Origin of the sequence: Pseudarthrobacter sp. BRE9 (assembly GCF_031844305.1) — a bacterium.
Taxonomy (GTDB): domain Bacteria; phylum Actinomycetota; class Actinomycetes; order Actinomycetales; family Micrococcaceae; genus Arthrobacter.
The window spans coordinates 1-55,316 of sequence record NZ_JAUZUY010000012.1; the positions used below are offsets into that span (position 1 = coordinate 1).

At 65.0% G+C, this 55,316-nt stretch carries 51 protein-coding genes, 2 tRNA genes, 2 pseudogenes and 1 riboswitch (1 of these 56 running past the window's edge); of the genes and pseudogenes, 18 read left to right on the top strand and 37 right to left on the bottom strand.

Annotated elements, in window-relative coordinates; translation table 11 throughout:
• The first annotated feature begins 36 nt into the window (after positions 1-36).
• Entirely contained in the window at positions 37-2,337 is a 2,301-nt protein-coding gene (locus Q9R31_RS18160; RefSeq protein WP_311264111.1) for a gluconokinase, GntK/IdnK-type, read from the top strand.
• Positions 2,338-2,456: 119 nt separating this feature from the next.
• On the opposite strand, the gene Q9R31_RS18165 is transcribed toward Q9R31_RS18160, so the two are convergent.
• The gene (locus tag Q9R31_RS18165; RefSeq protein ID WP_311264112.1) at positions 2,457-3,077 is read right to left on the bottom strand and encodes a Rho termination factor N-terminal domain-containing protein; all 621 of its coding nucleotides are present in this window, start codon (positions 3,075-3,077) and stop codon (positions 2,457-2,459) included.
• Positions 3,078-3,283: 206 nt separating this feature from the next.
• Here Q9R31_RS18165 and Q9R31_RS18170 point away from each other — a divergent pair, with 206 nt between their 5' ends.
• A complete protein-coding gene (locus Q9R31_RS18170) occupies positions 3,284-3,820 on the top strand; it encodes a GNAT family protein (RefSeq protein ID WP_311264113.1) in 537 nt (178 codons plus the stop codon).
• 88 nt (positions 3,821-3,908) lie between these two features.
• Here the strand turns inward: Q9R31_RS18170 and Q9R31_RS18175 are convergent, their stop codons facing one another.
• Positions 3,909-4,118 (bottom strand): hypothetical protein, encoded by a 210-nt coding sequence (locus Q9R31_RS18175; RefSeq protein ID WP_311264114.1) that lies wholly within the window; start codon positions 4,116-4,118, stop codon positions 3,909-3,911.
• 258 nt (positions 4,119-4,376) lie between these two features.
• Between Q9R31_RS18175 and Q9R31_RS18180 the strand changes: the two genes are divergently transcribed.
• On the top strand, positions 4,377-4,877 hold the full coding sequence (locus Q9R31_RS18180) for a hypothetical protein (RefSeq protein WP_311264115.1): 501 nt from the start codon (positions 4,377-4,379) through the stop codon (positions 4,875-4,877).
• Positions 4,878-4,933: 56 nt separating this feature from the next.
• On the opposite strand, the gene Q9R31_RS18185 is transcribed toward Q9R31_RS18180, so the two are convergent.
• Positions 4,934-5,023: transfer RNA gene (locus tag Q9R31_RS18185), tRNA-Ser, on the bottom strand.
• A gap of 167 nt (positions 5,024-5,190) precedes the next feature.
• On the opposite strand from Q9R31_RS18185, the gene Q9R31_RS18190 reads away from it, so the two are divergent.
• The 4 genes from Q9R31_RS18190 (at position 5,191) to Q9R31_RS18205 (ending at position 9,350) form a co-directional block, all read left to right on the top strand.
• Positions 5,191-6,630: a DUF222 domain-containing protein gene (locus tag Q9R31_RS18190; RefSeq protein ID WP_311264116.1), complete on the top strand. Its 1,440-nt coding sequence runs from the start codon at positions 5,191-5,193 to the stop codon at positions 6,628-6,630.
• A 171-nt stretch (positions 6,631-6,801) separates the two neighbouring features.
• A complete protein-coding gene (locus tag Q9R31_RS18195) occupies positions 6,802-7,842 on the top strand; it encodes a zinc-binding alcohol dehydrogenase (RefSeq protein ID WP_311264117.1) in 1,041 nt (346 codons plus the stop codon).
• Positions 7,843-7,845: 3 nt separating this feature from the next.
• The gene (locus tag Q9R31_RS18200) at positions 7,846-8,241 is read left to right on the top strand and encodes a 6-carboxytetrahydropterin synthase (RefSeq protein WP_311264118.1); all 396 of its coding nucleotides are present in this window, start codon (positions 7,846-7,848) and stop codon (positions 8,239-8,241) included.
• A 2-nt stretch (positions 8,242-8,243) separates the two neighbouring features.
• Positions 8,244-9,350 (top strand): glycosyltransferase family 4 protein, encoded by a 1,107-nt coding sequence (locus tag Q9R31_RS18205; RefSeq protein ID WP_311264119.1) that lies wholly within the window; start codon positions 8,244-8,246, stop codon positions 9,348-9,350.
• Here Q9R31_RS18205 and tadA read toward each other — a convergent pair.
• On the bottom strand, positions 9,347-9,853 hold the full coding sequence (gene tadA / locus Q9R31_RS18210) for a tRNA adenosine(34) deaminase TadA (RefSeq protein WP_311264120.1): 507 nt from the start codon (positions 9,851-9,853) through the stop codon (positions 9,347-9,349). The genes Q9R31_RS18205 and tadA overlap by 4 nt on opposite strands.
• 51 nt (positions 9,854-9,904) lie before the next feature.
• Between tadA and Q9R31_RS18215 the strand changes: the two genes are divergently transcribed.
• The 3 genes and pseudogenes from Q9R31_RS18215 to Q9R31_RS18225 form a co-directional block, all read left to right on the top strand.
• The gene (locus Q9R31_RS18215; RefSeq protein ID WP_311264121.1) at positions 9,905-10,708 is read left to right on the top strand and encodes a phosphatase PAP2 family protein; all 804 of its coding nucleotides are present in this window, start codon (positions 9,905-9,907) and stop codon (positions 10,706-10,708) included.
• A gap of 12 nt (positions 10,709-10,720) precedes the next feature.
• On the top strand, positions 10,721-11,356 hold the full coding sequence (gene upp / locus Q9R31_RS18220) for a uracil phosphoribosyltransferase (RefSeq protein ID WP_142030188.1): 636 nt from the start codon (positions 10,721-10,723) through the stop codon (positions 11,354-11,356).
• 45 nt (positions 11,357-11,401) lie between these two features.
• Positions 11,402-11,776: pseudogene (locus tag Q9R31_RS18225) on the top strand (glyoxalase superfamily protein); the annotation flags it as partial.
• A gap of 138 nt (positions 11,777-11,914) precedes the next feature.
• Here Q9R31_RS18225 and Q9R31_RS18230 read toward each other — a convergent pair.
• Both Q9R31_RS18230 and Q9R31_RS18235 read right to left on the bottom strand, forming a co-directional pair.
• Positions 11,915-12,640, bottom strand: coding sequence for a hypothetical protein (locus Q9R31_RS18230; protein WP_311264123.1), 726 nt, complete (start codon positions 12,638-12,640; stop codon positions 11,915-11,917).
• 5 nt (positions 12,641-12,645) lie between these two features.
• Positions 12,646-12,807: riboswitch (cyclic di-AMP (ydaO/yuaA leader) on the bottom strand.
• A gap of 182 nt (positions 12,808-12,989) precedes the next feature.
• On the bottom strand, positions 12,990-13,448 hold the full coding sequence (locus Q9R31_RS18235) for a MarR family transcriptional regulator (RefSeq protein WP_311264124.1): 459 nt from the start codon (positions 13,446-13,448) through the stop codon (positions 12,990-12,992).
• Positions 13,449-13,509: 61 nt separating this feature from the next.
• Here Q9R31_RS18235 and Q9R31_RS18240 point away from each other — a divergent pair, with 61 nt between their 5' ends.
• Positions 13,510-13,878 carry a VOC family protein gene (locus Q9R31_RS18240; protein ID WP_311264125.1) on the top strand — a complete coding sequence of 123 codons (369 nt, stop codon included), beginning with the start codon at positions 13,510-13,512 and terminating at the stop codon, positions 13,876-13,878.
• A gap of 129 nt (positions 13,879-14,007) precedes the next feature.
• On the opposite strand, the pseudogene Q9R31_RS20195 reads toward Q9R31_RS18240, so the two are convergent.
• The 4 genes and pseudogenes from Q9R31_RS20195 to Q9R31_RS18260 all read right to left on the bottom strand — a co-directional run.
• A pseudogene (locus Q9R31_RS20195) lies at positions 14,008-16,137 on the bottom strand (ArnT family glycosyltransferase); the annotation flags it as partial.
• Positions 16,134-17,477 (bottom strand): bifunctional glycosyltransferase family 2/GtrA family protein, encoded by a 1,344-nt coding sequence (locus tag Q9R31_RS18250; protein ID WP_311264126.1) that lies wholly within the window; start codon positions 17,475-17,477, stop codon positions 16,134-16,136. The pseudogene Q9R31_RS20195 and the gene Q9R31_RS18250, both read right to left, overlap by 4 nt.
• Positions 17,478-17,565: 88 nt before the next feature.
• The gene (locus tag Q9R31_RS18255; RefSeq protein WP_311264127.1) at positions 17,566-19,041 is read right to left on the bottom strand and encodes a HAMP domain-containing sensor histidine kinase; all 1,476 of its coding nucleotides are present in this window, start codon (positions 19,039-19,041) and stop codon (positions 17,566-17,568) included.
• Between the two features lie 13 nt (positions 19,042-19,054).
• Positions 19,055-19,795: a response regulator transcription factor gene (locus Q9R31_RS18260; RefSeq protein ID WP_311264128.1), complete on the bottom strand. Its 741-nt coding sequence runs from the start codon at positions 19,793-19,795 to the stop codon at positions 19,055-19,057.
• An 816-nt stretch (positions 19,796-20,611) separates the two neighbouring features.
• On the opposite strand from Q9R31_RS18260, the gene Q9R31_RS18265 reads away from it, so the two are divergent.
• A complete protein-coding gene (locus Q9R31_RS18265; protein WP_311264129.1) occupies positions 20,612-21,478 on the top strand; it encodes a winged helix-turn-helix domain-containing protein in 867 nt (288 codons plus the stop codon).
• A 178-nt stretch (positions 21,479-21,656) separates the two neighbouring features.
• Positions 21,657-22,184 carry a histidine phosphatase family protein gene (locus Q9R31_RS18270; RefSeq protein ID WP_311264130.1) on the top strand — a complete coding sequence of 176 codons (528 nt, stop codon included), beginning with the start codon at positions 21,657-21,659 and terminating at the stop codon, positions 22,182-22,184.
• On the opposite strand, the gene Q9R31_RS18275 is transcribed toward Q9R31_RS18270, so the two are convergent.
• On the bottom strand, positions 22,153-23,076 hold the full coding sequence (locus Q9R31_RS18275; RefSeq protein WP_311264131.1) for a LysR family transcriptional regulator: 924 nt from the start codon (positions 23,074-23,076) through the stop codon (positions 22,153-22,155). The genes Q9R31_RS18270 and Q9R31_RS18275 overlap by 32 nt on opposite strands.
• A 72-nt stretch (positions 23,077-23,148) precedes the next feature.
• Between Q9R31_RS18275 and Q9R31_RS18280 the strand changes: the two genes are divergently transcribed.
• The gene (locus tag Q9R31_RS18280; RefSeq protein WP_311264132.1) at positions 23,149-24,153 is read left to right on the top strand and encodes an EamA family transporter; all 1,005 of its coding nucleotides are present in this window, start codon (positions 23,149-23,151) and stop codon (positions 24,151-24,153) included.
• Between the two features lie 496 nt (positions 24,154-24,649).
• Here the strand turns inward: Q9R31_RS18280 and Q9R31_RS18285 are convergent, their stop codons facing one another.
• The 5 genes from Q9R31_RS18285 to Q9R31_RS18305 all read right to left on the bottom strand — a co-directional run bounded on the left by Q9R31_RS18285 (position 24,650) and on the right by Q9R31_RS18305 (position 29,746).
• Entirely contained in the window at positions 24,650-25,297 is a 648-nt protein-coding gene (locus tag Q9R31_RS18285) for a TetR/AcrR family transcriptional regulator (RefSeq protein WP_311264133.1), read from the bottom strand.
• Positions 25,294-27,330 (bottom strand): YhgE/Pip domain-containing protein, encoded by a 2,037-nt coding sequence (locus tag Q9R31_RS18290; protein WP_311264134.1) that lies wholly within the window; start codon positions 27,328-27,330, stop codon positions 25,294-25,296. Before Q9R31_RS18290 ends, Q9R31_RS18285 begins: the two co-directional genes overlap by 4 nt.
• Positions 27,327-28,073, bottom strand: coding sequence for an ABC transporter ATP-binding protein (locus Q9R31_RS18295; RefSeq protein WP_311264135.1), 747 nt, complete (start codon positions 28,071-28,073; stop codon positions 27,327-27,329). The genes Q9R31_RS18290 and Q9R31_RS18295 overlap by 4 nt, the downstream gene beginning before the upstream one ends.
• Positions 28,074-28,129: 56 nt before the next feature.
• A complete protein-coding gene (locus tag Q9R31_RS18300; protein WP_311264136.1) occupies positions 28,130-29,593 on the bottom strand; it encodes an NAD(P)/FAD-dependent oxidoreductase in 1,464 nt (487 codons plus the stop codon).
• A gap of 76 nt (positions 29,594-29,669) precedes the next feature.
• Positions 29,670-29,746 (bottom strand) — tRNA-Arg (locus tag Q9R31_RS18305).
• A gap of 277 nt (positions 29,747-30,023) precedes the next feature.
• On the opposite strand from Q9R31_RS18305, the gene Q9R31_RS18310 reads away from it, so the two are divergent.
• A complete protein-coding gene (locus Q9R31_RS18310; RefSeq protein ID WP_311264137.1) occupies positions 30,024-31,859 on the top strand; it encodes a phosphoenolpyruvate carboxykinase (GTP) in 1,836 nt (611 codons plus the stop codon).
• 193 nt (positions 31,860-32,052) lie between these two features.
• On the opposite strand, the gene Q9R31_RS18315 is transcribed toward Q9R31_RS18310, so the two are convergent.
• From Q9R31_RS18315 to Q9R31_RS18330, 4 genes are all read right to left on the bottom strand, one after another.
• On the bottom strand, positions 32,053-33,213 hold the full coding sequence (locus tag Q9R31_RS18315; RefSeq protein WP_311264138.1) for a globin domain-containing protein: 1,161 nt from the start codon (positions 33,211-33,213) through the stop codon (positions 32,053-32,055).
• A 136-nt stretch (positions 33,214-33,349) separates the two neighbouring features.
• Positions 33,350-33,799: an Rrf2 family transcriptional regulator gene (locus Q9R31_RS18320; RefSeq protein WP_311264139.1), complete on the bottom strand. Its 450-nt coding sequence runs from the start codon at positions 33,797-33,799 to the stop codon at positions 33,350-33,352.
• 15 nt (positions 33,800-33,814) lie between these two features.
• Positions 33,815-34,312 (bottom strand): hypothetical protein, encoded by a 498-nt coding sequence (locus Q9R31_RS18325; RefSeq protein ID WP_311264140.1) that lies wholly within the window; start codon positions 34,310-34,312, stop codon positions 33,815-33,817.
• Positions 34,313-34,318: 6 nt separating this feature from the next.
• Positions 34,319-35,737: a phosphomannomutase/phosphoglucomutase gene (locus Q9R31_RS18330; protein WP_311264141.1), complete on the bottom strand. Its 1,419-nt coding sequence runs from the start codon at positions 35,735-35,737 to the stop codon at positions 34,319-34,321.
• A gap of 140 nt (positions 35,738-35,877) precedes the next feature.
• Between Q9R31_RS18330 and Q9R31_RS18335 the strand changes: the two genes are divergently transcribed.
• Entirely contained in the window at positions 35,878-38,082 is a 2,205-nt protein-coding gene (locus tag Q9R31_RS18335) for a RecQ family ATP-dependent DNA helicase (protein ID WP_311264142.1), read from the top strand.
• Here the strand turns inward: Q9R31_RS18335 and Q9R31_RS18340 are convergent.
• The 5 genes from Q9R31_RS18340 to Q9R31_RS18360 form a co-directional block, all read right to left on the bottom strand.
• Positions 38,006-39,487, bottom strand: a complete 1,482-nt coding sequence (locus Q9R31_RS18340) for an MFS transporter (RefSeq protein WP_311264143.1) — start codon at positions 39,485-39,487, stop codon at positions 38,006-38,008. The genes Q9R31_RS18335 and Q9R31_RS18340 overlap by 77 nt on opposite strands.
• A gap of 368 nt (positions 39,488-39,855) precedes the next feature.
• A complete protein-coding gene (locus Q9R31_RS18345; protein ID WP_311264144.1) occupies positions 39,856-41,544 on the bottom strand; it encodes a hypothetical protein in 1,689 nt (562 codons plus the stop codon).
• Between the two features lie 10 nt (positions 41,545-41,554).
• Positions 41,555-42,151 carry a hypothetical protein gene (locus tag Q9R31_RS18350; RefSeq protein ID WP_311264145.1) on the bottom strand — a complete coding sequence of 199 codons (597 nt, stop codon included), beginning with the start codon at positions 42,149-42,151 and terminating at the stop codon, positions 41,555-41,557.
• Positions 42,152-42,316: 165 nt separating this feature from the next.
• The gene (locus Q9R31_RS18355) at positions 42,317-43,987 is read right to left on the bottom strand and encodes a LamG-like jellyroll fold domain-containing protein (RefSeq protein WP_311264238.1); all 1,671 of its coding nucleotides are present in this window, start codon (positions 43,985-43,987) and stop codon (positions 42,317-42,319) included.
• A gap of 8 nt (positions 43,988-43,995) precedes the next feature.
• A complete protein-coding gene (locus tag Q9R31_RS18360; protein WP_311264146.1) occupies positions 43,996-44,412 on the bottom strand; it encodes a hypothetical protein in 417 nt (138 codons plus the stop codon).
• 228 nt (positions 44,413-44,640) lie between these two features.
• Here Q9R31_RS18360 and Q9R31_RS18365 point away from each other — a divergent pair, with 228 nt between their 5' ends.
• The gene (locus tag Q9R31_RS18365; protein ID WP_311264147.1) at positions 44,641-45,111 is read left to right on the top strand and encodes a hypothetical protein; all 471 of its coding nucleotides are present in this window, start codon (positions 44,641-44,643) and stop codon (positions 45,109-45,111) included.
• Here Q9R31_RS18365 and Q9R31_RS18370 read toward each other — a convergent pair.
• The 9 genes from Q9R31_RS18370 to Q9R31_RS18410 form a co-directional block, all read right to left on the bottom strand.
• Complete coding sequence (locus Q9R31_RS18370; RefSeq protein ID WP_311264148.1) at positions 45,108-45,806, bottom strand: hypothetical protein; 699 nt, start codon at positions 45,804-45,806, stop codon at positions 45,108-45,110. The genes Q9R31_RS18365 and Q9R31_RS18370 overlap by 4 nt on opposite strands.
• Positions 45,806-46,930: a hypothetical protein gene (locus Q9R31_RS18375; RefSeq protein ID WP_311264149.1), complete on the bottom strand. Its 1,125-nt coding sequence runs from the start codon at positions 46,928-46,930 to the stop codon at positions 45,806-45,808. The genes Q9R31_RS18370 and Q9R31_RS18375 overlap by 1 nt, the downstream gene beginning before the upstream one ends.
• An 89-nt stretch (positions 46,931-47,019) precedes the next feature.
• The gene (locus Q9R31_RS18380; RefSeq protein ID WP_311264150.1) at positions 47,020-47,292 is read right to left on the bottom strand and encodes a hypothetical protein; all 273 of its coding nucleotides are present in this window, start codon (positions 47,290-47,292) and stop codon (positions 47,020-47,022) included.
• Positions 47,289-48,215 (bottom strand): N-acetylmuramoyl-L-alanine amidase, encoded by a 927-nt coding sequence (locus Q9R31_RS18385; RefSeq protein ID WP_311264151.1) that lies wholly within the window; start codon positions 48,213-48,215, stop codon positions 47,289-47,291. The genes Q9R31_RS18380 and Q9R31_RS18385 overlap by 4 nt, the downstream gene beginning before the upstream one ends.
• A complete protein-coding gene (locus tag Q9R31_RS18390) occupies positions 48,212-48,523 on the bottom strand; it encodes a hypothetical protein (RefSeq protein WP_311264152.1) in 312 nt (103 codons plus the stop codon). The genes Q9R31_RS18385 and Q9R31_RS18390 overlap by 4 nt, the downstream gene beginning before the upstream one ends.
• Positions 48,510-49,001, bottom strand: a complete 492-nt coding sequence (locus Q9R31_RS18395) for a hypothetical protein (RefSeq protein WP_311264153.1) — start codon at positions 48,999-49,001, stop codon at positions 48,510-48,512. Before Q9R31_RS18395 ends, Q9R31_RS18390 begins: the two co-directional genes overlap by 14 nt.
• A gap of 81 nt (positions 49,002-49,082) precedes the next feature.
• Positions 49,083-50,087 carry a hypothetical protein gene (locus Q9R31_RS18400; RefSeq protein WP_311264154.1) on the bottom strand — a complete coding sequence of 335 codons (1,005 nt, stop codon included), beginning with the start codon at positions 50,085-50,087 and terminating at the stop codon, positions 49,083-49,085.
• Between the two features lie 9 nt (positions 50,088-50,096).
• Positions 50,097-50,759, bottom strand: a complete 663-nt coding sequence (locus tag Q9R31_RS18405) for a phage distal tail protein (RefSeq protein ID WP_311264155.1) — start codon at positions 50,757-50,759, stop codon at positions 50,097-50,099.
• 261 nt (positions 50,760-51,020) lie between these two features.
• Positions 51,021-53,948, bottom strand: coding sequence for a phage tail tape measure protein (locus tag Q9R31_RS18410; protein ID WP_311264156.1), 2,928 nt, complete (start codon positions 53,946-53,948; stop codon positions 51,021-51,023).
• A 49-nt stretch (positions 53,949-53,997) separates the two neighbouring features.
• Here Q9R31_RS18410 and Q9R31_RS18415 point away from each other — a divergent pair, with 49 nt between their 5' ends.
• Positions 53,998-54,198, top strand: coding sequence for a hypothetical protein (locus Q9R31_RS18415; RefSeq protein ID WP_311264157.1), 201 nt, complete (start codon positions 53,998-54,000; stop codon positions 54,196-54,198).
• Here Q9R31_RS18415 and Q9R31_RS18420 read toward each other — a convergent pair.
• The 3 genes from Q9R31_RS18420 to Q9R31_RS18430 form a co-directional block, all read right to left on the bottom strand.
• Positions 54,195-54,404 (bottom strand): hypothetical protein, encoded by a 210-nt coding sequence (locus Q9R31_RS18420; RefSeq protein ID WP_311264158.1) that lies wholly within the window; start codon positions 54,402-54,404, stop codon positions 54,195-54,197. The two genes, Q9R31_RS18415 and Q9R31_RS18420, sit on opposite strands and share 4 nt — an antisense overlap.
• A gap of 137 nt (positions 54,405-54,541) precedes the next feature.
• The gene (locus Q9R31_RS18425; protein WP_311264159.1) at positions 54,542-55,078 is read right to left on the bottom strand and encodes a hypothetical protein; all 537 of its coding nucleotides are present in this window, start codon (positions 55,076-55,078) and stop codon (positions 54,542-54,544) included.
• Positions 55,079-55,172: 94 nt separating this feature from the next.
• Positions 55,173-55,316 carry the 3' end of a hypothetical protein gene (locus Q9R31_RS18430; protein WP_311264160.1) on the bottom strand. 369 nt of this gene lie beyond the right edge of the window, so the window shows 144 of its 513 coding nt (coding positions 370-513); its start codon lies beyond the right edge, outside the window; the stop codon is at positions 55,173-55,175.

A 55,316-nucleotide genomic window follows, 5' to 3' on the forward strand; every position in this document is an offset into this window, starting at 1 on the left:
CTACGACAGGCACGACTGGTAAGAAGGAAAACCTCGATGAGCAACAACAAACCCGCCACTGCCAAACCCCGCGTGGTGGTCATGGGCGTCTCCGGCTGCGGCAAAACAACCATCGGCGACCTCGTGGCCCGCGAACTGCATGTCCCGTTCGTTGACGGCGATTCGCTCCACCCGGTGGAAAACGTGGCAAAGATGGCAGCCGGGACACCGCTGACGGACCAGGACCGCTGGCCCTGGCTGGCAACGGTGGGCCGGAAACTGGCCGCGGCGGACGACGGCGGACTGGTCCTGGCCTGCTCGGCCCTCCGCCGCAGCTACCGCGACGCCATCCGCGAGCAGGCACCGGACACCATCTTCCTGCACCTCAACGGCAGCCAGGAGGTCCTCAGTCAGCGGGTCGAAGGCAGGTCCGGGCACTTCATGCCGCCCGCACTGCTCACCTCCCAGCTCGCCACCCTCGAACCGCTCCAGGATGACGAACGCGGAGTAGTGGTGGACATCGCCGCGCCCGTCCCGGACGTGGTCGCCGAGGCACTCAAGGGGATTGCCGCCGTCGTACCTCCCGCGAAGGTGACTCCTGGCACCCGGCCACGGCAGTTCGACGTCGACCTTGCAGCACCGCCGTTCACGCTCGACGCCGAGGCGATCGCCTGGGTGGAGGGCACCATTGGTGCCATGACGCTCGAGGAAAAGATCGGGCAACTGTTCATCAACCACAACAACGACTACTCTCCCGGATACCTCGACGGGGTGCTGGAGAAATACCACGTGGGCGGCATGCGGTACCGGCCCGGCCCGTCCGCCGCTGTCCAGGAACACATCCGGTACGCGCAGTCCAAGTCCCGGATTCCGCTGCTGATCGCCTCCAACCCCGAGATGGGTGGTGCCGGCAGCTGCGACGACGGGACGTTCGTCTCCACGCATCTGCAGGCAGGTTCGCACCCGGACAAGAACATTGCCCGGCAGATGGGGCAGGTGGCAGGGGTGGAGACGGTGGCCCTGGGCTGCAACTGGGCTTTCGCGCCGATCGTGGATATCCACTACAACTGGCGGAACACGGTTATTTCCACGCGGTCCTTCGGCAACACGCCGGAGATCGTGGTGGAGCGGGCCAAGGAGTACTTCGACGGCATCAGTGAATCGCCCACGGCCTGCGCCATGAAGCACTTCCCCGGCGACGGCGTCGATGAGCGGGACCAGCACGTCGTGACGTCCTACAACACCCTTGGCTACGAGGAATGGAACCAGACCTACGGGCACGTGTACCGGGAGATGATTGCCCACGGCGTGCAGTCCATCATGGTGGGCCATATCGGGGCGCCGGAAGTGTCCCGGCATTTCCGGCCAGGCCTTGCCGATGCTGACATTTTGCCTGCCACTCTGTCCCCGGAACTGCTGCAGGACCTGCTGCGCGGCGAACTTGGCTTCAACGGCCTGGTCCTCACCGACGCCTCGCAGATGGTGGGCCTGACGCAGGCAATGAAGCGGAAGGACCTCGTGCCGGCCACCATCGCGGCCGGCTGCGACATGTTCCTGTTCTTCCGGAACCCGGCCGAGGACTTCGCGTACATGCTGGACGGGTACAAATCCGGGGTCATCACCGAGCAGAGGCTGCACGATGCGCTGCGGCGGATCCTTGGGCTGAAAGCGTCGTTGGGACTGCACCTGAAAACTGCGGACCAGCTGGTGCCGCCTGCCGGGGCGCTTGCCGCCATCGGGTCCGGCGGGCACCGGGCCATCGCCGCGGAGATCGCGGACAAGACCGTGACCTTGGTCAAGGACACAGCCGGAAACCTCCCCATTACCCCGGCGACGCATCCCCGGATCCGGTTGTACGGGATATCTGGCGGGGCCGACTTCACGCGGGCCGACCCCCTGGCCTACCTGGACGTGGTGAAGGAGGAACTGGAGGCGGCCGGCTTCGAGGTGTTTTTGTTCCGGACTGCAGCACAACGTGAGGCGGCGGGGGAGGCCGGGGTGAACTTCATGTCCGTCATCTCCGAGGAAGCCACAGGGAACTACGCGGAGAAGTACGACGCCGCGTTTGTCTTTGCCAATGTCAAAGGCTTCGCGCAGGAGGCGGCCATCCGGATCAAGTGGTCCTCGCCGATGGCCGCAGAGATACCCTGGTATGTCACGGAGGTGCCCACCGTGTTCGTCTCCCTGAACCAGCCCAACCACCTGATCGACGTGCCCATGGTCAAGACGGCAATCCATGCCCACGCGGGGACGAGGGAAGCCATCCGGGCCGCGGTGGAGAAGATCCAGGGCAAGTCCGAATTCCAGGGCACGTTCAACGAGAACGTGTTTTGCGGTTCCTTCGACACCCGGTTGTAACCCTTATCAACGCGTTGGACGTTAAACTCCTTGGCCGGGCGACAGAAGACTTCAGCTTTCTGCTGCGCCCGGCCAGGGCCTTACGCTATGCACCCGGAACCTTGGTTCCGGGTGCCCCCTTAGGCGTCCTCGCGGTCCGGGTTCTCCAACCGGAAGAAGTTTGACTGGGTTCCGTCGGTCCGTTGTTCCTGATAAATGAAATTAAGGCGACGTTCGTCGAAGGTCTTGAACCATTCTTCCCAGCTGACCTCGCGCAGATTGGCGTCCTTATCCCGGAAGTCGATGCGCAGGACGCCAAGGTGGTCGCCATGTTCGGTGCCGTCCACGGTTGCCGGCACGCCGCCGCGTTCTTCGGCCCACTGCCTGATGACTTCATGGTGCGTGGTTGCCAGGCTGCGGCCCTCGCGTTCGGGTTCCTCATCCGTGGAGGTAATTTCCTGGGAATACTTCAACGACTTGGACGAGTCGTCGCCGTAGCGGACCTTGCCGCCGTCGGGGCCCGCGCCCAGGTCTTGTGCGTCTTCCGCTTCGGCACCGGTATCTTTACCCTGGTTGTGGTCCGCGCCCTCCTGCCGGGCCTTGGCGACTTCCTTCACCAGCTCTTCCTTGCGCATGCCGGACGTGCCAGGGATGTTTTCTTCCTTGGCCTCGTTGCGGAGTTCATCCACCTTCATGTTGCGCAGTTCGGTTTCACTGACATCGGGGGTGTTCGGGGTCTGATTACCCGGCTTCTCACTCATGGCATGTCCTCCTTGTGCTGAACGTCTCGGCAGAATCGACAAATAATAAGGCTGCTTACTTTTCTAGCCGCTGCCGGATGCGGCGTCAAGCGCACTGGCCGGGTGGCGTGGTGTTCCGGGTCCACCGGCTTCCTGCATTCCTCGGTGCCGCCGTTGCCCTGCTGGCGTGACTCCATGCGATGCTGGGGGCCGACTAGTGTGAAGCAGTGGACTTCTCCTGCGAAATATCTGAGGATGTTGTGCTCCGTGCTGTCCGGGAGTTGGATGCAGAGGCGCTGGCAGCGGCGTTTCAGGCGAACCGGTCACATCTCGCCCCCTGGGAGCCGGTCCGGCCTGAGAAGTTTTACACCGTCGCGGGCCAGCAGGAAGTGGTTGAGCGAAGGCGGGCTGAGCTTTACGCGGGTACGGCACTTCCCATGGTGCTGGCACGAAATGACACTATCGTCGGGCTGCTGACCCTGAGCTCAATCGTGCGCGGCGCGTTCCAGAATGCACACGTGGGCTACTGGATCTCCCATGCATTCCAAGGTGCAGGGCTTATGACGGCGGCTTTAGGTGCGGCCGTGACCATTGCGAAGGCTGACCTTGGCCTCCACCGGCTCGAGGCTGCAACCCTGGTCCACAACACAGCGTCGCAGCGAGTGCTGGAGAAGAACGGGTTTGAGGCTTACGGCACGGCCCGCGCCTACCTCGACATCGCTGGCCAATGGCAGGACCACCGGATGTACCAGCGGATTATTTAGGGCAGGTGGAAACGCGGCGCCGTAATCGGGTGTGCAAAAGAACGCCGCGACTCCGGCCGACGACCCGAAGGGTTCCGGGACGCGACCGCTACCCGTCGCCCCGGGACCACGTATAGGGGTTGGGCTCATGTCCGCCGCGCCGGCCCTGCTCAAACCCCTGCTGCCACGCCTGACCGACAGCTGAAACCAGCTCAACCAGCAAGGGGTAGTAGGGATGGTCTGGACCGATGTAGATCATTTCGTCGGTGGCTCGGTCTACTGCGGCGCGGACCTGGTTCTCTGCAGCAGGACCTGCCATGGTTCCGCCCTTCTTTCCTCGAACTCCTGTGTCCGCCTCGAAGGTAACCCCGGCCCGCCGGAAGTGTCTACGGGTGCCAGCCATCGACCAAGTCCAGCCCGATTGGACCGGGATTACATGTTTCAACAGGCCAGCCGCAAATGGCTTTAGCCGAAACCGGTTGCAGACGCTCCTGACTGTGTCCCGGTTCCAAAGACCCTGTTTCCGCGCTGCCGCCGGGCCTAGGCTGTCGTCATCCACCACGTCAAGGAGGCATCCATGCGCACAGCAGAACCAATGACTGAGACCGAGCGGATCCATCGTCTCTCCGAAAACCTCATGAGCCAGCTGTCCAGGGGCAGGGAATGGGCCACGCCCGGGGTACAGGCTGCGCTCCAGAGAGCGGTGGCCGGGCTGGATACCGGCATCGAGACCGCCTCCCCGCGCCTCCAGGCACTGTTGCGCCGTCTGGCCGACGAGCTTGCCGGCGGGGTGGAGACATTGACCCCACGGGTCCATGAGCAGCTGAAGCGTGTCGGGCCGAAACCACCTGCCCGAGGTACGAAACGCGTCCCGGTCCGCTCCCAGCGGCCCGCCTTCAGGATGGGGTGGTGGATCGCTGGTCTCGTGGCGCTCGCCGCCGGGGCAGCAGCGTGGCGGTCCATGCAAGCGTCCAAAGAAGAGCCATCGCCTGCGGCCAGTCCGCAGGAGACCAGCGGCACGTATCCGAATGTCGACGCAGACCTTGCCTCCGGCCGGCCACCGCGACATCAAGGATGAGGAGAAGCAAAAGGCCCTGCTTCCCTTGTCTACAAAGGAAGCAGGGCCTCGCTACGTGGCGGTGACGGTGGGATTTGAACCCACGTTGGCTTTTACACCAAACAACATTTCGAGTGTTGCACCTTCGGCCGCTCGGACACGTCACCAACCTCAATAGGGTACCGGAGCATGCCCTGCATCCCCAAAACGGGCGCATGCCGACGCCGTTTGCTGAAGGGTCTCAACCCAGCGATGCTCCGGAGGTAGACGCTCCCCGGAGATAGAAGGATGGCGGCAGATCTTAATTGTCGGACCCTCCCTCCATGATGGGCTTATGGGGATAGCGGCGGTGGCGAAGGCGTTCGGGGATATCCGTGCTGCCCTTGCTGTGCTTGATGCGGAGGTGGATGGGGCGGGTTTGGAGCCGTTCTCTGAGGGTGATCCGTTGGCGGGCTTGGTCGATGGGTGCCTGGACGTTCTGGCTGGTGCCCGCGAGGTGGAGGCTGGCCTCGCGGGGTTGAAAGCGAAGGCCGCGGTGAAGTATTCGGACACTGCCTGGGCTGTTGCGGGGCCGGATGCGCCGGTGGTGGCTCAGGAGATGGCGGTCGCGGCGGAGATCGGGTGCGTGCTGGCTCTGGGGCCGCGGGCAGCGTCGTCGTTCCTGGCCACCTCCCATGCCCTGACGACGAGTTTGCCGCGGACCTTGGCAGCCCTGCGGGCCGGAACGATCTCCTGGCAGCACGCGGTGGTGATGGCCGACGAATCGGCCAGTCTTGATCCTGCGGGGGCGGCGGCGTTGGAGGCGCATTTCCTGGACCCTGACGTGTTAGACCCGGCCAGGGGGTGCCCGGTGGGGGAGATGCCTGCCCACCGGTTCAGGGTCAAGGCCCGCAGGTGGCGGGAACGCCATCATGCCGAGTCGATCGAGAAGCGTCATGCCAGGTCTGTGGCGGACCGGCGGGTGGAGTTCCGGCCGGACCAGGACGGGATGGCCTGGCTCAGCGCGTGTCTGCCGGCGGATCAGGCGTTGGCCGGGTGGAACCGGCTCACCGCTGCGGCCCGCGGCTTGCAGGGCCCGGATGAACCGCGGAGCATGGCCCAGCTCCGCGTGGACATCTTTGCCGACGCGGTTCTTGGCAGCGGAACTCCCACCAGCATGGACGCCCGCGGGACCGCCGCCGGGACCGGTGAAGGAGCCGATGTCCCGTCCTGGCCGATCAGGGCGCAGGTGCTGGTCACCGTTCCCGTGTTCTCGTTGATGGGCCGGACCGATGAGCCGGCGGTCCTGGACGGGTACGGGCCGATCCCGGCGTCCATGGCACGGCGGCTCGTCGCGGACGGGGCGGATTCCTTCCACCGGGTCCTGGTGGACCCGCGGGACGGGGCGCCGTTGGAGATCGGACGGACCAGCTACCGGCTCACGAAAGCGATGCGGGCGTGGTTGCGGATGCGGGACGGCAAATGCCCGTTCCCCGGCTGCAGCAACAACTCCCTGGACAATGAAGCGGACCACATCCTCGCCTGGGCCAACGGCGGGACAACGGGAATCTCGAACCTGGGACAGCCCTGCCCGAAACATCACAGGCTCCGGCACACCACGGGCTGGAAACCCACCCCGGCCACCAAAAATGAACCGCCAGGCTGGATCTCACCCACCGGCAGGCACTACACAAGCGAACACCAGGACTGGGAACCACCACACTGGCCTCCCGGGTTCCTGCCCGGCCAACGAAGCCTTCTCGAAGAAGCACTCGTTCAATACCTTGCCTCATGAGCCGAAGCTGTTGGAATGCGGAGTGCTAATCCGCGGCGTGGCTCTTTGACGCCCGCCGCCTGCCTGGCGGGCCACGGTGGCTGCACGGGTGTCAAGCCCAGGCTGCAAAACCCCGCCATCCGCCGTCGGACTTTCCCCGTCCCTGCGCGTCCGGTTAGATTCATCAGCAAGATGATAAATTCACAGACTCCGATCCACGCGACCGCATACTGGACCACCGCCAAGGAACACGGCGAGCTCAGGGCCGAAGACGTGCCCGCGCCGGGGCCCGGCGAAGCGCTGGTGCGCGCCATGTACTCCGGCATCAGCAAGGGCACCGAAATGGTGGTCCATGCGGGAGCGGTGCCGCCGCGCGTCGCCGAAGAGATGCGGGCCCCACACCAGGAAGGGCATTTCCCCGGGCCGGTGAAGTTCGGTTACCTCTCCGTGGGAGTCGTGGAGGAGGGACCCGAGGAATGGAAGGGCCAGCGCGTCTTCTGCCTCAACCCGCACCAGGATCTTTACGTGGTCCCGGTGACCTCCCTGACGAGGATTCCCGACGACGTTCCATCCCGGCGCGCGGTCCTCACCGGCACGGTGGAAACGGCTGTCAACGCCCTCTGGGAAGCCGGGCCGCGGCTGGGCGACCGGATTGCCGTCGTCGGCGCCGGCCTGGTGGGCGGCATGGTGGCAACCCTGCTGCGCACCTTCCCGTTGGAGCGCCTGCAGCTGGTCGACCTCGACCCGGGCAGGAAGCAGCTCGCAGACACCCTGGGTGTGGACTTCGCGCACCCGGATGACGCCCTGGCGGACTGCGACATCGTGTTCCACTGCTCGGCATCGCAGGAAGGCCTGGAGCGCAGCCTCCAGCTCGCCGGCGATGAAGGCGAGGTCATCGAAATGTCCTGGTACGCCAACCGGGAGGTCACTGTCCCGCTGGGGGAGGACTTCCACGCCAGGCGGCTGTCCATCAGGGCGAGCCAGGTAGGCATGGTGGCACGCGCCAGACGCCATCGCCGCACCAATGCCGACCGCCTGGACCTCGCCGTATCACTGCTCAAGGACCCCGTCTTCGATGCGTTCCTGACCGGCTCGTCCCGGTTCGAGGATTTGCCGCACGTCGTCCAGAGCCTGGCGGACGGCAGCCTGGAAGCCCTGTGCCACGTCGTCGAGTACCCGGCCAGCAGTCCCGAGCCCAGCCCAGCCGTCCACAACCCGGAAAACTTGAGGTAACCCATGTTCAGCCTGACCATCCGCCGCCACTTCATGATTGCCCACAGCCTTCCCCGTGAGGCCTTCGGTCCCGCCCAGGGCCTTCACGGCGCGACCTTCGTCGCCGAGGTCTCTTTCCGCCGTCGCGCCCTGAACGAAGACGCCATCGTCCTGGACATCGGAGCCGCCGGAACCATCATCGAGGAAGTGCTCGCCGGCCTGAACTACCGCAACCTGGACGAGCACCCTGACTTCCAGGGCAAGCTCAGCACCACGGAAGCCCTCGCCGAGTACATCGCCCAAAAGGTGGACGCACAGATCAAGGACAGCGAGGACGGCCGCGAACTCGCCGGAATCGACGTCACCCTGCGCGAGAACCCGGATGCCTGGGCCACGTACTCCCTGGATCTCACCGCCTAGCCATGCGCACCATCCGGCTGCTCGTTCCCGGCAATATCCGCCACAGCTCAGGCGGCAACGTCTACAACGCGCGACTGGTCGCCGGGCTGGAGGCGCTCGGGGCCCACGTGGAAGTCATTGGCGTGGAGGGCAGCTGGCCGGAGGCCGGCGCCGAAGACCGACGCCGGCTGGGCTCCCTCCTCCAAGCAGGGGAACCTGGGACAGGTCCCGAGGAGACAGTGAGCATTGTGGATGGGCTGGTTGCGGTGGGTGCCCCGGATGAACTGGAATTCGCGGCAGAGGCAGGGCGGGAAGCGTGGGTCCTGGTGCATATGCCCGTTGAGGAAAGTTCCGGCGCTGAAGCCCTGGAACGCGAGGGCAGGGCTATGCGGGCGGCAACGGGCCTGATCTGCACCAGCACCTCGTCGGCATCGCTCCTCCAGGAGAGGGGACTTCCTCGGTCCAAGGTTGTCCTTCCCGGCGTCAATCCCGCACCCCCGGCACAGGGATCCACGCCCCCGCATATGGCGGTGGTCGCCGCACTGCTGCCCAACAAGGACCAGCTGCTGACAGTGGAGGCACTGGCCCGAATCCAGGACCTTGAGTGGACGGCGTCGCTGGTGGGCTCCGGCCAGGCCGACCCGGACTACGCACGGGAGGTCCGTGCTGCCATAACTGCCCACGGGCTCCAGGATCGGGTCCAGCTCACGGGCGAGCTCACCGGCGAAGCACTGGAGTCCGAATGGGCGCGGACGGACCTGACCTTGCTGGTATCACGGGTGGAGGCCTTCGGGATGGCTGTCACCGAGTCGCTGGCCCACGGCATTCCGGTCCTGGTCCGTGCGGGGACAGGAGCAGTGGAGGCGTTGGGTATGGCCGGCCTGGTAACGGTCGACGGCGAACCCCGCCTCCCGGGGGCAGTGCTTTCCCTTCCAGCGGGGGGACAGGAGAGTCCCGGGCGGCTGGCCGATGCCCTCCGGCAGTGGTTGGCGGACGGAAAGATCCGCGAAAGCTGGCGGACAGCAGCCCTGGAGGTGCGGACCAGGCTGCCGGGGTGGGACAAAGCAGCGCAGGATGTGCTTGCCCTCCTCCAGGGACGCGACGAACAAGGGGCGCGGCAGCAGGGCTAGGGGACGCTACGATGGGCGGCGAAAAACCCGCGCAGCAACAGTCCGCATTCTTCCTCGCGGACCCCGGCATAGACCTCAACCCAGTGGTTGAGCCGGCGCTCCCGGAGGATGTCGAATACCGATCCCGCGGCGCCGGCCTTCTCGTCCCAGGCCCCAAAGACAACCCGGGGGATCCGGGCCAGGACAATAGCACCCGCACACATGGCGCAGGGCTCAAGGGTGACCACCAGGGTGCAGTCGGACAACCGCCAGCCGTCACTCCGGCCGCCGTCGAGCAGGGCCCGCTCCTGCAGTCGCGCTGCCGCCTCCCTGATGGCCACCACCTCGGCGTGGGCCGTGGGGTCGCCCAGCTCCTCCCGCTGGTTCCGTCCGGAACCCAGCACTTCGCCGTCGGGCCCTATGACCACGGCGCCGATGGGCACATCCTCCGTGGCGAGCGCACGGCGGGCCTCCGTGAGGGCAAGGGCCATCCAGGCGTCGTGTTTCTTTTCGGGCAACTGCATGGCTCAATGATAGTTTCGGGGTTACTCAGGTTACCGATGCCGGGAGGCACCATGGAGACTCTTCGGGACCGCTTAGGAACTTGGTTCAAACCGTACGCGGCGCTGGTCCTCACCATTCTGGTGGGCGGCGTGGTCATCGTGTCCCTGGCACTGCTGGGATCTGAGGTCTACGACGACGTTGTGGACTCCGCCGGGTTGGCCAACCTGGACAAGCCTGCCTTGGCATTGGCTGAGACCCTTCGCAGTCCCGTGCTCGATGCGTTCGTCACCGGGTTCACCAATATCGGCGGCGGCATCGGTATGCCCATCCTTGCGAGCATCCTCACAGCATGGCTGACCTTCCTTGGCAGGAACTGGCGGCCCCTGGTCCTGATCGGCGGCGCAGCGGCAGCATCCGTCACGGCCACCACGTATGGCAAGAAGCTGGTGGGCCGCACCCGCCCGGACCACGCGGACGCTGTTCCCCCTTACGAGGATTCACCATCCTTCCCCAGCGGGCACACCCTGAACACCACCGTTGTGATCAGCCTGGTGATCTACCTGATCTGCTTGCAGTTCCATACGATGCGCGTCCGGGTCACAGCCATCACCGCCGGCACAATCTTCATCATTGCCATGGGCCTGAGCAGGGTCTTTTTGGGCCACCACTGGCTCACCGACGTCATGGCAGGCTGGGTCCTGGGACTGGTCTGGGTGGCCATCGTTATCCTGGCCCACCGGCTGTTCCACCTGGTCCGCAGGCGCGAGCACGCCGGTGCAGCGCCGTCGTTCGACCATCCGATAGTCCGTGACGTGGTCGCCGAGGAACTGCACGACGGCGGACCCTCCGGACGTGGGAAGGACAGCGCCGGGTGATAGTTTTGGGGGATGCGCACTCTCGTTGTTGACCACCCCCTGGTCGCCCACAAGCTCACCGTCCTGCGGGACAAGAACACGCCGTCGCCGGTTTTCCGCCAGCTGACGGAAGAGCTGGTGACCCTGCTGGCCTACGAAGCCACGCGGGAGGTCCGCACCGAGCCCGTCACCATACAGACGCCCGTCAGTACCACCATCGGCACGGCGTTTACCAAGCCCACCCCGCTGGTGGTCCCGATCCTTCGTGCGGGACTGGGCATGCTGGAGGGTATGACCAAGCTTGTCCCCACCGCGGAGGTTGGCTTCCTGGGCATGGCCCGGGACGAGGAGACGCTGGACATCATCACGTACGCCGAGCGCCTTCCGGAGGACCTTACGGGGCGCCAGGTTTTCGTCCTGGACCCCATGCTGGCCACAGGCGGAACCCTGCGCGAAGCCATCAAGTTCCTGTTCAAGCGCGGCGCCTCCGATGTCACCTGTATCTGCCTGCTGGCCGCGCCCGAGGGCCTGGCCCGGCTCGAGGAGGAACTGTCCGGGGCCAATGTGCACATCGTCCTGGCCTCCATCGACGAGAAGCTCAACGAGAAGTCCTACATTGTTCCCGGCCTGGGCGACGCGGGCGACCGCCTTTACGGCATCGCCGGGTAACTTCCACCCCTTTTTCAAAAGCGTTCCCGGCGCTAGCCTGTGCGGATGGACTGGAAACTCGAGCTTGTCTTTCTCCCCGTGTCCGACGTTGACCGCGCCAAGGACTTCTACGTCAACAAAGTGGGCTTTAACGCAGACTTCGACGAACGGCCGTCGGACTCCATCCGCTTTGTGCAGCTGACGCCGCCGGGTTCGGCCTGCTCCATCTGCATTGGCGAAGGACTCACAGACGCCCCTCCCGGCACAGGCTCCAACCTGCAGCTGGTAGTCAACGACATCAACGCAGCGCATGACCAGCTGAAAAACAACGGCGTGGATGTCAGCGATGTGGACGTGCAGGACTGGGGCCACTTCGTCTACTTCGCCGATCCGGACGGAAACAAGTGGGCTGTCCAGTACATTCCGTGGCGGAACGCCGGGCAGGACGCGGGGAAAGAGGCCGGCCAGGGCACTGTTCAGGACACCGGGCAAAACGCCGGTTAACCCAAACCGCGGGCCGCATCATGGTGATGCGGCCCGCGGAGGGCGCTGGGAACAGGGTCCAGGGAGTGTTGTTGCCTAGTACCAGTTGTGTGCCAGGTGGAAGTTCAGGGCACCGCATGGCGACTGGTAGCTCTTCTTGATGTAGTCCAGGCCCCAGTTGATCTGGGTGCGGTAGTTGGTCAGGTAGTCCGCGCCGGCGCTGGCCATCTTTTCAGCAGGCAGGGACTGGACGATGCCGTACGCCCCGCTGCTGGCGTTGGTGGCCGTGGTGGTCCAGTCAGATTCCTTGGTCCATAGCGTCTGCAGGCACTGCATCTGGTCCGGTCCCCAGCCAAAGGCCCCCAGTTGGCTGGCCGCGTAGGCCTGGGCGCCGGCGGGATCGTTGACGGCGACAGCGGCTGCCGGAGCGGGCTCTGGAGCCGGGGCCGGTGCTGGTTTTGGAGCCGGGGCGGGCGCTTCGGGCGCGGGGGCTGCCGGTGCCGCGGCAGGTGCCGCCGCGGGGGCTGGTTCCGCTGCCTGGGGTGCCACGCTGATGGCAGCGGGAGCCGGGCTCGCTGCCGGGTTGGAACGGATTTCGCTCTTCTCGATGCTCATTTGAGCATCGGACGCTGCGGTGGACGCGGTGGATGACACCGGAGTCATGCTGCTTGCCTGTCCTGCCGCGCCTACCCCCACCAGCACCGCGCACGATGCTGCAAGGACGCCGACGCGTTGGCCCAAGGTGGTCTTCTTGGCCTGCTGCTTGGCCCGGTGTTTAGCCTTGGCCTGCAGCAGGCGTGCTTCTGCCGTGTTTTTGGACATGATTGATCGCCTCTCACACCTGCGGAGTTAGCTGTCGGGTTCGGATGAGGGCATCCGGCCACACGGAAAAGATCACGTACTGGCTTAACCCCAAGGGCGTTCAGTGCCCGGGACGGTGGGTCCCCCGCCTCTGCCGTAGCTCAATCGGAATCCGGGGAAGCGGCAGAGCTTGGCGTCAACCCGGGATATGCAGCCCGAACGGGGACTGCACCCAATCGACGGTACAGGAAGAACAAGTGAAAGTCACATTTAGGTAACGGAAGTCACGATATCAGCGCGTCGGATTGCGCTCCCGTGACCGAATAGTGGCCGGTGGAGGACCGTCTTTAGGGGCAGCCGGGCGGCCACCTTACCGCTGCGATCCACCCTCATCGTTGCGCAGGGAGTGGATCATGCTGCGCAGGATTTTATACGCGCCGGACCGTTCCTCCTGCGACATGCCGCCCAGCATTCTGACCTCGACGGATCGGACCGCAACGGTCGCCTCCTCGAGGCTCTGTCGACCGCGTGGCGTGAGCTGCGTGGGAAGAACTTTCCCAACGCGGGCCTCTGCCGGCCGGGTCACGTATCCGTCCCGTTCCAGGCCTTGCAGCAGCACGTTCATCGTCTGCCGTGTCACGAAGGCTCCCCGCGCGAGTTCAGAATTGGACAGGCCCGGGCGCTGTGCGAGCAATTCGAGGCAGGAGTAGTGCGTAACGGTCATGCCGAGTGGGCGGAGTACCGCCTCCATGGCAGCGCGGAGGGCGCTCGATGCCTCTTTCAGCAAGTAGCCCAATGAGGTTTCGAGGTCGACGCCTTCTTGACTCATGTCAGTATTCTGACATACGTTGGCGATGTCAGAAAACTGACACTACCGAAAGAAGCATCCCATGCCCGTGACAGGCCCTGACTTCATCTCACTCCAAGCTCGCGATCTCGACGCGTCGCAGGCGTTCTATGAGCACTACCTTGGCCTCGTCCGCTCACCAGCGGGCCCGCCTCACGCCGTCGTCTTCGAGACGACCCCGATCGCGTTCGCACTTCGAGACATCGTTCCCGGCACCGATCTCGCGTCCGTTGCCCAGCCCGGCATGGGGGCGGCGATCTGGCTCCACGCCACCGACGTCCAAGCCATCCACGACGCTCTCGTTGCCGACGGCTACCCGATCGTCTCGGCACTGATAAATGGCCCATTCGGTCGCACCTTCACCTTCGCAGACCCCGACGGCTATCACGTCACCCTCCACGACCGGACTTAAAGCGCCGAACGTCACCGTCCTGCTGGGCCCGCCAACGGGAGGTGGCCGCGCTTTGGTACTCCAAGCGCCCGTAAACCGAAGCTGATGGAGCGCGAACCGGCGTGGGTAGTGGCTGGCCCTGGAGTCGTACTTGGTCAGTTGGTACACCGTGGAGTTGCCCACGGTCCGGGCCTGGAAATTGGACTGGACCCAGGCAGCCACCTCGGAGTTTCCGCCGCGGCCGCCCGTGCCGCCTCCGCCCATGCCGCTGCCTGCAATGAAGTAGCCGATCTGGCCCTTGGCCACCATGTCCTGGAACTGGGCGAGGGTGGGATACGGGTCGCCGCCGTTCCAGCCGCCGAGGGCGATGACGTTCGTGTTCGTGGCGAGTTCCAGGTTCGCTGCCTGGCTGGCGCCGGAGACAATCGCCGACCACTTTGTGGTGGTGGCCTTCAACAGTGCCGTGACTGCCGAATCTGCGGTTCCTTCGCCGGGTCCAGCGGATCCACTGGCACCGCCCCCGCCGTCGGCAGCGCCGGGGCCCGGTGCGCCGTCGAGGCCGTTGGAAGGATCAGGCCCGCCGGTGCCAGTGGTGGCGTCCGCGGCGGCATCCCTGCCGTCCGCCCGGGTTCCGCCGAACCCGGCGGGCCGACTACCGGGGCCCGCAGACGAACCCGCGGGCCCCGACGTCGGAATGGAACCGGAGTGCGCCGAGGCAGCGGTGGCCAGGGTCCACGCCGCTGTCCCAAGTCCTCCGGCCAGGAGGGACACGACGACGACGGCGGCCGCGCCGGCCCTACGGAACCGGCCGGAGGTGCCAAGCGCGTCGAGGCGGAGGAGGATTCCGGCGGCCGCGAGGACACCAAGGGCGATGATGGCCACCCGAAGCCAGGGGAGCCACGATGCGTCGCGGCCGAGGAGGACTGCGGACCAGATGGAAGTGCCCAGGATCGCCGCGGCCAGGACTATCCGGGCCGGCCAGTAGGCGCGGCTGCGCCACAGCTCCACGGAGCCGGTGCCCACCAGTGCTGCGATCGCCGGCGCCAATGCCACGGAGTAGTAGGGGTGGACGATGCCGCTCATGAAGCTGAAAACACCTGCAGTAACCAGGAGCCAGCCACCCCACAGGATCAGTGCCGCACGGCTCAAGGAGGTCCGGACTTCCCTCCGGGTGAACCACAGGCCTGCCAGCAGCAGGACCAGGGCGGCAGGCAGCAGCCAGGACACCTCTCCGCCAAAGCCCGTGCCGAACATCCGCAACAGGCCTGCCGCGCCCCCAAATCCGGCATTGCCGCCGCCGAAGCCGCCGCTGAAGCCACCTCCGGGTCCGCCGGCAGCACCTCCGGCTCCGATGCCGGGCATGCCCTCCCCGGAACCGGTGATGCGGGCCAGTCCGTTGTAGCCGAAGGTCAGTTCCAGGAAGCTGTTGGTGCTGGACCCGGCCATGTACGGACGCCCCGAGGCCGGTGTCAGCTGGAAAAGGGCGATGTAGCTGCCCGCAACCACGATGATTCCGCCCAGCGCGCCAAGCAGGTGCGCCAGGCGGCGTGCTATCGAGGTGGGTGCGGCCCACAGGTAGGCGAGTCCCAGCGCGGGAACGATCAGGAAGCCCTGGAGCATCTTGGTGAGGAACGCCAGGCCAATCACGCCGCCGGCAGCAACGAGCCACTTCCAGCCCGCCCGCTCGATGGCACGGGTGGTGAAGTAGGCGGCGAGCACCAGGCACAGGGTGAGCATGGCATCCGGGTTGTTGAACTTGAACATGAGCGCAGCCACCGGCGTCAGGGCCAGGGCGCCGCCGGCCAGCAGGCCTGCAGCCGGTCCGGAGACGCGTTTGACGGCCAGGTAGAGGAAGCCGACGGCGGCCACACCCATGAGTGCCTGCGGTACCAGCATGCTCAGTGGCGAGAATCCGAAGACGCGCCCTGCAAGGGCCGGGATCCAGAGTGCTGCCGGCGGCTTGTCGACTGTGATGGCGTTGCCGGCGTCGAGTGAGCCGAAGAGGAACGCGGTCCAGTCCTTGGTGCCGGCCTGGATGGCTGCGGCATAGAACGAGTTTCCGTAACCGGTTGCTGCCAGGTTCCACAGATAGAGGATCGCGGTGGCCACCAGGAGCCCTGCGGCGGAAGGCCGCACCCAGCGTGGCTGGCAGCCGAAGGCGCAGCGGGTCCACCGGGATGCGGCCCCAGCCGCACCGGCGGAGGATACGGCGTAGCTGGATGGCGAGGGCTCGCGACCGACGGGTGAGCCGGGGTCCGTCGGGGAAATCGTGGAGGTCATGATGCTGCCGTTTCTGTCGAAGTGGTGTCTTTCGTGGGCCTGTTGCTGTCGTTCCCGCGGAACACCCACAGCCGGAACAGCAGGAACCGGACCGTCGTGGCCGCCAGGTTCGCCGCCACGACGGTGAGGACTTCCACCCACCGGTCCGGCGTCGTCGTGCGGTGTACCAGGGCGAGTGCCCCTGACGTGAGCAGCAGGCCGATGCCGAACACGATCAGCCCCTCGAAGTGATGCCGGACGGGGTTGCCGCCCTGGATGCCAAACGTGAAGCGCCGGTTGGCGCCGGTGTTGGCCACGGCGGTGACCAGCAGCGCCAGGAAGTTGGCCAACTGGGGATCCATGAAACCCCGGCAGAACACGAAGATCAGCAGGTAGGCCAGGGTTGAGGCGGCACCGATTGCGGCAAACCGGACCAGCTGGCCGAAGAGGCTGCTGCCGCGGGTCTGCTCATCGGCCCGGGACGACGCCGGGACCGGACCCCGTGCCAGGGCCGCACGCAGCTCCGGCACCGGGATGCGGCCGTAGACCAGGTCGCGGGTGAGCCGGGCCATTCCCCGCATGTCGGCCAGCGCCGTGCGCACCACATCCACACTGGAATCCGGATCATCGATCCAATCGACGGGCACCTCGTGGACGCGCAGCCCGCAGCGTTCGGCGAGGACCAAGAGCTCTGTGTCGAAGAACCAGGAATTGTCCACGGTGTGGGGCAGGATCTGCCGGGCGACGTCGGCGCGGATGGCTTTGAATCCGCACTGGGCGTCACTGAACCGCACGCCCATGAAGGAGTGCAGCATCAGGTTGTAGCTGCGCGAGATGAACTCCCGTTTTGGCCCGCGGACGACGCGGGAGTTGCGGGTGAGCCGGGTGCCGATGGCCAGGTCCGAATGCCCGGAAATCAGCGGCGCCAGCAGTGGCGGCAGGGCTGCGAGGTCGGTGGAAAGGTCCACGTCCATGTAGGCCAGCACCGGCGACGGGGAAGCCAGCCACACTTTACGAAGCGCGTTCCCGCGGCCTTTTTCGTCAAGGTGGACCACGAGGAGCTCGGGAAACTCACGGGCCAGCCGCTCAGCGATCTTCAGGGTTCCGTCCGTGCTGGCGTTGTCCGCCACGGTGATCCGGAAGCTGTGCGGAAAGGTTTCCAGCAGGTGCGCGTGCAGTCGGCGGAGGCATTCCTCAAGGTCACGTTCCTCGTTGAAAACGGGAATGGTGACATCGAGGAGGGGAACCGTGGTGCGGGTGTCCACGGGTGCGCGCCGTACGGCATGTGCCCGGGACGAAAGGCCCGGCGGCGCCACCGCGGCGTCCTGCAGGGTTCCTGAAGTGGAGTCGGTGAGCGTCATGCATCCAGATTCGCGCCGCCGGTTTTGAAGGCTTTAGGCGCAACCTGTGACGTGCCTGTGTAACTGTTGGTGTGCGGGTTGTCCTGTGTCAGGGGGTGGCGGGGCCGGCAGCGGGAAGGCGCACAGCGAACTCGGTCCTGCCCGGCCGGGACACCAGTTCCACCGTGCCGCCGTGCGCCATGGCGATCGACTCGACGATGGAAAGGCCCAGGCCCGATGAGCCCTCAGGGCCGGAGCGGGCGGCGTCGGCCCGGGTGAAGCGCGAAAAGATGCTGCCCTGGAATTCGGCGGGGATGCCGGGCCCGTCATCGGTAACCGTGACCACCACGCTTCCGTCTGCCGACCGCATCAAACCGGTGGTGACGGTGGTGCCGGCCGGTGTGTGCTTCCGGGCGTTGGAGAGCAGGTTGGCCAGCACCTGGTGCAGCTGGGTGGTGTCCCCGCGCACCGTGACCGGTTCGTCGGGCAGCTGCAGCTGCCAGGTGTGGTCCGGTGCCATGACCTTTTCGTCGCTGACCGTTTCGATCACCAGCTGGGTAAGGTCCACATCGGTAGTTTCGGTTGCCTTGCCCTCGTCCAGCCGGGCCAGCAGCAGCAGGTCCTCCACCAGCGCGGTCATGCGCTCCGACTGGCTTTGCACCCGCCCCAGCGACTTCCGGCCGTCCTCAGTTAGCGTTTCCGTCATGCGCATCAGCTCGGTGTACCCGCGGATGGCGGTCAGCGGCGTCCGGAGCTCGTGGGAGGCGTCGGCAACAAACTGGCGCACCTTCATCTCGCTGCGCTGCCGGGCTTCCAGGGCGCTGGAGACGTTGTCCAGCATCAAATTGAGCGCGTGGCCCACGCTCCCCACTTCGGTATTGGGATGGGCTGCCGACGGCGGCACGCGGACGGCGAGCGCCACCTCGCCGGCATCGAGGGGCAGCTTGGAGACCCTGGTGGCGACGTCGGACAGCTGTTCCAGGGGACGCATGGTCCGGCGGATTAAGGCGGTGCCGGCCAGCCCAATCAGGACCAGGCCGCCCAGGGAGACCAGCACCATGGTGAGCACAAGGGAGCCTTCGGTGGCTTTCTTGGTGGCCAGCGGGAGGCCGGTAATCACCACGTCGCCGTATGGCGTCCCGGTGGCCATCAGCCGGTAGTCGCCGTTGGACAGCTCTCGGTCCACCGGCACGCCGTTGTGGGGCAGCGCCTGCAGGGTGGCGATGTCACGGGAGGTAAGCGCGGTGCGGGTGGCGTCGGAGGACAGGAAGCCGGCAGCGCTGCTGACCTGGCCGTTGATCACGCGTGCGTTGAGTGTTCCCACGCTTTGGCCGCGCGCGTCCAGGGGGTCAGGCCGCCCGGAAGGATTGCCTTCCGGTGGCCGGCCGCGGGAAGCCTGCATCAACTGGCTGTCCAGCTGGTTGGTGAGCACCACATCCATGGAGGCGTAACTGACCACTCCGATCGCACCGGAGATGGCCACCAGCAGGGCCATGGACAGCAGGATCAGGCGGGTGCGGAGGTGCCAGGTGGAGGGGTTGAACCAGGACCGGCCGGTGGGCCGGGGGACACCGGAAAGAGACACGCGTTTCCTTTGGCTAGTCTGCAGGCTTGATGACGTAGCCTGCTCCGCGCACGGTGTGGATCATTGGCGGATGGTTGGCTTCGATCTTCTTTCGCAGGTAGGAAATGTACAGTTCCACGATGTTTGCCTGGCCGCCGAAGTCGTAATCCCACACGTGGTCCAGGATCTGGGCCTTGCTGACCACGCGCTTGGGGTTTTCCATCAGGTAGCGGAGGAGCTCGAACTGGGTTGCCGTCAGCTGGATCCCGTCCCCGGCACGGGTGACTTCGCGGGTGTCCACATTGAGTACCAGGTCGCCCACCACCAGTTCGGCGGTATCCATGGCGGCAACCCCGGAACGCTGCACCAGGCGGTGCAGGCGCAGCAGGACTTCCTCCATGCTGAAGGGCTTGGTCACATAGTCGTCCCCGCCGGCGGCCAGCCCCACGATGCGGTCCTGGACGTCGTCCTTCGCAGTCAGGAAGAGCGCAGGCACCTCCGGCGCAAAGGCGCGGATCCTGCCAAGCAGCTCGACGCCGTCGAACCCCGGCAGCATGACGTCCAGCACCAGGACATCCGGATGGAAGTCTTTGGCCAGCTTGACGGCAGTGGGTCCGTCCGCTGCCACGGCCGCCGACCAGCCCGCCATGCGCAGGCCCATGCTCATGAGTTCGGACAGGCTCGGCTCGTCATCCACCACCAGGGCACGGATCGGGGAACCGTCCGGGTGGGTGAGCTGGGGAAGGTTGTTGGTCATGGAGTGCGGGGATGCCATGGGACAACCCTCCGATCTGTCGGTGTGGCGATGCTTTGCCATTGCTGTGCTCCAGCTGTGAGGTTCAGCCTAGCCACCTGGACCTGGGGTAATTGCTGGCCCGCAAAGCATCACGGCAGAGCCTGTTCGGACACCAGCATCACTACCATGCTGGCCAGGCGGGCAGGGTGACTGAGGTCTCTGCAACCTCCCTGATCGTCAAAAGCGATGGCACCGCGACCGCCCCGGGCGCCGGCACCGGCACCAACTGACGCACCCAAACGAACGCTGCGCACCCGTCCGGTCCGGGCAGTGCACGCCGGCGGGGTAAAAAAACGGCAGGAGAGGGGACACCGGTTGGACAGGGAAGCTCCTTGCCCGGCCGATTCTATGTCAAACGGTTGAATTTCCGTGAGATTCGGTCAAAGGGGATTTAGTCAAAGATTCTTTCGACAGAGGCGCGATGTGAGGCCTTCGACCGGATAAGCGGCAGGAAAATTTCCCTCTTCCGAAATAGTGATGTACGGCACAATTCCACGTTTTGTCTCACGATGCGGACAGTTCGGTCCATTGTTACTTGCAAGTTGGCATTGTTACGCTGCACACTTCCAATGTGAACAAGAACTCAACAGCACCTGCAGCCGCAGAATATTGGCCCAGCACATCCGCTGCTGCCGACATGCGCTGTTGTCGAATGCACGCCTGACCTTCCCACCCACCGAAGTTCTTAGGCATTCGCCCCCCAGCCCAGCGTCGGGCGCCCCTCCCTGGTCCGCGTGACGGGGAAGCCAGCATTCGAGCCGCGAAGACGGCCATTTCACATTGAGGTAACCAAACATGTCAGTTGCATCCGGATACGTCCACATCTCAGTCCGTAACGCCGCGAAGGCAGGACAGCCCTCCGGCCTTCGTCCCGGTTTCGGTCCGCGCCCGTCGCTCGCTCCCTCCGCGTCCGGAAGCAGCTTTCCCGGCCAAGGTTTCGCCCCGCAGGGATACAACCCCACCTCTTACGGCCAGCTCCGCGCCGTGCACCCCGCAGAGTCCGCACCCGTTACTGCCCCTACCCCGGTAGTGGCCGGCCCAAACCCGGTACGCCCGGTAGCCAACGAAAACGTCGCCCGTGGATTCGTCCTCTACATGGGCATTGACGAGGAGACCGCTGCAGCAGCCGGAACCTCCATCGCCAAGCTCGCGCAGGAAATCCGCGCTTACGCCCAGTCGCTGGTCTCCGGTGCCGAAAGCTACGCCGCCGTGGCAGTAGCCCCCGCCGGCACGCCCGGTTCCGCGCTCGACGTCGTCCGTTCCACCTTCGGCGACCCCACGGTCAACTCCCGCCAGCGCGCCGAAACCCCGCGCCCTGCCCAGCCGCAGGAACCGCGCCCCTCCGGCGTGCTTATCGACCTCGCCCGCCGCGAAGTCCACCTCGACGGCGAATCCCTGAACCTCACCTTCAAGGAGTTTGAGCTCCTCAACTACCTCGTCGAAAACGGAACCCGCACCGTGGGCCGCGACGAGCTCCTCGAAGGACTGTGGCGCAACGCCGAAGAAGTGCCCAACGAGCGCACCATCGACGTCCACATCCGCCGCCTCCGCTCCAAGCTGGGCCGGCTCGCCAACACCGTCCGCACCGTCCGCGGCCAGGGCTACCGGTTCTACGAGCACCCGGAAGTTGTCGTCTGGGCCGCTCCTGAGTACTCGATCTAGCTCCTCTCTAACCTCCGCTCGATAGGCGGCACATCCCTCGGCGCCTGCGCTCGTTCCTCACGCAACAACGGCGCTGTCGGGACATGCCGCCTTTCGGCGTTTGTGCAGCCTCTCCGCGCACTGTGCCTCCGCGGCCGCGGGGCGCTGCCTGTGCTTTTGCTCGGGCTAGGCTTGGGCCATGAGTTCGCACCACGTTCGACGCCTTGTGATCATGCGCCACGCCAAGGCTGACTGGCCCGGCGGCGTGGCCGACCACGAGCGGCCGCTCGAAGAACGCGGACACCGGGAGGCGCCGCTGGCCGGGCGCTGGCTGCTCAAGCACAACATCGTCCCGGACTTCATCCTGTGCTCCAGCGCCCTGCGCACCCGGCAGACCTGCACGTGGGTCTGTTCCGAGCTCGGAGACAAGGCACCCACGCCCAAGCTCGAAGACGGCCTGTACGCAGCCTCGGCCCTCCGGATGCTCATCGTTGTCAACCACGTCCCGGACACCGTCACCACGCTCATGCTGATCGCTCACCTGCCCGGCGTGCAGGACCTGGCCATGCACCTTGCCTCACGCGATTCCGACCACGACGCCTACATGGATGCCGCCACCCGCTTTCCCACGAACGCGCTCACCGTCCTGGAGACGGAGAAGCCGTGGGCGGAACTCGACGGTCAGGATGCGCGGATCACGCGGTTTGCGGTGCCCCGGTCGCACTAGCTGCGATCTCGCGCAGCAGCCCCGCGACGTGCCTGATGCCCGGGCTGGCGGTCATGGTCCTGCGATGCACGAGCCCCACCTGCCGCACCTGGACCGGGTTGACCACCGGTATGGCGGCGACGTCCGCAGGCAGCCCCGGCCGGCCCAGGCGGGGTACCAGCGCAACTGCCACTCCCTGCTCCACGAAAGCGATGTGCGTCGCAAAATCGGGATCGTAAACCCTGATATCCGGGACCCGCCCCAGGTCGGCGAAGATCCGCAGGAGGGCTTCATTGCAGATCGCTCCGGCCGGCGTGCTGATCCAGCGCTCGTCGACAAGCTGTGCGGGCGTAACCTCCGTCCGCTGTGCGAGGGGATGCCCGCGGTGGACCAGGACGTCGGCCACGTCCTCGCACAGCCACTCCAGCGTGAGGTGCTCCGGGATTACCAGTGGCACCGAATTCCAGTTGTGCACTAGGCCCAGGTCGGCTTCGCCGTTGGCCACACGCGCCACGGCCTCGCGCGGGTCCTCTGCCAGGACGGAAATATCGAGCGATGCTTCCGACTGCTCAATACGGGCCAGCATCGGGCCCACCAGTCCCCGGCAGGCCGTAGAAAAGGAAACTACGCGAAGACTCCCGCTGGGCTTGGCCGGATCTGCCAGCAGCGTGGACTCCAGCTCCTCCAGCTCGGCCAGGATGCGCCGGCCATAGGCCGCCAGGGCCAGTCCGCGCTCGGTAAGCAGGACCCCGCGGCCGCGGCGTTCCAGGACGGCGAATCCGCCCTCCTTTTCCAACTTCTTCACCTGTTGGGACACCGCTGAGGGGCTGAATCCCATGGCTTCCGCGGCGGCAACCACCGTGCCGTGCTGCTCGATAGCGGCCAGCGCTCGCAAGGACCCAATGTCGATCATGAAGCAAACGTACATGATGAAATACCGAATCACGCGCTGGTGCTTCACTAAGACCTCTGCCAGAGTAGGAGCGTGACCCTCCGCGATTCCCTCCTTGCCGTTCTCGTAGCCCTGCTGTGGGGCCTGAACTTCGTGGCCATCGACATCGGACTCCACGCGGGCGGCCAAGACTTTCCGCCGCTGTTGTTCGTTGCCCTGCGTTTCGTCCTGGTGGTTGTCCCCTGGATCTTCTTTGTCAGGAAGCCCGACGTGAGCTGGAAAGCCATCATCGGAGTCGGTCTCTTCATGAGCGCAGGCCAGTTCGGCCTGCTCTACCTGGCCATGGCGCTCGGCATGCCGGCGGGTCTTGCGTCGCTGGTCCTGCAGGCGCAGGTGCTGCTGACTGTCCTGCTTGCCGCCGGGTTCCTGGGCGAGCGGCCCAGCATGCGCCAGCTGGCGGGTGTTGGGCTGGGCGTCGCAGGCCTCGCCCTCGTGGCCGTGGGACGAAGTGCGGTGGCGCCGCTCCTGCCGCTGGTCATCGTCCTGGCGGCGGCACTGTCCTGGGCGGCCGGAAACGTCATCGCCAGGAAGGCCAAGGCTGCCTCGGGCCTGGGGCTGGTGGTCTGGTCCGGTGCCGTGGTGCCGCTCCCGCTCGGAGCGTTGTCGGTGGTGGTCGACGGGCCGGGCGCGGTGTGGACTTCCCTGTCGAATATTCAGGCGCCAACCATGCTCAGCGCCCTGTACACCGCTGTTTTCGCCTCACTGGTGGGCTACGGAATCTGGAACCGGCTCCTGGCCAGCCACCCGTCGTCGGCCGTTGTTCCGTTCACCTTGCTGGTCCCGGTGGTGGGCATGAGCGCTGCGTGGCTGGTCCTCGCGGAGGTCCCGTCGCCAACAGAGCTGGCCGGTGGCGTGCTCCTCCTGGGCGGCGTGGCGACGGCGGTGCTCACCGGAGCAGGCAGGCGGCGTCAGCGGCGGGAGGCGGAGCCACTGCCGGGCCTGGGTGCAGGCCTGGCCGGGGATGGAGCGGACGACGACGGGCGCTTGGCTCGTGCCGAAGAGCCCCCGGGCGCGGTCCGGGTGACGGAGGTCCGCTGAGAGGCGGAGGCCTGGCTGCCGGCGCGCGGGCCGGCGGGACGCGCTGCCGGAGGACTCCCGCGCCGTGCGGGGGAGGGCCTGCGGGCCGCCGCGGTCCGTGCCCGTGCCGGCCACAGGGCACCCAGGAAGAGGATGCCGAAGGTACCCGCAAGCGCGCAGGCGGCACCCAGGAAATAGTTGTCCGGGTCGTCGGTGGGAAGCGGGGTGCCCAGGAAGGAGGACTGGCCGTCGAACGCCAGCTCCCAGGTGCTGAGGAATGCCAGGGAAAAGCCGAGGGCGAGGGCGGTCGCGGCGCCCGCCGCCAGCAGGGCAAAGCGCCGCCGCCGGACCAGGATCTCGGCCAGCGCGGCGAGGTAGGCCAGCCCCAGGACGCCCAGGAACGCCATGAACACCGGCTCGGCCAGCGTCATGGCAGTGAGCACCAGCAGCCCGGCAGCGATGATGCCGCAGATGACCGCGAGCTTTCCGCTCTTCCCCGTATGGCGCATGTGCTCCATCATCCCCAAGGAGTGGACTCCTTCAGGACGTAGCCGCGCATGATGGCCATGATTGCCGCAACACTTTGGTCACGGGTGCGCTCGGGGTTGTAGGTCTGCCGGTCCAGGCCCACCACGAAGCAGGCACCGAAGATGGCGGTTTCCAGGCTCCCCCTGGACACTGAAACGTCCACGGGGTAGGCCTTGGCCACCCGTTCCACGGCCTGCCCGATCACTTCCAGGAGCTCGCCGCGCAGCACCGAGAAGGTGCCCTGCCACTCGCTGGGAATCCGCCAGTTCTCGCTGACCCACAGGCGGGCGAAGGAAGGGTACTCGGCCATGAAGTCCATGGCCTGGCCGATCATCGCTTCCATGGCCAGCAAGGGATCCCGGTGAGTGCCTTCGCTGCCGGCAGCCTCGAGCAGCTGCGCCTTGAGGATGTCCACGCCGTGCCGGAGCAGCTGCGCGATCAGCTCGGATTTGCTGCCGAAGTTGTAGTACACGGTGCCCTTGGAGACCCCGGCGGCTGCAGCGATTTCATCCACCGTGACGCTTGCCGCGCCGCGCTCGCCGATCAGCTCCATGGAGGCATCGAACAGTTTCTGGCGGGTGGCGTTGGTGCGGGCGGGCCGGAGCCCTTTGGCCGCGGCCGTGGGTTCGGTGCTCATACTGCGATCTCCGGCTTCAGTGTTTTAAGCGTCCAGTATTTGTTCTTGCGCACCGCGAGGGTGGACATGGCCGCCCCCAGCAGGGTGTAGCCCAGCAGGCCCACCAGGGTGGGGGCAATCATGGACTGGTCGCCGCCGTAGATCAGGTGCCGCATTCCGGTCACCACGTACCCCATGGGCAGGACCTGGTGCACCACGTGCAGCGGCTGCGGGGTGGTCTGCCACGGGAACGTGCCGCCGGATGACACCAGCTGCAGGACCAGCAGGATGAGCACCACCAGTTTGCCCGGTGATCCCAGCAGGGCCACCACGCCCTGGATGAGCGCGCTGAAAGCCATGGCGGCGGCCAGCATGAACAGCCACATCAGCACCGGGTGCGCCGGATTCAGTCCCAGCGCCACGTCCACCACCAGGGTCAGCAGCGACGCCTGCACCACGGAGACCAGCAGGAAGGGAAGCCAGCCGCCCAGGGCGATCTTCCATGACGGTGCGTTGGAGGCCAGTGCCCGTTGCGTGATGGGCCGCATGGCCTGGACCAGCATGAAGATCCCGATCCACAGGGCGAGCGTAAGGAAGAACGGGGCGAGCCCGGCGCCGTAGGATCCGGCCTTGGCCTGCGATACGTTGCTGACCGCCACCGGATCGGCCATGACCTGGGACAGGTTGCTCTTCTGGGCATCGTCCGGGTTGGGGACCTGGCCGGCGCCGTTCCCGATCCCGTCGGCGAGCGTGCGGGAGCCTGAGGCAGCCTGGCCCGCGCCGTCGGCCACCTGGGCCGCTCCGGCATCCACCTTGTGTGCGCCGTCCGCAAGGCCGGCGGAGCCGTCGACGGCGGACTGCTCACCGGCTGCCAGCGCGGCGGCGCCCGTGTGCAGCTGGTCAGCCCCTGCCGAGGCCTGCGCGATGGCGTCCTTGAGGGCGGGCATCCCCGCTGACAGCTGGGCGGCGCCAACGCTGACCGCTTCCGAGCCGCTGGCCAGCTGCTGCACCTGGGTGGCGTCCGTCTGGATCTTGCTCTTTGCCGCGGCCACGGGACTGGATGCGGCGGCCGCGTCGAAATCGGCCAGGACCTTGTCCGCCTGCTCCTGCGTCAGGACGCCCGAGGCAACAAGCCTGCTGTTGGACTCCACCACCCGGGAGCGGAGCCCCTGGTCCGCTGCCTCCAGCTGCGCCGCCACGTCCTGGACCTTGGCGTTCAGCTGGGCGTTCCCGGCAGCCACCTGGGCGGCGCCGGACGCGAGCGTCTGCGTATCCGTAGGCAGGGTGGCCGTCTTGTCCTTGAGGACTGACAGGCCGGTGCTGAGCTGCCCCGCGCCGTCGGTCAGCTGGTTGGCGCCGTCGCGCAGCTTCAGCTGGCCGGCGTACAACTGGTCCGCTCCGCTGCTCAGGGCCGAGGTCCCCTCGTGGAGGGTGACCGTTCCGTCCCTGAGGGTGGCCACGCCGTCGGCCAGCTGGGAGGCTCCGTCCGCGGCCTGGACCATTTTGGCGTGGATGGTGCCGAAACCGGTGAGCAGCTGGTTGGCGGTTTCCTCACCCACCTCCTTGGCGACGGTGGAGTGCACGGCAGTCGTCAGCTTGTCCACGATGGTGCTCAGGAGGTAGTTGTTGGCATCGTTCGTGGTCACGTTCAACATGGCCTGGCTGGCGGAATCGAAGCTGCCGGGCGAGACCAGGTTGGCTGAGAAGTCCTTGGGAATCTTCAGTGCGAAGGCATACTGCCCGCTGCTCACTCCTGCGTCAGCTTCCGTGGAGCTGACCACCGGAACCCAGTGGAATACATTGCCTTCCACCAGGCTTTCCGCCACCTTCGTCCCCGCCTCCAGCCGCGTGCCGTCGGCCGTGGTTGCGCCGGTATCCTCGACCACCAGGGCGGCGTCCAGATTGTTGAGGTGACCGTACGGATCCCAGTTCGCGTAGAGGTACACCGCGCCGTAGAGCAGCGGAACCATGGTCAGCGCCAGGATGGTCAGCTTGGGCAGCAGCCCGCCGGTCATGCGCTTGAGTTCGGAGCGGGCCAGCCGCAGGACAGTCACTTGGCGACCTCGGTTTCGAGTGGGGTTTCCTGGTTTTCGGGGTTTTCGGGGTTTTCGGGGTTTTCCGCATCATCCGGGTCCGGCCCGGCTTCCGCCGGGTCGGGGGCGGGCATGGCTGCAGGTGCCGCGTTGCCGATCGCGGCAACCGGCCCGTCCCACGAGCCGGGGACGGCGCTGACTGCCGCCACGACGGCGAGTGGGCGCCCGGCGTCGTACGCCAACTCCTGCAGGCGCGGCAGCCAGGTGAGCATATCTGCGCTGTGGCGGTCCGGAGAATCCACCACCAGCAGGTCCGTGCGGGGATTGGCCAGGGCCAGCGCCGTCAGCAGTTCGAGCCGCCGCCGTGGTTCCAGCTGCTCGGTCCAGAGACCTTCGATGTCCTCGAAACGGTTGACCTTGAGCCATGGGCCGCTGAGCAGCGCCCCCCGGTAGCGGCGGGGTATCAGGGCCAGGTCCTCGGTCACCAGGTCGCGGACACTGAGGTGTTCTTCCGGTTCGTTGACGCCGGGGGAGTTCACCAGGGCGGCGGCCAGGCGGAGCTGCTTGGTCCGGGAACTGTTGTCCCAGCTGACCTGTCCGCCCGAAGCCTTCATCCTCCCGCTGAGCAGGAGGGACAAAGCGGTGCGCTGGTCCTGGCGGTCGCCGGTAACGAGCAGCAGCCCGCCGCGGCCCACCTCCAGCGAGGTTGGCGGAAGCAGCGGGTCCCTGCGTCCTTTGGCCTGGAGCTGGTGTGCTGAGAGCAAGGCGTGCCTTTCACAGAAATGGTCTGCATCAAGGCTAACCGAACTGACTGGTCAGTTCAAATAACGATCATCCCGTACTTTTCCAGCAGCCGCAGCCACACCTCGCTGATGGTGGGGTAGGAGGGGACGGCATGCCAGAGGCGGTCCAGCGGCACCTCGCCCACTACGGCAATCGTGGCTGCGTGCAGCAGTTCCGCCACGTCCGGGCCGGCGAACGTGGCGCCCAGAAGGACCTTGCGGTCTTCATCAACCACCAGCTGGGCCCAGCCTTCATAGTTTTCCGAGTGGAGGGAAGACCCGGCCACCTGGATGGGCAGCTCCACGGAGGACGCGTTGTACCCGTCCTTCCTTGCCGCCTGCAGGGTTCGTCCCACGCTGGCCAGCTCCGGGTCCGTGAAGACGACGCTGGGTACGGCATGCTGGTTGGCCGTCTGGGCCCAGCGGGTCCAGTCGCCGGGAGTGCCCTTGAGCCCACCCTTGGCGCGTGCCGCGATGGCGGCACCAGTGGCGCGTGCCTCGTACTTGCCCTGGTGGGTGAAGAGGTTCTTGCCTGCCGCGTCTCCCACCGCGTAGAGCCAGGGTTCGTCGCCGGGTGTTCCCTGGACCAGTCCGGAGGTGTCGGTGGTGAGGGAAAGGTGCCCGGAGCCGTCCGGCTCGAAGCCGATGCTCTCCAGGCCCAGGCCTTCAAGGGCCGGATGCCTGCCCGTGGAAACCAGGACCTTCTCGGAGGTGACGTCGGTTCCATCGCCCAGGCTGACGGTGAGGGTGCCGTCGTCGTTCCCGCGGATGCGTTTCGTGGCCGTGTTCAGCCGCAGTTCGACACCGTCCGCGCGCAGTCCTGCCGCAACCAGTGCCGCCGCCTCCGTTGGAAAGTTGCCCAGCAGCCCACTGCGAGCCACCAGCGTGACGCTGGAACCCAGGCGGGCGAAGGCCTGGGCCAGCTCGGCGCCGGCCACGCCACCGCCCAAAACCGTCAGGCGCGCGGGAACCTCACGTGCCGATGTGGCTTCCCGGGTTCCCCATACCTGCACATCCTCAAGGCCCTCGATAGGCGGAGTGTTGGGGGTTGAGCCCGTGGCGAGGACCACGGCATGCCGCGCCCGCAGCAGGTGCCGGCTGCCGTCCAGGCCTGCCACCTCCACCGCCTTGGGCCCGGTCAGCCAGGCATGGCCGCGCACCAGCTCGATGCCGGTGTCCGCCACCCACGCCACCTGGCTGTCATCCTGCCAGTTGGAGGTGAAGTAGTTGCGGCGTTCCAGGACTGCGGTGGCGTCCAGGGTGCGGGTGACTGCCTCCCTGGCGCCCGGCGTTGTCTGTGCCCCGTGCAGCGCGGTGCCGGGCCGGAGGAGCGCCTTCGACGGCATGCAGGCCCAGTAGGAGCATTCACCCCCCACCAGTTCCGCTTCCACGAGTACGGCGGTGAGCCCGCCCTCCACGACGCGGCCTGCCGCGTTTTCCCCTACGGCGCCTGCGCCGATGACAACAACATCAAATTCGCGCTCAGTGGCGTCGGGCATCATGTGCAAAGCCTAGCCCGCGATGAGGGGCCCGACGGCACAAAAAAGGTCCGCACCGGCGAACCGGTGCGGACCTTGTTGGTGCGCCCAAAGGGATTCGAACCCCTGACCTTCTGTTCCGTAGACAGACGCTCTATCCAGCTGAGCTATGGGCGCATTCCGTGTCCCGGGAGGAGAACCGCTCTCCCTGAACCTCGAATTACTTTACGCGAGCAGGGCCCGTAGTGCCAAATCGGAAGGACTGTAATCTCGACAACTAGACCGGTATAGGTGACCTTTGTCACTTAATCGGGGTTTTCGCAGCGATAATTCCTTGAATTTCCGCGGAATTCACTTTTGGTGACCGCAGATGTCAGGCAAGCTCCCCAAAAACTCCACTGGTCCGGACCATAGCATTTAGCTCACACCGATGAACCCGAGGAAGGGAACTGCAATGGGCGATCTGGCGCAGAAGCCGCTGCTTGAGAAAGCACCCACCACACATGCCGGCCTGCTGGCATGGGTCGAAGAGGTTGCTGAGCTTACGCAGCCGGACCGCATCTACTGGGTTGACGGGTCCGAAGAGGAAAACACCCGCCTTACCGACGAGCTGGTCGCCGCCGGCACCTTGACCCGGCTGAACCAGGATCTCTTCCCGAACTCCTTCGCCGCGTTCTCGGATCCCGCTGACGTTGCCCGCGTCGAGGAACAGACCTTCATCTGCTCGGAAAACAAGCGTGACGCCGGCTTCACCAATAACTGGATGGAACCGCGGGAGATGAAGGACAAGCTGCGCGGCCTGTTCGCCGGCTCCATGCGCGGCCGCACCATGTACGTCATCCCGTTCGTTATGGGCCACCTCGACGCCGAGGACCCCAAGTTCGGCGTCGAGATCACGGACAGCGCCTACGTTGTCGCCTCCATGCGCATCATGGCAAACATCGGCACCGAGGTCCTGGACAAGATCACGGCCACCAATGCCTTCTTCGTTCCGGCCCTGCACTCCCTCGGCGCCCCGCTGGCCCCGGGCCAGGATGACGTGCCGTGGCCCTGCAACCCGGACAAGTGGATTGTCCACTTCCCCGAAGAACGGTCCATCTGGTCCTTCGGCTCCGGCTATGGCGGAAACGCGCTGCTGGGCAAGAAGTGCTACGCCCTGCGCATCGCCTCGGTCATGGCACGTGACGAAGGCTGGCTGGCGGAGCACATGCTCATTCTCAAGCTCACCTCGCCGGAGAAGAAGTCGTACTACATGTCCGCAGCCTTCCCCTCGGCCTGCGGCAAGACCAACCTTGCCCTGCTCGACCCCACCATTGAAGGCTGGGAAGTCGAAACCCTTGGCGATGACATCACCTGGATGCGGATCGGCAAGGAAGGCGAGCTGCGCGCCACCAACCCGGAGGCCGGCCTCTTCGGCGTAGCCCCCGGCACCGGCTGGGGCACCAACCCCAATGCCATGCGCGCCATTGCCAAGGGCCACAGCATCTTCACCAACGTGGCATTGACCGACGACGGCGGTGTCTGGTGGGAGGGCATGACGGACGAGGTTCCGGCGCACCTGACCGACTGGCAAGGCAACTCCTGGACGCCGGATTCTGACAAGCCGGCTGCCCACCCGAACTCCCGGTTCTGCACCCCGATCTCGCAGATCGACATGCTGGCCGAGGAGTACTACAGCCCGGAAGGCGTGGAGCTCTCAGCCATCCTGTTCGGCGGCCGCCGCAAGACCACCGTTCCGCTGGTCACCGAGGCCCGCAGTTGGACCAACGGTATTTTTATGGGTTCCACCCTCTCGTCCGAGACCACGGCCGCTGCCGCCGGACAGGTCGGCGTGCTGCGCCGCGACCCGATGGCCATGCTGCCCTTCATCGGTTACGACGCCGGCGACTACCTGAAGCACTGGATCAGCGTCTCCGGCAAGGCCAACCCCGAACGCCTGCCGCACATCTTCCTCGTGAACTGGTTCCGCCGCACCGCCGACGGCGGCTTCGCCTGGCCCGGCTTCGGCGACAACGCCAGGGTCCTGAAGTGGGCCATCGAGCGGATCGAGGGCAAGGCTGACGCCATCGAAACTCCGATCGGTTTTGTTCCGACGGGCCACTCGCTGGACCTCACCGGCCTGGATCTGACCCACGCCCACGTGGAGGACGCTGTCCGCGTGGACCGCGCGGAGTGGGACGCCGAGCTGGCCTCCATCGAGGAATGGTACGCCCAGTTCGGGGATTCACTCCCGGATGCCCTGCGCGCCGAGCTCGAGTCCCTCAAGGAACGCATGGCTGAGCACAGCTAGCCAGCTGGGGACAAACAGACACAACGACGGCGGCCCCGCACCTTTTCGAAAAGGTGCGGGGCCGCCGTTGTTCCCCACCGGTTCCCTAGCCCCGCAAGCTCGGCCAGGGAACCCTGCCGGCGTGGGCCCACCCATCTGTTGCTCCGTACTAGCCGTTCTCAGCCCTCAAAAGGACCGTTACGGAGCAATCGATTTAGCTGGCGAGCCAGATGTCCGGGCCGAAGACCTCATAGTGGATCCGGGTGGACGGAATGCCCGCGTTGATGGCCTCGTTGCGGATGTTCTTCATGAACGGCAGGGGGCCGCACAGGTACAGGGAAGCATCGGCCGGAAGGTCCACTTCGCGCAGGGACATGAACCCTTCCCTGGCGCCGTCCACCGGCTTTTCCAGCCAGAGCTGCAACTCGGCACCGTCCAGGCGCTCCACGTCGTCCGTCATCTGGCTGCGCAGCGCCCAGCTGTCCAGGGTGCTTTCGGCATGCAGTACCAGGACCTGCCGGTCGGAGCCGGACTCGGCGAGGGAGCGGAGGATGGAGGCGGTAGGGGTGCAGCCGATGCCGGCGGAGGCAAGAACCACGGGGCCGTCGCCCTCCTTGAGCGTGATCTCGCCGTAGGGATTGGAGATCTCGACGACTTCACCCACCTGGACAGTGTGGTGCAGGACAGGGGAGACCTCCCCGCCGTCGTCCAGCTTGGTGGTGAAGGTGCGGCTGGTGCCGGCATCGCCGGAAAGGGAGTACTGGCGGACCTGGCGCAGCCCGTCAGGGAGGGCCACCTTGACGCTGATGTACTGTCCGGGCAGGGCCGGGGTCACCGGGGTGCCGTCGGCGGGCTCCAGGGTGAAGGTCATGGACCCGGTTCCTGCCGGTGCCTTGGCCGCCACCCGCCAGGGCATCCACATCCTGTCATTGGCCTGTGCGGCGTAGAGGCCCTTTTCGAGCTTGATCAGGGCGTCCGCCATCAGCCAGTACACCTCGGTCCAGGCTTCGGCGATCGCAGGCGTGATGACCTCGGCCAGGTCCTCGGCGATCGCCGCGAAAAGGTGCCCGTAGACCACCTGGTACTGCGGTTCCGTGATGCCCAGCGAGGCGTGCCGGTGCGCGATGCGCGAAAGGACGGTTTCCGGCAGCGTGCCGGGGTTGTTTACCAGGTGGGTGGCGAAGGCGGCGATGCTCCCGGCCAGGGCCTGCTGCTGGTTGCCGGAGCGCTGGTTGGAGCGGCTGAACAGGCCATCCATCAGTTCAGGATGCGCCGCGAACAGGCGGGCGTAGAACTTGGGGGTGATTGATCCGATCCTGGAGCCGACCAGCGGCAGGGTGGCCTCAATGACCGGGCGGGACTTGTCCGAGAGCATGCAAACTCCTGAGATTGTGGCCGGGGCCTTCGTCCGGCCGGAAGAAAACTCATATTTGAAATACGAGTATTTCTGCCTCAGTTCTACACCTTGTAGAAGTTTGAAACAAACCGGGAGCGGGCACCCGGATAGGGGGTCAAAGCCCCGGGCGCAGGCCGATCATCTGGAAGACCGGTGCCATCTGCCGCTCCTGGGGAAGGTCCGCGATGACCACGGAATCCAGTTCCGCGTAGAAGGCCTCGCGGGCGCGGGCCAGGGCGCCGCGGAGTTTGCACTCATTGATGAGGGGGCAGTTGCCGGCGGGCGCCACGCATTCAGCAGGATCCGTACGGGTATCAAGCTGCCGCAGGATCTGGCCGACGGTGGCCATGCGGCCCGCGTGGCTGAGCCGTGAACCACCGGAGCGGCCACGGACAACGTCAATCAGGCCCATGCTCCGCAGTTTCGCCATGGCCTTGCTGACGTGGTTGTAGGGCGTGCCCACCGAGTCCGCGATGCTCTGGGTGGTGAGCAGCGTGCCGTCCGGAACGGCGGCGAGCACCATGAGTGCGCGCAGGCTGACGTCGGCGAAGGCATTGATCTTCATGGCTGCAGGTCCGGTCTAGTCCACCCAGATAGCGGGCTCGCTGGCGTCCGCGCCGAGTTCGCCGAATTCCCAGGACTGGGTGGTTGCGTTGGCCGCGTAAGGCAGCACGGCCGCAAAAAGGGAACCGTCCCGGTGCTCGGCGGCCACATGGATGGCGTCCGAGTCCTCCTCCACCAGCAGGATGTCGCAGACCACGGCGGCGGCGCGGAAGTCGTCCCGGTTCTGGCGGAGGAGGGCCTGCAGGTCGTGGATCATGGCGTCCGCGTCGAAGTCCCCGTCCGTACCTTCCGCGGCATCCGCCGGCGAGACGGCAACCAGCCGCACCTCGCCGTCGTTCTGGACCGTCAGGGCGAAGGGCAGGAAGCCGCCGTTGCGCTGGAGCTGCTCCTGGGCCGCGCTGACGCCCGTGCCCAGGAGATTCTCCAGATCAGTTGCCGTGGCCTCGGGGACGGAATCGCGCCAGCTTTCCTGCCCGCTGTTTCTGTCCGCTGCCTGTCCCGTGTGGTCAGTCATCCGCTGCTAGGCCCGCACCAGGGACAGGACCCGGTCCCGGATGCGTTCCATGGTGGTCCGGTCCGTTGCCTCGGCGTTGAGCCGCAGGAACGGTTCGGTGTTGGAGGGGCGCAGGTTGAACCAGTAGCTGCCGTCGTTGGCGGTGAACGTGCTGCCGTCCAGGTTGTCGATGGTCAGGTCCTCGTCCTCGAATGCCTGGCGCACCCGCTCCACCGCAGCCGGCTTGTCCTCCACCTCGGAGTTGATCTCGCCGGAGCTGACATAGGGCTCGTATTCCCGGGCCAGTTCGGAGAGCGGACCGTCCTGCTCGCCGAGGGCTGCCAGGACGTGCATGGCCGCCAGCATGCCGGTGTCCGCGTTCCAGAAGTCGCGGAAATAGAAGTGGGCGGAGTGTTCGCCGCCGAACACTGCGCCTTCCTTGGCCATGACTGCCTTGATGAAGGAGTGGCCAACGCGCGTGCGGACGGCCCGTCCGCCGTCGTGCTCCACCAGTTCGGCGACGGCGCGGGAGGTGAGCAGGTTGTGGATGATGGCTGGCTTTTCCTCGCCCTGGGCCCTGGCGCGGGCGATCTCGCGGCGTGCCACCATGCCGGTGATGGCCGACGGCGAGACGGGCTCGCCCTTCTCATCGATGACAAAGCAGCGGTCGGCGTCGCCGTCGAAGGCCAAGCCGATGTCCGCCCCATGTTCGATGACCGCGGCCTGCAGGTCGCGGAGGTTTTCCGGCTCCAACGGGTTGGCCGGGTGGTTGGGGAACGAACCGTCCAGCTCGAAATACAGGGGAACGATGTCGAAAGGCAGCTTGGGCAGTAGGGCGTCACCGAGGACGGCCGGGGTGGTCATGCCGGCCATGCCGTTGCCGGCGTCCACCACCACCTTCAGGGGGCGGGACGCGGAAAGGTCAACGAGCTTGCGGAGGTACTCGGAGTAATCCTTCAGCACGTCGCGGACGCTGATGAGGCCACGGGTGCCGGTTGCGGGAATGGACCCGGAGTTGAGGTACTGCTCCGCGAGGGCCTGGATCTCCTTGAGGCCGGTTTCGGAGGAGATGGGGACGGCGCCCGCCTTCGCCATCTTGATGCCGTTGTATTCGGCAGGGTTGTGGCTGGCGGTGAACGTGGCCCCGGCGCGGTTGAGGAACCCGCAGGCAAAGTACAGCTCGTCGGTGGAGATCAGGTCCAGCAGCTCCACATTGGCGCCGCGGGCTGCCGCCCCGTTGGCGAAGGCCTTGGTGAACTCGGGCGAGGACGGACGCATGTCCCCGCCCACCACGATGGTCTGTCCTTCGAGCTGCAGCACATCCACGAACGAGGCCCCCACGGCTTCGACGATTTCGGCGGTGATCGACTCGCCCACAATCCCACGGACGTCGTAGGCCTTGAAGGATGCCGAAAGGTCAAATTTCGTTGTCTGTTCGCTAGTCACGGGCTTTATCTTACGTGGGCGGTGCCCACGGCCAATGTGCTTTGGGGAGCACTTTCGTAACAGGTCCGCCCTTGCGCCCGCTTTCCACATAGCGGCCCAGGGCTGTGCAGGCTGTCGGAGGGTGCTGGGATACTGAATCAATGGCCGATAACCAGTGCACGTCCACAGTCTCCGCTACCGCCGTTGCAGACAAGGCAGGCCCCGGCGCGCCCGGCACCGCCACGCACGCTGAAGCGCTTGAGGTCCTGCGCGGCCTGGTGGGGAACCTGGAAGCGGTCTTCCACGACGGGCAGTTTGAGGCCATCGAGGCATTGGTCGACGGCGGGCGGCGGGCCCTGGTGGTCCAGCGCACCGGCTGGGGCAAGTCCGCGGTGTACTTCGTGGCCTCTCTGCTGCTGCGGCGCCGGGGTGCCGGGCCCACGCTGATCGTCTCGCCGCTGCTTGCCCTGATGCGCGACCAGGTCGCCGCCGCCGCCCGGGCCGGGGTGCGCGCCGTCGCCATCAACTCAGCCAACCAGCTGGAATGGGACGCAGTGCGTGGGCAGCTGGCCGCCGATGAGGTGGACGTGCTCCTCGTTTCCCCGGAGCGGCTGACCAATCCCGCGTTCCGGGAGACCCAGCTGCCCGAACTCCTCCGGCGGACCGGCCTGCTGGTCATCGATGAAGCCCACTGTATTTCCGACTGGGGCCACGACTTCCGCCCCGACTACCGGCGGATCGCGGACCTCATCACCCGGCTGCCGGATTCGGTCCCGGTCCTGGCCACCACGGCCACGGCCAACTCACGCGTGGTGCACGATATCGAAGAGCAGCTCGGCGAGGGGGTCCTGACCATCCGCGGTTCGCTGGGCCGTGATTCGCTGCGGCTTGGGGTCCTGTCGCTCCCGGACTCCAAAGAGCGGCTGGGCTGGCTGCTGACCCACCTGGCCGATCTCCCCGGCAGTGGGATCATTTACACCCTTACCGTATCCGCGGCCGAGGACACCGCCCGCCTGTTGTCAGAGGCCGGGCACAATGTGCTGGCCTACACCGGGCGGACCGATCCCGCGGACCGCGAGCGGGCCGAGCAGCTGCTGAAGGACAACCAGGTCAAGGCGCTGGTGGCCACGTCCGCCCTGGGGATGGGCTTCGACAAGCCCGATCTTGGCTTCGTGGTCCACCTTGGCGCGCCGTCCTCGCCAGTGGCCTACTACCAGCAGGTGGGACGCGCCGGCCGTGGTGCCGCCAACGCCGACGTCCTGCTGCTCCCCGGAGCGGAGGACCGGGACATCTGGCAGTACTTCGCCACGGCGTCCATGCCCTCGGAGGAGAAGGCCGGGGCGGTGCTGACTGCCCTGGCCGAGGCTGGAACCGCCCTGTCAACGGTGGCGCTGGAAGCCAGGGTGGACCTTCGCCGCACGCCGCTTGAGCTGCTGCTGAAGGTGTTGTCAGTGGACGGGGCGGTGGAACGGGTCGGCGGCGGCTGGCGGTCCACCGGCCAGCCCTGGGTTTACGACGCCGAACGCTACCGCCGCATCGCCGAGGCGCGGGTGGACGAACAGGACTCCATGGTGATCTACCAGGACACCGCAGGCTGCCGGATGGAGTACATCACCTCGGTCCTGGACGATGAGACGGCCCGTCCCTGCGGGCGGTGCGACAACTGCGCGGGCCGGTGGTTCCCGGCGGACGTTGCAGCCGATGCCACAGCAGCGGCCGGCCAGACCTTGAGCCGGGCGGGCGGCGTCCTTGAACCGCGCCTTCAGTGGCCCAGCGGCATGGACCGGCTGGGAGTACCGGTGAAAGGAAAGCTCAAGCCGGGAGAGGGCCTTTCGGAGGGGCGTGTCCTGGCCCGGCTGACCGACCTGGGGTGGGGCGGCGCCTTGCGGGAGCTGTTTGCGGCCGGCGCGGAGGACCGGCCGGTGGACCCCGGGATGCTCCAGGCATGCGTTCAGGTCCTGCGCGAATGGGGAGCCGGTGATGGCCGGATTCCTGGGTGGAGCGGGGCGGGTAGGCCGGCCGCCATCGTGGGTATGCCGTCCCGCAGCAAACCGCAGCTGGTGGGGTCGCTGGCCCGGGGGATCTCCGATATCGGGCGCATCCCCTACCTTGGCGAGCTGCAGCTGGCGCACGGCGGTCCCACCGGCGGCCGGGGCGGAAACAGCGCCTACCGGCTGGCGGGGGTATGGGACCGACTGGTGGTGGGACCGGAGCTCGAAGCCGCACTGCAGTCCGTGCAGGGCCAGGCCGTCATGCTGATCGACGACCTTGCCGACAGCCGGTGGACCCTTACCGTCGCGGGGCGCGCCCTTCGGCAGGCCGGGGCGGGAGCGGTGCTTCCCCTGGTTCTGGCCCAGGCCGGCTGACGGCAGCCCCCGCATGGCGGGGGAGCAGGATGCTGTCCGCGGTGCTGGCCAGCATCAGGACGGCCATCGCCACGAATGCGCCGCGGAAGGGCCCTGCCGGGTCCTGCGGTCCGAGGGTCAGCCCGTCAAAGGTCCGGATGAGCAGGGCTGCCACCGCGATCCCCGAGCCGGTGCCGAGCTGGACCAGGGTGGCTGAAACCGTGTTGGCGGACGTCAGCTGCGCCGGGGGGATGTCGGCGTACTGCACGGAGGCATAAGCCGAGAAACCGATGGAGCGGAAGGCTCCGCTGCACACCAGCAGGACCACCATCAACGCTTCGGGGGTCTCCGGCGTCAGGAGGGCGCAGAGGGCGAAAGTCACGGCGGACGCCAGCGAGGCGGACACCAGCATCGCCTTGAAACCAAACTTCCGGATCAGCGGGGTGGTGGCCGGCTTGATACCGATGTTTCCGACGAACACGGCCGCCACCAGGGCGCCAGCATGCAGCGGGGACCAGCCGAACCCGGTCTGGAACATCAGCGGCAGCAGGAACGGGACCGAACTGATGGTGACCCGGTACACGAACCCGCCGGTGGCCATGGCCCGGAAGGTCCGGGTATGGAAGACCTGCAGGTTGAACAGCGGATGGGGAGTCCGGCGCATCCAGAACACGGCCCCTGCCAATGCTGCAACCCCGGCCGCGGCGCTGATCCCGGCCCAAGGCAGTTCCGGGTGGCTGCTGGCAAGCTCCAGGCCGGCCACCAGCGCACCCACCCCCACCGTGGTCATGACCATCCCCGGCCAGTCCAGCCGCCGGCCAGGATCCCCGGGAGCCGGGGGAACCAGGCGCAGGGCGGCCACAAACGCAGCCGCACCCAGGGGAATGTTCACCAGGAAGATCCAGTGCCAGGACAGGTACGTAGTGAGCGCCCCGCCCACCAGCGGAGCGAGGACCGGTGCCAGGAGCCCGGGCCACACCAGGAACGCGGTGGCACGCAACAACTCGGATTTCGGCGTTCCGCGCAGGACCACCAGGGTTCCCACCGGAACCATCATGGCGCCGCCGGCACCCTGGGCGATGCGGCTGAGCGTCAGTGTGGTCAGATCCTGGCTGAGGGCGCAGGCCAGGGAAGCGAGCGTGAAGATGGCGATAGCCGAGCAGAAGACCCGCCTGGCGCCGAACCGTTCCGCCAGCCACCCGCTGATGGGGATGCCGACCGCCACCGTCAACAGGTACGCGGTCATTGTGATGTTGACGTCGGCGGCGGGAACGGCCAAGTCCGCCGAAATACTCGGAATGGCCGTCGTGAGGACCGTGCCGTCCAGGAATTCCATGAAAAACGTTGCCGCCACCAGAAGTGCCAGGCGCGGATTCCATGCCGCCCGGGCGACGTCCGGTTGGTTTGGGTTGCTGCGTTCCGCCATGCGCTAATCCTGCCACCGCGGCAGAGGCGGCGCCCTTCCCGTCCGCTTCTCGGACAGCGCGTTCCAGGAAGGGGCGAGGGTCCTGCGGCGGGGGCAGCCCGGGCCATGCGTCGGTTCCGGGAACGCAAAAGGCCCCGGTCCGGGGACCGGGGCCAAACGCGGAGACGGGGGGATTTGAACCCCCTTGCAGGAGCATCGCTGGAAAGCGCATCCCACTTGCAAATAAAGGGAAGTAGGCCGATTACTGCCGAGTATTCAAAACCGCAGAAACCGCTTCATTGGGGGCTATTCGACTGTGAATCCCCCCATTGGGGGGGACAAAAAAGAGCCCCCGCACACCCTCGGGCTGAGGATGGCGGGGGCTTCTTCTAGGCGCTCTTGATGACCAGGTTGTCGATGCCTCGGTTGTTGTAGGCGGCGAACGCGCCGTGCGTGGTGACGGTCTGGTTCAGCGCGTCCGTAATCGTGCCGACAAGCGTTCCGTCCACTTTGGCTGTGATCGTTGAACCGGACAGTTCAACGCGGAGCCGCTGGCCGTCCGCCGCTGCCAGGGTGAGTGTGGCGACGACGGCGAACGTTGCTACGCCGGTCCGCTTGCGTACCTGCCACGCGCCGCCGTTGTTCTCCAGGGTGAAGCCCGAGTTGCCGCTGATGTGCCGGAACGCGAGCCCGACAGCGCCTGCTGCGCCGCCGCTGAAGACCTTGACGTTCGCTTCGATCACGCAGTTGGAGACTCCTGCGTCTACGAGCGCCGTGCAACCGGAGCCGGGAGCGCCGACCGTGACGAACCGGAGGGCGTTGCTGTTCACGTCCACGGTGCCGCCGTCCACCGAGTAGGCTTTGGCGCCTGATTCGGTGGTGCCAATGGCGCCGTCTGCCCGCGTGTAGGTGTCGGATGCGTAGGTAGTGAACGTAGCGAGCGCGGTCGATCCGGGCGAGAGCGCCGGCCGCAGCTTCTCAGCGATGATCCCGGCGATGTAGTCGTGCCCGTCCTGCGTGAGGTGGGTGTTGTCCGAACCGAGGAACCTTGCCCGGTTGCCGTCGTTCAGCCAGCCGTCATCCACGCCGTTGATGATCGTGTAGACATTGGTGGATTCCTGGGCGGCTTCGGTCACGGCGCGTCGGTTAGCTACCTGCACGGCGCTGGTCTGCTGCGTGGTGGTGGTCGGCTGCGGGACGATGACGTGGTGCCGGACGGTGGGGAGCGCGGCTGTAACGTAGGCGAAAGCTGCCTTGGCTGCCGCCTTGATCGCCGCCTCCGTGGACGTGCCATCGTTGATCGAGCCGAACCATACAACGTCGGTGGGTTTCGCGGCGATGATCGGATCAAGCCTGCGGGTGTCCCCGAAGTCCTGCGTCCAGCCATCAGCTCCGGGGCCGGTGTTGACGTACCCGGTGCCGCCCTGCCCTGCGAGCATCGGTTCAGGGATGCCCAGGAGGCTGCCGAGCTGTGACGCCCAGGTGTTCATGGCAGGGGTTTCCAGCGCGCCGCCCACCCACGAATCACCGGGTACCACCATGCGGACTGGCGCGACAGCCTGCGTTGCCGGGGAGATGCCGCCCGTTGCGGTGTAGGCGATGGCCTGCCAGTACACTTCCTTACCGGAAATCTTGACCCGGTGAGGGCCGTCCGTTGGGAAGGTCAGGTAAACCCATGTCGTGTAGAGGACTGCGGCGCCGGGGATGGGGGTTCCCTTGCGGACGGTGACGAGCTTCCCCTCAACATGGAGGCGGACTGTCGAATCGGCGGACTGGCAGTAAACCTTGACGGCCACAGCGGTTCCCCACACGTTGAACTCCATGCCGAGCTGCCCGGTCGCCAGGTTGGTCTTGATGCCGTTCGGGTCCGTAGCGGGAACACCTCCGCGCCAGGACACCGGCGAGGACGGGGTGAGCGTTACCTGAGTGCCGCCCGCGATCGGCTGCGTTGTGCTGAATGTGACCGCGCTGGGCAGTTCGGGCTGGGGCAGGAACGCCGCCCGCATCCCAGCGGCGGTGGGGCCATACGTGGCAGATAGTTCCGCTCGGGTTGGTGGTTTGGGGTCGAGGATTCCCATGCTGTTTCTCCTAGCTCAGAACTATGGCGGGCTGGTTGGTGATGTTGCCGTTGGTGTCGCGGGTGACGGGCGGCTGCGTGTACGTTTGGGTGCCGTGGGTGAGGGTGTAGGAGTCGATGGAGCCGGGGAACGCGGTTGATGCGGTGCCGGTGTAGACGCCCGTGGTCCCGTCCGGCCATACGACGGCGGCTGATGTGGGCGCGCCGGCCACGTAGGTGATCGTGCCGGTGAACATGGCTTCGGGGGTGCGTGCGTCGTTCAGGCGGGTATCTATCGCGCCCGTCCGCCCGTTGATGCTCGTCACGGCGGCGACTGGTGCGAGGGTTGGCATCGCAGCAGGCCCGGACGGGATCAACGACAGGTCAACTTCCGTCTGCCCGGACGGCAGCTGAAACGTTGTCAGGGGCAGGTGCCGTTTGTCGCTGGACTTCTCGAACCTGACACGGGCCGTGTAGTGCCAGTTGGTGAAGGCGTTGCCAGCCTCATCCTGAAACCCTGCCTGGTCCGTGTGGGGCAACAGGACTTGCGCGGGTGTGCCGTCCGCTGGCTCAACTGTTTCGATGAAGTCCGCCAAGGGTGTGCCGGTCGCCGTGTGGATCAACCGCACCGAGGGCGTAACCTCAAGACTGACTTTCGCTTGCCCGCCCCCAAACGTGACAGGCGCTTTCTTAAACACAAGGCATGTAGTAACGCCTGCCGGTAGAACCATGATGCTCCTTCAAATTGGACGAAACTAGAAAACGCTGGGGAACTTAACCGGTCGATTGTTGTCCTAGCGGGCGAGGCAGCGTTTCACGAACGCAACACCGTCTGCCGGTCGTTGGGACGAACCATGCAGGTGTCCCATGCCGTGATTGAACACGGCAACCTCAGCCGCCGTGCCGGTGACCTTAGCCGCGAACGGGTCCGCGTGACTGACCTCCGGGACGGTTGTATCCGCAGTTGATGCGGTGAGGTTCCACCCAACCGCGCCATAGCTGGCCGTGCTGACCAGCATGGGATCATGGCCGGCACTCTTGGTCGGGTAGTCGCTGACCTGTTCAGCCGAGGCGTGTGCCTTGGTCAAAGCCGTGACGGCAACTGAGGTTCCCGTGCTCGCCCCGGTGGTGGTCACGATTTCGGCGTTTGCTGTCCCGTTGCCGACGAGCAACTGAGTGCCAACCGTGGGGAAGCTTGCCGTTGTCGGGATGGACGTTGCGCCCACGGTCGTCGCGCCACTGAGCGTGCCGCGGGTGATCCCGTAGGCCGTATCAATGCCCGCGGTGTACGCCGCATTGGCGTACATGTTGGCAAGGTTCAGCACACCATCCTGGAGCAGGACGCCCTTGATGTTCGGGACCGTGGCGTTGGCGACCGCGAGGGACGACACGAGCCCGCCCATGGAGCCGCCCCACATGACCGTCTTGGTGACAGTCCGGAGCGCGTTGATGCTCGCGTACAGGTCGGCCGTGTCTGCCAGCGCCTGGTTGCTTCCCCAGTTCTCTCCATGTAGGTTTGACGCCGCCACGATCCAGCCCTCATTCACAAAGGCCCGCACATAGTGGTAGGCCCAGTATCCGGGATCAACAAGGGCGGTGCCGCCTGATGGGTGGGAGTAGATCATCAGCGGCGCCGGGCCCGTGCCCGATGGCATCCAGTACCGGATGGCCTGGCCGTTCGATGAGGTGGTATCGAGGTACGTTACGCCATCCTGCGCTGCCGGGAGTACGGCTGGCACGGTGTGCTTGGCGGCGAGGGTGCGCGTCACGTCGAGGATCCGGCCCGGAGTGAGGCGGTCGTTGCAGACGATGACTTCCGCGATGTCCACGCCGTTGGCGTTCAGGGTGCCGTCGTTCTTCGCGCCGAGGTTGAGGAACTGGAAGCCGTCTGAGCCTTGCGCTTGGGATGCCAGCGCGGACACGAGGTAGCCGTCCACGTAGAAGCTGCAACTAGTGGAATCGAACACCGCCGCGAGGACGTGCCACTGGTCATCCGCGAGGTTCGGTCCGCCGCCGGCTGCTGATACGTTCGCCGCCATCTGCCCGTAGCTGCGCGGGGTTGAGTTGACGAACATGCGGTGCCGGTTTGAGTTCAGGTTGCCGGCAATGAGGTTGCGTTCTGCGCCGGTACCTACGGTGGAGGATACGCGGGCCACGATGATGATGGTGTTCGGCTGGGTGTAGGGCGCAGATTGTCCCCATGACGCGGAACCGAAGGTGCTGCTTCGGAGCCAGGATGTGGCGCCGAAGCTATAGTAGGAGCGTCCGCCGGTTTTGCGGAGCGTTGCGGCGTTGGTCAGAGCTGGTGCCTGCGCGTCGTTGCTGTAGCCGGACTGGTCCCGCCAGCGCATCTTGCTTTCACCGTCAACACCCGTGGCCTGCGTCGCGTCGAACCATGCCACACACTTGGGTAGGTCGCGGGGGGCGTTGAAGGAATCAAGCCGACGCCCGGCGGCATCTTTCATGTACCCCACTACGGAGTCACCACCCTAATGTTGTCGATGTCGGTCCCGTCAGCGGTCAAGGTAATCTCCACGTGCTTGCCAATTACTGGCGTGCCGTCAAAGTTTTTGAAGGTGACATAAGTGGCAGATAGTGCCGCGCTGGTTCCGCTGGTGGTGTCGTTGATCTTCCCGACGAGTGCGGCGTCAAGGTCGGACGGCTGCACCGGGTCCGGGTCGGTGTATTCCTCAACGGTGTCGCCGGTAACGATAATCGGGGGACGGTTCGTGACGTTACCCGTCGCAGCGTCACGGGTAATCGCGGGCTGCGTGTACGTGACAGTTGTGCCGTTGACTACCCGCGTGACCGTGTACGCGCTGACACTGCCGGGGAAGTTGACTGACGGGGTGCCAGAGTAGTTGCCGTCGTTACCATCAGGCCACTTCACAACAGCCGAAGTAGGTGCCCCGTTCGCGTCATACTGAACCGCGCCAGCAAACAGCGACTCCGGATCCCGCGCCAGGGCAACAAGCGCCGCAGACAGGTCAGATTCAAGGCTGTTCAACCTCTTCGCAGACAAAGGCGTATTGCCTAGTACCCCGTCCGCCCAGTTACGTTTTGCCACTCGCGTCACTCCTGACTATTAATTCATCAACCGTTTGGCTACACTCAGTGCATGGAAACAAAATCAGCAATTGGTGGGGGCCTCGCTGCGTTGGCAGCAGTAGGGATTGCTTTCGCGGGGTTCGCCGTCGCTAACGCAGACACCACGCCCGCACCCGCACCGTCCAGCACCGTTACTACCGTGGCCCCCGCGCCGACTCAGGAGCCCGCGCCCGTCGTTGTGACGCCCGCGCCGGAACCGTCCACCAGCCCGGCCGCAGTACCCGCCGCCGTCGCCCCCGCACCAGCACCAGTACAGGAGCCCGTCTACGTGGCAGAAGAACCCGCACCCGCACCCGCGCCTGTCTACGTCGCGCCCGCCCCAGCCCCCGTCGTCGTGGCACCGGCTCCTGCGCCTGCACCGGAGCCTACGCAGGCTGGCGTTACCTACCAGATCCTGCCTCCAGGAGCGACTGCTTCAAGCCCCGAACAAGGCACCGTCATCAACGGGCCTGCCATGTCCACGGGCAACGGCAAGCGCTAACGCAAGAACAACACGGTCGCGTTCAGGTTCATCACAGCCGATGAACCTGACGCGGCCCACGTCCCCGAATTACTAGAGGCCTTGCCGGTGAGCGGAAACGTACCGCCCGCCAGTCCCTCAACAAGCAACGCCACCGTGTTAGACAGCGACACCTCAGCGCCCGAGGCGGCGGTGCCGTTCGATGACCAGCCTGGAGAAATCCCGTTGATGTTGGCACCAAGGAACGCGCTGTCGGTTGCGCCCGAGTTGTTCAGCATGTTCATGGTTGCGGTCAGGTTCACTAGCGCACGGGTATAGCCCGCAGGAACGGGTACGTCGATTCGCAATTTCTCAACATTCGGCCCGCTCGTGATTGAGATGTTCTGAATGTCGGCGTGATATGCGCCCGGAACGATGGGGTCCGACAGCGCGTCATTGTTGACGATGCCTGCCGGCAAATCAAGCGTGCCGCCGATGTGAACATTCCCGGTAAAGTCAGCGTTGCCCGTCACATTCAAGGTGCCGCTGACAGTTTCGGCGCCTTGAACATCCATTGATCCCTCAACGACAATGCCGTCAGGTACTGCGCGGATGCCTGCGGGTCCGAGCTGGTTCGCTGACCGGAGTTCCTGCACTGCCCGCTCTAGGTCTTTGATCCGTCGAATCATGGCGTCTTCGCTGGGAAATTGGCTACCGGCTTGCCCTGGTTGTGCCATCAGATGCCGCCTTCTATGTTGGTTACGTCGATGAGTGGTGTCACTGTGGTGTCGGTGAGTTCCCAGCCGACGCAGCGGGCGGTACCAACGAGTCCGCCGGGGAACTCTGGCGCGTCGATACTGAATCCGATGTCGTCACCGATGAACCAGTCACGCCCAAGCTTCGGTGCCTCTTCCCGGTTCGCCGTCAACGTGAGCGCAAGGGATCCGTCTTTCATTGCGGCGAGTGCGCGTTGAGCATGTTCGGTGAGGGTGTTTACGTCCGTGATGCTGGTTGATGGGGTCCACCTGTACTCAAACCGTGGGCGCTGGTCGCCGTTGTTGGTTTGGTGCGGTGATTGAGGGCGGGCATCCTCAGTACCGGAACTGACGGCCATGACATCGTTAGCGCCCTCGTCCGCCCCATAGCCCTCCACCAGTTCAGCGTCAGTCACGGATCCGGGGAGGTAGAACTGTGCGTTAGGGTTCAGGCCAGCCGGCGGGGGTGAACCGATGCGGTCACCAACGGTCAGCACAAGCCCTAGCCGGCGCTCGTCCACCCATTCCCACGTAACAGTCCATTCAGGCCCGCCAAGGACGCCTGACAGGTCAGTGAGGACCGAGTACAGGGTCTTGTCTGACGAGTCCAAGTAGCTGCGTTCCCTGACCGCACCGTTGCCGCCAACAACCTGCACACGCAACGGCAGACCACGCAACAGCCCATAACCATTCTGCACGTACTCCTGAACCAACAGCTTGACCATGTTGTTCTGCCCGGTCGTCGTGCCCCACGTCCCAACATAGATGCGGTCCATGTAACCCTCAGCCGTGACGAGGGACATCTTCACACCATTGCCGGGAACACGGTTACGCCGAACCACCATGCCGCCCCAGAGTGGTAGGCCGCGGGGCTCGTTCGGTTCCGGCTCAGACAACGCCACCAAGAACGTAGCGCCGGGCCGTGTCGCGTTCATCCAGTTCGGCGGGGGGGCATCATCAGACGCCGGGTCCCAGGTTGGCAGCGAGGCCGTCTGCGACTCGTACCGCATGAGAGTCGCCTTCAAAGCGCCGTCCACCTTCAGGGTGGGCAGGTCCGTGATGACGCTCCCATCGTTAGCGTTTACTGCCAGCCATGAGAGCGCCATCGGACCACCTAAATTTGTGCGGGAGGTATTATCACTCTTGACACGAGTGCTAGACCTAGAATGTTACGCAAACTATTTTTGTGTGACGGTTAGACGCCGGTCTGGTTGATGCGCCTCGACACCTGTTCGGCGGTCACTTCCGGGTCTACCGTCGAGTACACGTTGACCACCGGGGCGACGGGGGCGTTAGGCGTGTTCGGCAGCGCCAGCCCGGCAGCGCCAACACCGAGGACCGCCGTAACCACGTTCACCACCAGCGGGATAGCCTCGCCAGGAACCAGTCGGAAGAACTGCAACAGCGGTATCGCCGCCAGGACGATGCCGTAAATGTATGCGCGGACCTTCGGGTCACGGATGCTCACTTGGCAGACACCTTGATAGTCGTGGCGTCCAGCTTCTTCACGAACTCGTCATAGGCTGCCTGGGCGACGTTCGCGGCGTCCTGCGGCTGAGCGGCCTTCACCGCGTCCACGATTGCGCCCGCAGCCTCAGCGAGGGTCCGGCGGGTAGCGGCGTGCTGGAAATCCGATGCCCCAGCAAGGACCGCCAACGTGGTGCCGGTGCCCGTGTCCTGACCGGTTACCGGGTCAAAATACGGGACAGGCCGGGTGTGGATGCGCCTAGCGATTTCCTCCAGTACGTCGTCCCGCTTCAGTACGTTAGCCAAGTCCTCGATCGATGCCATGATGTCCTCTTCTATTACGGTGGTGCTTTGCAGTTGGATAGTTCCGCCAGCCAGCGCCTCGGCTGTGTAGCGGAAGAAAAGAGCCCAGTCGAAAGCGGCCCCGGGATCCGTGCGGGCTATGCCGGAATCACCGTGAGCGCAGAAGCCAGGAACCCTTGCGCGGGCCTGAGCACCAGTGATCCGAACCAGCGGAACCGTAACGCCCTTACCGGCCATGTACTGCACAAAGTCAGCGGCGCACGCGGCCAGGTTCCGGTACACCCGGTCACGACGGTCAGCGGGCATCGTCAGCCAGTCAGACGTGCGCAGGGCTGCGCTGATACCAACAGCCCAGTTGTTCGTCTCCGTGTCCTGCCACGCCTCGTACTCCCACGGCAACATGTCGAGGATCGAATCCGAGTCAACGAGCCGGTGATACGAACCCCAGTCGGCCCGGTTCGCAATCATGTTCGCGCAACCCTCAGCCGACGTATCCTCACCAACATTGTCAGCCGCGCACTCGGCAGTGTGAACAATGATCGTCCCCGACAACTGCGCCCCACCACGCCGCGGATAACCCCACTGCTGGGTGCCAGGATTGTAGTCAAGCAAATAGCTCATGATGCGTCCTCTTCGTCCTTCTGATCCAGGTAGGACTGAATCACCTTCGGGATCTTCGGCGCCGGCGGGCCAAGGCCCTGCTCAATGTGCATGTTCAGCCGAAGAATGTGGGGGATGTAAACAAGGTCCCGCGCCTCAAACCCGTTCATCCGCGCACGCAGCGAGGCGAGTTCCTGCTGCATTTGGTCTATTAGCGCGTTTTCAGGCTTGCCCTTATGCTGGATCTTCGCCACCAAGAAAGCGGTCATGACACTAGCTACCGGCAGGATCACGTATGGGCCGACGACGGCCCAGTCAATCGTTATCACGCGGCCTCCCGGCAGGAGTGACGGCCCGCAACATGTCCTGCAACGCTGTCACCTTCAGTAGGAAGCCAAGGATGAACGCCGCCGGCCCAAGCCAGCCGATAGCGGAGGACACGAGCGAGAAATCAGTGAACCGTGTTACGCCCCAGATAATCAGGTAGCTGACACCCCAAACCCCGGCGATACCCACAAGTAGGGACAGCCCGTGCCTCGTGTGCCGGTTCACCATGTCCGCGATGCACAAGGTAGCGACCATGCCCCATGCCGCACCCCAGAACCCCAACAGGTGCCCGTCAGCAGTGATAACCGCCTGCGCGCCAGACAGCGACTCGGGCCGGACGGTGCTGTAGTAGATAGAACGTGTGAGCGCGTACAGGATCCCGGCGCTCAGGGTGATATTTCGACCGATCATTACCCGTCTTCGGGCGCTTATATCACGCAACTGAGATTCCCCTTCTGGGGTAGTCTGTGTTTCACCCATGCGGGCGATGCCTCCTAGATAGGCTGTTCGTGTGGGTAGTGCGGCGACGGGGCCGTAATCCCCGCCGCCGCACGTCAAAACTTAAGCGGCAGTCCAGTGAGCCGTGGCTGTCACCTTCGTCGGCGTGCCCATCGAAACAGCACCAGTCACACCGGCCATGTCCACACCGCCGTCCATCTTGACCTTCACCAAGATCGAACCGACCCCGTTGAACTCGTACCCGCCAGTAGTCAAAACGTTGTCAGTCGGACGCCACCCAGCAGGGATCAGACCAGCGAAAATCGCTGTCCAAGCCCCAGGGTTCACGTTGAACGCGCCACCACCAACACGCGCCACAATCATGCCCATCGAGACAGACCGGGTACCGTCATCGTTCCAATACCGGGTCAGGGTCACGTTGTACGCCCACGTCCCATCCGTCGTGGTAGCAAGGGTCCGTTCAGTCCCCAGAGGCTTCCACTCCGTACCATCCCAAACCTGCAACGGGCGCCCGGCAAGGTCACGGCGCTGCGCAATCAAACCGTCAAACAGTGACAGGGCATCACGCTCAGCCTGCGAAAACACCGGCAGAGGCGCACCAGCGGCAGCGTAACGGGCCGTGTTCAGCACAACCGTTGGGGAACCTCCACCAGCCTGCGGGACAGTGATAGTCCCAACCAGGAACGAACGGGCCGGGAGAGTAGGTGCAACAGGGGAAGCCGACGCCGTGCCCGCCAGATAAAGGACCGGCGCCGACGTAGCACCCGAACCGTCACCCGCAGACGAGTCGTTCACCTGAATGTAAACGATGTCCTTACGGGCGTAAGTCGCATCAGCCGCCGTCACCGAACCAGTAACGTTAGCGTCACTGGACCACCCGTACATGCCCTGATGGGTGGATGCACCCGGGTCGATCATCGCCGCGCACGGGCCAAGCGTCCACGTCGTAGAAGTCGCCGTCAGCACAGTAGAAGGCGTGCCAACACGGAAGCCTGACCGGCCACCCAACTGCCGGCCGGAACCGCCACCATGCCCAGCCGCACGAGCCTGCCGCTCCTGCTGCGCTGTAACCGCAACACCATCAGGCGCAAGAAGTGTAATCGTCATATCAGTCTCCTAGGACCATGAAGGCTTCGATGTCACAGTCAGTGACGCGGTAGATGAATAGTTGGCGGCAGAGAACGCAATCACGTTGTCTTCAGGGTCAAGGGAGAACCAGCCGCGGGAAGTGACATAACCAGAACGCGGCGCCTGACCCTGAGCCAGAACCTCGCGCCGGTCCATGTCCACCGTCACGAACTCGCCAGAACCCAACGCAAGGGACGTAGCAAAAGTCAGCGAAGTCTGCTTCCCCTGATGCGTCACCGTCCAACCACCAGCCGGCAGAGGACCATCAATCCGCAACCACGCCGGCGCCTGAGTGTTCCCGGGGTTATTGATCGTCACCTTGCCCGTACCACTAACACCCGTCCAAGTACGCGGCCACGTAGACGGACGGACCAAGCCACCCTCAGAGAACGGGAGGCGAGTAGACGCCGTAACAAGGTCACCGAACTTACGCGGATCCTTCGCCACGATCTGAATGCTGTAACGCGCCACAAGATCAGACAGGTACGTGAACTGAACATCATCCTGCCGCTGCGCCATCACATTCCGCACCCGGCCCTGCTCAGACACAATCATCTGAAACTGACCCAACGAAACAGCCATAGACAACAGATCCGACGCGGCCGACAACATCCCCGCAGCCGGCGCCAAGATCAGGCCCTCAATCGTCATCGTGCGGGGCCTGTAAAAACCCTCAGACGACGTAGCGCCATGGCCCCTAGCGCGCTGCGTCAGGCTCGCAGTCGAAGCCGTGGAACCCCAGCCATCGAACTTGTCCACCGTGAACCGAACACCAGACGGATCCAACATCCCCAACACCAAATCGCCCAACGCAATCCACAAAGGATCCGCAGCGTCAGAACTCAGCGAAGGGTAGAGGGACGGACTGGGATACGTTACGGGACTTGGATAAGGCATCCCAGCCGCCTTCCTCTAGATAGCAAGAGCCGACATCCTCCGGGTAACCGCATGGGAAGTCCCGATAGGATCGTCAACCTGAGTGATATTGATCTGACCGACACTCACACCAGAACCACGGACAGGCTCAGCAGCAGCCACAGACTGACGGGCCGGTGCAGCAGCCGGCGAATACTGGAAGCCAGCCCGCAGCGGTTGCGTATCAGCACCGTTCAACCGGTTCAGATTGTCGTAACCGATAGCCTTCGCAGCAGACGCCTTCAACACGTACTCATCCTTGGACAGCATCACCGGGATAGAGTCAGACGTTGTTGTGCCCGGCCCGTACACGCGGCCACCAGTCGCCATGCCGCCGCGCATTGACCCGTTCTCCCTGCCGCCAATACTGGAACCCATACCGCCCGGATCCTCAATGGTCTTCTTCAAGGTGATGTCATGCGTGTACGCGTAGATGTCCATCGAAACTTGCCGGCCATCCAGGTTGTCAGCCTTGCCCTTAATCCCGTCAAGGGTCGTTGATGCGTGGTCAGCGATCCAGGCATCAATGTTGACGTTCTTAGGGATACCCAGCGCCTTACGCGCCATCGTGTCCGCCGCGTCACCAGTGATACCAAACTGCCCGGCAGCCTTTATAAGGTCCGTGTAGCTCTGACTCAGCGAAGCCTGCAACTGGTCCTGCGCCGCCTTGGACCCCTGCGTAGCGAGGGTTTCCGTAGCCGTCGCCTCGGCAGAAGCAATCGCCGCACTCGCCAAACTATTGAAGGACGACTGGTTAGCGCGCCCGGCCTCGGTGTTAATGTCCAGCGTGGTGCCGTTCTTATTCACCGACTCGGTTACCTTGTCGATAGCATCCTGATAAGCGATGGACGCGCCAGAAGCAGACAGCGACAACAGGCCCGCGTTGAACAGCGATTGCCCGAATTTGTCGATATTAACAATCGCACCCTCAGCACTGAGCCCCACCTCCTCAAGCTGCTTAGCGAGAGCTTCCGTCATCGGCTTAGCATTACCGGCCTTAGTTGTGTATGTTTCCACCGCCGTAGCCGCGCCTGCCATGGATGCTGGAATCTTGCCCATGGCGAAGTCCAGCAGGTCCTGCTCAGACAATGTAACGCCCGCCTGAGTAGCCAAGCCTTGCAGTGCGTCCTTATAGCCAGGCACGGAATCAAGGGCTTCTTTCGCGCCCTTACCGTTCGCCTGAAATTCCTTTGTGAGCGCCTGGAAAGTCTTAGCCGCAGTGTCAGCCGCACCATTCCTTGCAAGGTCACCCATGGACTCACCAAGGCCCCTAAGCCGGTCCTCAAGCTGCCCAATCTCACCCTTCGGCAAGCCAAGCAGGTTAGTGAACCCCTCAAAGAACTTGTTCCCTGAGTCGTTGAATGTCTGGTTACTCAGCCGCTTCACAGCATCAGCCATGTTGTCGATGTTGCTGATCGGCATGTTGGCGAACTTGTCGAACTTCGTAAAGATCGAATCAAGGCCCTTGCCAGCGCCGGCAGCGTCAGACGCCTTAGCTACCTTCAGTATCGCTTGCCCGTAGTCCTCGGCAGTCTTGACGTTCTTCTCACTAAAGACGGCGGCGGCAATTTGCAGACCCACCATCACGGCGGCAGCAGCGCCGGCAGCTTTCGCAACCTTGCCAATGCCCGTAGCGGCACGGGGGGATGCCTCCGCAAGGTCAGACATCGACTGCCGGAACTCCATCACCTTCGGGAGAGCCGACATAAGACCGCCGCCCAACAGCAGCGCGCCACCCGCAAGCCCCGCGATACCAAGCCCGGCGTTCAGTATCGGCGTGGGGATCTTCCCGACAGCGTCAACCATGTCCTCAAGGTTCTGCACAATCCCGCGCAGGGATTCCGAAAGCCCGCCACCGCTCTTGATAAGCAGGGAATCGAACGAGCCGCCGAGCTTTTCAATGTCGCCGGCCAGGTTGTCCTGCTTGATGGACGCCGTAACAGCCGCAAAGCCAGCGTCGTTGACCTTCTCAGTCCAGTCCGCGATACCCTTGCCACCCTGCTCAAACAGGACGTTGGCGGCCCGCACAGCATCAGAGCCGAAGATGATACCCATGGCGGCGTTACGCGCTTCCGGGGTCAGATCCTTCATGGAGGTCTGGAGGTTGTCAGCGAACTTAGACAGGCCAATGAAATGCCCCGACGAGTCGTAAGCGGAGATACCCAGTTCCGCCATCTTCTCCGCAGCCTCTTTAGACTGCGGGGTGAGACGCTGAAGCATGGTCTTCATGGAAGTACCAGCATCGGAACCAGTCAGGCCGGCGGAAGCAAAAGCTGCCAGCCCGCCCGTGGTTTCCTCGATGGTCAGGCCCGTAGACGCGGCAACCAGGCCCGTCTGGTTCAGCGCCATGCCAAGATCCTTGACCGAGCCCTGAGCCTTGCCAGCACCAGCCGCCAGCAGATCCGCAAGGTGGGGGACCTGATCGCCCGACAGCTTGAACTGCGTGAGCGCCGAAGCCGCAATCTCAGCAGCGTCACCAACACCCAGGGACCCAGCCGCAGCGAGGGACAGCGCACCAGTCAGACCGCCACCCAGAATGTCCTTCGTAGAGACGCCAGCCTTCGCCAACTCGTCAATACCCTGCGCTGCTTCCTTCGCGGAGAACGACGTGTCAGCGCCCGCATCAATCGCCGCGGTACGCAGAAGCTCCATGTTCGCGGTCGTCTCATGCGTGGACGCCTGAACCTCGGACATCGCCGAGTCAAACTCCATGAACGACTTCACAGCCAACGCCACACCGGCCAGCAGCGCACCGCCCATAACCATGGACGCCTTGCCAACCCGGTCTAGGTGCTGCTCGTTGTCCTTAGCAAAGGATGCGGTCCTAGACGCGAAATCCTCTGCGGACTTCTGCGCCGTCTTCATCCCCGAAACGAACCCGGAAACCTTGGCCTCAAGGCTGATGCTGATTGACCTATCCGCCATCTAAGGGCCTCCTGTATTCAGTTCTGGAAATGGCCGCTACAATCGCGGGATGGGGACAAGCGAAACAACAACCAAAAAGCCCGCCAAAAAAGGAACCACAGCCAAACAAATCGGCGGGTTCCTCATGGTGTTAGGCGTCATCTTCTCCGTCATCGCAGGATCATTCGGCGCGGTGCCTGCGGTCCTGTTCTTCGGCGGACTCATCACCCTGATAGTCGGCATCGCAATCCGCGACAACGACAACAGCTAGTCGCTCAACTCCGGGGCGATCATCAGCGCCTCATGGTTTGGCTGGCCCTTATACGGTTCGATAGCGATCATTCGCGCCGTCGTAGCGTGGCAGCGGATCGGCAAGCCACCCTTGAACTTCAATTCATTCTCCGGCGCCGTACACACCGACAACGGGCCACCACACAACGGGCACAGGGCGTTACGGTAAGCCTGCAACGCAAGCATGACCGTCTGCTCACCCTCATCCCACTCAGGCTCAGGACGGGACGACACGAGCCGCCCCGCCCCGTCATACTCATACGACGTTGCCGGCTCCCACCCATGGAACCGCTTCAACGAAATACCGAGAGCGTGCGCCGCTTCTACGTCTGATCTGAGTCCTGGATCATCCTGAAGGCGCTGAGCGAAAAAGGGACATCGTTGCGCCCCTTGTTCACACGCAGGGTTGCCAGCACAAAATCCTCGTACTGGGAATCCGTCATGTCGTCAGCGAGCGCATCCCACTCCGTCTTTACGTCGAAGTCCAGCGACTCGCCAGCCTGGTTCTCAACCCCGGCAATGCCCTGCGGAATCGCAACCGTCATAAGTGACTCGACGTTGAACCCGTAGGTCTTATCCAGCATGTTGTCCTCGCGGGGGGCGTGCGCGGCTACCAGTTCGTTCCAGTCGCCCCGCTTCATGCCCCGGATCACGAACTCGACAGTGGATGCCTTCATGGCTTCCTCAATGTCCGTGATCTTCTTGGCAAGTTCCTTCACGGGATCGTTCAGGCGGGCGTCAGCGAGGGACCGATTCCGGGCCGCATTGAACTCAGCTTCCGCCGCCTCATGCTCCGCTTTCAGGTTGCCGTCAAGGCAGAACGCCACCCGAGTCTCAGGGCGCTTGATAGTCAAAGCCATGTTGTCTCCAAAGAAAAATGAGTAGGACGAGTGGGACTTGACCTGTTCGCCCGCGGTCCCACAACACACGGGCGAACAGGGGTATCAAGAAGGATCAGGCAACCGTCGAAACGGCGATCTTCACCTGACCGGTAACGAACAGCTTCTGGCCGGTCTTCAGGACCGAGTTAGCCTCCGGCGGCATGTCGTTGTACTCGCCAGCGGTGATCGGGTAAACCGTCACCTTCTGGCCGACAGC

Excerpts from the sequence above, each read along its gene's own strand:
- Q9R31_RS18410 (WP_311264156.1), bottom strand. The coding sequence starts at position 53,948 with ATGGCGGATAGGTCAATCAGCATCAGCCTTGAGGCCAAGGTTTCCGGG.
- Q9R31_RS18195 (WP_311264117.1), top strand. The coding sequence starts at position 6,802 with ATGATAAATTCACAGACTCCGATCCACGCGACCGCATACTGGACCACC.
- Q9R31_RS18250 (WP_311264126.1), bottom strand. The coding sequence starts at position 17,477 with ATGACGCTCACCGACTCCACTTCAGGAACCCTGCAGGACGCCGCGGTG.
- Q9R31_RS18335 (WP_311264142.1), top strand. The coding sequence starts at position 35,878 with ATGGCCGATAACCAGTGCACGTCCACAGTCTCCGCTACCGCCGTTGCA.
- Q9R31_RS18370 (WP_311264148.1), bottom strand. The coding sequence starts at position 45,806 with ATGGCACAACCAGGGCAAGCCGGTAGCCAATTTCCCAGCGAAGACGCC.
- Q9R31_RS18310 (WP_311264137.1), top strand. The coding sequence starts at position 30,024 with ATGGGCGATCTGGCGCAGAAGCCGCTGCTTGAGAAAGCACCCACCACA.
- Q9R31_RS18240 (WP_311264125.1), top strand. The coding sequence starts at position 13,510 with ATGCCCGTGACAGGCCCTGACTTCATCTCACTCCAAGCTCGCGATCTC.
- Q9R31_RS18400 (WP_311264154.1), bottom strand. The coding sequence starts at position 50,087 with ATGACGATTACACTTCTTGCGCCTGATGGTGTTGCGGTTACAGCGCAG.
- Q9R31_RS18190 (WP_311264116.1), top strand. The coding sequence starts at position 5,191 with ATGGGGATAGCGGCGGTGGCGAAGGCGTTCGGGGATATCCGTGCTGCC.
- Q9R31_RS18175 (WP_311264114.1), bottom strand. The coding sequence starts at position 4,118 with ATGGCAGGTCCTGCTGCAGAGAACCAGGTCCGCGCCGCAGTAGACCGA.
- Q9R31_RS18420 (WP_311264158.1), bottom strand. The coding sequence starts at position 54,404 with ATGCTTGCGTTGCAGGCTTACCGTAACGCCCTGTGCCCGTTGTGTGGT.
- Q9R31_RS18275 (WP_311264131.1), bottom strand. The coding sequence starts at position 23,076 with ATGATCGACATTGGGTCCTTGCGAGCGCTGGCCGCTATCGAGCAGCAC.
- Q9R31_RS18325 (WP_311264140.1), bottom strand. The coding sequence starts at position 34,312 with ATGACTGACCACACGGGACAGGCAGCGGACAGAAACAGCGGGCAGGAA.
- Q9R31_RS18230 (WP_311264123.1), bottom strand. The coding sequence starts at position 12,640 with ATGTCCAAAAACACGGCAGAAGCACGCCTGCTGCAGGCCAAGGCTAAA.
- Q9R31_RS18320 (WP_311264139.1), bottom strand. The coding sequence starts at position 33,799 with ATGAAGATCAATGCCTTCGCCGACGTCAGCCTGCGCGCACTCATGGTG.
- Q9R31_RS18365 (WP_311264147.1), top strand. The coding sequence starts at position 44,641 with ATGGAAACAAAATCAGCAATTGGTGGGGGCCTCGCTGCGTTGGCAGCA.
- Q9R31_RS18425 (WP_311264159.1), bottom strand. The coding sequence starts at position 55,078 with ATGGCTTTGACTATCAAGCGCCCTGAGACTCGGGTGGCGTTCTGCCTT.
- Q9R31_RS18385 (WP_311264151.1), bottom strand. The coding sequence starts at position 48,215 with ATGAGCTATTTGCTTGACTACAATCCTGGCACCCAGCAGTGGGGTTAT.
- Q9R31_RS18235 (WP_311264124.1), bottom strand. The coding sequence starts at position 13,448 with ATGAGTCAAGAAGGCGTCGACCTCGAAACCTCATTGGGCTACTTGCTG.
- Q9R31_RS18355 (WP_311264238.1), bottom strand. The coding sequence starts at position 43,987 with ATGAAAGATGCCGCCGGGCGTCGGCTTGATTCCTTCAACGCCCCCCGC.
- Q9R31_RS18200 (WP_311264118.1), top strand. The coding sequence starts at position 7,846 with ATGTTCAGCCTGACCATCCGCCGCCACTTCATGATTGCCCACAGCCTT.
- Q9R31_RS18395 (WP_311264153.1), bottom strand. The coding sequence starts at position 49,001 with ATGGGTGAAACACAGACTACCCCAGAAGGGGAATCTCAGTTGCGTGAT.
- Q9R31_RS18180 (WP_311264115.1), top strand. The coding sequence starts at position 4,377 with ATGCGCACAGCAGAACCAATGACTGAGACCGAGCGGATCCATCGTCTC.
- Q9R31_RS18205 (WP_311264119.1), top strand. The coding sequence starts at position 8,244 with ATGCGCACCATCCGGCTGCTCGTTCCCGGCAATATCCGCCACAGCTCA.
- Q9R31_RS18215 (WP_311264121.1), top strand. The coding sequence starts at position 9,905 with ATGGAGACTCTTCGGGACCGCTTAGGAACTTGGTTCAAACCGTACGCG.
- upp (WP_142030188.1), top strand. The coding sequence starts at position 10,721 with ATGCGCACTCTCGTTGTTGACCACCCCCTGGTCGCCCACAAGCTCACC.
- tadA (WP_311264120.1), bottom strand. The coding sequence starts at position 9,853 with ATGCAGTTGCCCGAAAAGAAACACGACGCCTGGATGGCCCTTGCCCTC.
- Q9R31_RS18160 (WP_311264111.1), top strand. The coding sequence starts at position 37 with ATGAGCAACAACAAACCCGCCACTGCCAAACCCCGCGTGGTGGTCATG.
- Q9R31_RS18405 (WP_311264155.1), bottom strand. The coding sequence starts at position 50,759 with ATGACGATTGAGGGCCTGATCTTGGCGCCGGCTGCGGGGATGTTGTCG.
- Q9R31_RS18340 (WP_311264143.1), bottom strand. The coding sequence starts at position 39,487 with ATGGCGGAACGCAGCAACCCAAACCAACCGGACGTCGCCCGGGCGGCA.
- Q9R31_RS18300 (WP_311264136.1), bottom strand. The coding sequence starts at position 29,593 with ATGATGCCCGACGCCACTGAGCGCGAATTTGATGTTGTTGTCATCGGC.
- Q9R31_RS18285 (WP_311264133.1), bottom strand. The coding sequence starts at position 25,297 with ATGAGCACCGAACCCACGGCCGCGGCCAAAGGGCTCCGGCCCGCCCGC.
- Q9R31_RS18260 (WP_311264128.1), bottom strand. The coding sequence starts at position 19,795 with ATGGCATCCCCGCACTCCATGACCAACAACCTTCCCCAGCTCACCCAC.
- Q9R31_RS18165 (WP_311264112.1), bottom strand. The coding sequence starts at position 3,077 with ATGAGTGAGAAGCCGGGTAATCAGACCCCGAACACCCCCGATGTCAGT.
- Q9R31_RS18375 (WP_311264149.1), bottom strand. The coding sequence starts at position 46,930 with ATGGCGCTCTCATGGCTGGCAGTAAACGCTAACGATGGGAGCGTCATC.
- Q9R31_RS18265 (WP_311264129.1), top strand. The coding sequence starts at position 20,612 with ATGTCAGTTGCATCCGGATACGTCCACATCTCAGTCCGTAACGCCGCG.
- Q9R31_RS18345 (WP_311264144.1), bottom strand. The coding sequence starts at position 41,544 with ATGGGAATCCTCGACCCCAAACCACCAACCCGAGCGGAACTATCTGCC.
- Q9R31_RS18415 (WP_311264157.1), top strand. The coding sequence starts at position 53,998 with ATGGGGACAAGCGAAACAACAACCAAAAAGCCCGCCAAAAAAGGAACC.
- Q9R31_RS18315 (WP_311264138.1), bottom strand. The coding sequence starts at position 33,213 with ATGCTCTCGGACAAGTCCCGCCCGGTCATTGAGGCCACCCTGCCGCTG.
- Q9R31_RS18270 (WP_311264130.1), top strand. The coding sequence starts at position 21,657 with ATGAGTTCGCACCACGTTCGACGCCTTGTGATCATGCGCCACGCCAAG.